The 56,950-nt window shown below is 57.5% G+C and carries 51 protein-coding genes (1 of these 51 cut by a window edge); 23 read left to right on the top strand and 28 right to left on the bottom strand.

The window, feature by feature from the left end:
- The 11 genes from EST62_RS06915 to EST62_RS06865 all read right to left on the bottom strand — a co-directional run.
- On the bottom strand, positions 1–184 hold the start of the coding sequence (locus EST62_RS06915) for a lysylphosphatidylglycerol synthase transmembrane domain-containing protein (RefSeq protein ID WP_167599226.1). It extends 710 nt beyond the left edge of the window; 184 of the gene's 894 nt are visible here — the first part of the coding sequence; it begins with the start codon at positions 182–184; its stop codon lies beyond the left edge, outside the window.
- Positions 168–1,103, bottom strand: coding sequence for a glycosyltransferase family 2 protein (locus tag EST62_RS06910; RefSeq protein WP_129051373.1), 936 nt, complete (start codon positions 1,101–1,103; stop codon positions 168–170). Before EST62_RS06910 ends, EST62_RS06915 begins: the two co-directional genes overlap by 17 nt.
- A complete protein-coding gene (locus tag EST62_RS06905; protein ID WP_129051372.1) occupies positions 1,100–2,665 on the bottom strand; it encodes a glycosyltransferase family 39 protein in 1,566 nt (521 codons plus the stop codon). The genes EST62_RS06910 and EST62_RS06905 overlap by 4 nt, the downstream gene beginning before the upstream one ends.
- Positions 2,662–3,315, bottom strand: a complete 654-nt coding sequence (locus EST62_RS06900; protein WP_167599225.1) for a phosphatase PAP2 family protein — start codon at positions 3,313–3,315, stop codon at positions 2,662–2,664. Before EST62_RS06900 ends, EST62_RS06905 begins: the two co-directional genes overlap by 4 nt.
- A gap of 236 nt (positions 3,316–3,551) precedes the next feature.
- The gene (locus EST62_RS06895) at positions 3,552–4,274 is read right to left on the bottom strand and encodes an energy-coupling factor ABC transporter ATP-binding protein (RefSeq protein ID WP_129051371.1); all 723 of its coding nucleotides are present in this window, start codon (positions 4,272–4,274) and stop codon (positions 3,552–3,554) included.
- A gap of 27 nt (positions 4,275–4,301) precedes the next feature.
- Positions 4,302–5,054 carry an energy-coupling factor transporter transmembrane component T gene (locus EST62_RS06890; RefSeq protein WP_129051370.1) on the bottom strand — a complete coding sequence of 251 codons (753 nt, stop codon included), beginning with the start codon at positions 5,052–5,054 and terminating at the stop codon, positions 4,302–4,304.
- Complete coding sequence (locus tag EST62_RS06885; protein WP_129051369.1) at positions 5,051–6,079, bottom strand: energy-coupling factor ABC transporter permease; 1,029 nt, start codon at positions 6,077–6,079, stop codon at positions 5,051–5,053. The genes EST62_RS06890 and EST62_RS06885 overlap by 4 nt, the downstream gene beginning before the upstream one ends.
- Positions 6,080–6,102: 23 nt before the next feature.
- The gene (locus EST62_RS06880; RefSeq protein WP_167599224.1) at positions 6,103–6,897 is read right to left on the bottom strand and encodes a transporter; all 795 of its coding nucleotides are present in this window, start codon (positions 6,895–6,897) and stop codon (positions 6,103–6,105) included.
- A 102-nt stretch (positions 6,898–6,999) separates the two neighbouring features.
- Complete coding sequence (gene nikR, locus EST62_RS06875) at positions 7,000–7,404, bottom strand: nickel-responsive transcriptional regulator NikR (RefSeq protein WP_129051368.1); 405 nt, start codon at positions 7,402–7,404, stop codon at positions 7,000–7,002.
- A gap of 4 nt (positions 7,405–7,408) precedes the next feature.
- On the bottom strand, positions 7,409–8,860 hold the full coding sequence (gltA, locus tag EST62_RS06870) for an NADPH-dependent glutamate synthase (RefSeq protein WP_167599223.1): 1,452 nt from the start codon (positions 8,858–8,860) through the stop codon (positions 7,409–7,411).
- A gap of 118 nt (positions 8,861–8,978) precedes the next feature.
- Positions 8,979–9,824, bottom strand: coding sequence for a sulfide/dihydroorotate dehydrogenase-like FAD/NAD-binding protein (locus EST62_RS06865; protein WP_129051367.1), 846 nt, complete (start codon positions 9,822–9,824; stop codon positions 8,979–8,981).
- Between the two features lie 194 nt (positions 9,825–10,018).
- Between EST62_RS06865 and hisH the strand changes: the two genes are divergently transcribed.
- The 8 genes from hisH (at position 10,019) to EST62_RS06820 (ending at position 18,426) form a co-directional block, all read left to right on the top strand.
- A complete protein-coding gene (gene hisH / locus EST62_RS06855; protein ID WP_129051366.1) occupies positions 10,019–10,624 on the top strand; it encodes an imidazole glycerol phosphate synthase subunit HisH in 606 nt (201 codons plus the stop codon).
- A gap of 21 nt (positions 10,625–10,645) precedes the next feature.
- Positions 10,646–11,428 (top strand): 1-(5-phosphoribosyl)-5-[(5-phosphoribosylamino)methylideneamino]imidazole-4-carboxamide isomerase, encoded by a 783-nt coding sequence (gene hisA / locus EST62_RS06850; protein WP_129051365.1) that lies wholly within the window; start codon positions 10,646–10,648, stop codon positions 11,426–11,428.
- A gap of 38 nt (positions 11,429–11,466) precedes the next feature.
- A complete protein-coding gene (gene scpB, locus EST62_RS06845) occupies positions 11,467–12,093 on the top strand; it encodes an SMC-Scp complex subunit ScpB (protein WP_129051388.1) in 627 nt (208 codons plus the stop codon).
- Positions 12,090–12,833 (top strand): pseudouridine synthase, encoded by a 744-nt coding sequence (locus EST62_RS06840; RefSeq protein ID WP_129051364.1) that lies wholly within the window; start codon positions 12,090–12,092, stop codon positions 12,831–12,833. Before scpB ends, EST62_RS06840 begins: the two co-directional genes overlap by 4 nt.
- A gap of 74 nt (positions 12,834–12,907) precedes the next feature.
- Positions 12,908–14,908, top strand: a complete 2,001-nt coding sequence (locus EST62_RS06835) for a helix-hairpin-helix domain-containing protein (RefSeq protein ID WP_129051363.1) — start codon at positions 12,908–12,910, stop codon at positions 14,906–14,908.
- A 196-nt stretch (positions 14,909–15,104) separates the two neighbouring features.
- On the top strand, positions 15,105–15,746 hold the full coding sequence (locus EST62_RS06830) for a MarC family protein (RefSeq protein ID WP_129051362.1): 642 nt from the start codon (positions 15,105–15,107) through the stop codon (positions 15,744–15,746).
- 66 nt (positions 15,747–15,812) lie between these two features.
- Positions 15,813–16,880, top strand: coding sequence for an AccI family restriction endonuclease (locus tag EST62_RS06825; RefSeq protein WP_209019413.1), 1,068 nt, complete (start codon positions 15,813–15,815; stop codon positions 16,878–16,880).
- Positions 16,870–18,426 carry a class I SAM-dependent DNA methyltransferase gene (locus EST62_RS06820; RefSeq protein WP_129051361.1) on the top strand — a complete coding sequence of 519 codons (1,557 nt, stop codon included), beginning with the start codon at positions 16,870–16,872 and terminating at the stop codon, positions 18,424–18,426. The genes EST62_RS06825 and EST62_RS06820 overlap by 11 nt, the downstream gene beginning before the upstream one ends.
- A 54-nt stretch (positions 18,427–18,480) precedes the next feature.
- On the opposite strand, the gene EST62_RS06815 is transcribed toward EST62_RS06820, so the two are convergent.
- Positions 18,481–19,431 (bottom strand): L-threonylcarbamoyladenylate synthase, encoded by a 951-nt coding sequence (locus EST62_RS06815; protein ID WP_129051360.1) that lies wholly within the window; start codon positions 19,429–19,431, stop codon positions 18,481–18,483.
- 16 nt (positions 19,432–19,447) lie between these two features.
- Positions 19,448–20,128, bottom strand: coding sequence for a diacylglycerol/polyprenol kinase family protein (locus tag EST62_RS06810; protein ID WP_129051359.1), 681 nt, complete (start codon positions 20,126–20,128; stop codon positions 19,448–19,450).
- A gap of 208 nt (positions 20,129–20,336) precedes the next feature.
- Between EST62_RS06810 and EST62_RS06805 the strand changes: the two genes are divergently transcribed.
- The 3 genes from EST62_RS06805 to EST62_RS06795 all read left to right on the top strand — a co-directional run bounded on the left by EST62_RS06805 (position 20,337) and on the right by EST62_RS06795 (position 24,372).
- A complete protein-coding gene (locus EST62_RS06805) occupies positions 20,337–21,893 on the top strand; it encodes a Ppx/GppA phosphatase family protein (protein WP_129051358.1) in 1,557 nt (518 codons plus the stop codon).
- The gene (gene pabB / locus EST62_RS06800) at positions 21,893–23,728 is read left to right on the top strand and encodes an aminodeoxychorismate synthase component I (protein WP_167599222.1); all 1,836 of its coding nucleotides are present in this window, start codon (positions 21,893–21,895) and stop codon (positions 23,726–23,728) included. The genes EST62_RS06805 and pabB overlap by 1 nt, the downstream gene beginning before the upstream one ends.
- A 185-nt stretch (positions 23,729–23,913) precedes the next feature.
- Positions 23,914–24,372 carry a hypothetical protein gene (locus EST62_RS06795; RefSeq protein WP_129051356.1) on the top strand — a complete coding sequence of 153 codons (459 nt, stop codon included), beginning with the start codon at positions 23,914–23,916 and terminating at the stop codon, positions 24,370–24,372.
- Positions 24,373–24,484: 112 nt separating this feature from the next.
- Here the strand turns inward: EST62_RS06795 and nth are convergent, their stop codons facing one another.
- From nth to EST62_RS06755, 8 genes are all read right to left on the bottom strand, one after another.
- Complete coding sequence (nth, locus tag EST62_RS06790) at positions 24,485–25,129, bottom strand: endonuclease III (RefSeq protein ID WP_129051355.1); 645 nt, start codon at positions 25,127–25,129, stop codon at positions 24,485–24,487.
- 19 nt (positions 25,130–25,148) lie between these two features.
- Complete coding sequence (nusB, locus tag EST62_RS06785) at positions 25,149–25,643, bottom strand: transcription antitermination factor NusB (RefSeq protein ID WP_129051354.1); 495 nt, start codon at positions 25,641–25,643, stop codon at positions 25,149–25,151.
- A gap of 9 nt (positions 25,644–25,652) precedes the next feature.
- Positions 25,653–26,354: an HAD family hydrolase gene (locus tag EST62_RS06780; protein WP_129051353.1), complete on the bottom strand. Its 702-nt coding sequence runs from the start codon at positions 26,352–26,354 to the stop codon at positions 25,653–25,655.
- A gap of 6 nt (positions 26,355–26,360) precedes the next feature.
- The gene (gene smc, locus EST62_RS06775; protein WP_129051352.1) at positions 26,361–29,912 is read right to left on the bottom strand and encodes a chromosome segregation protein SMC; all 3,552 of its coding nucleotides are present in this window, start codon (positions 29,910–29,912) and stop codon (positions 26,361–26,363) included.
- 240 nt (positions 29,913–30,152) lie between these two features.
- Positions 30,153–31,064: a dihydropteroate synthase gene (gene folP / locus EST62_RS06770; protein ID WP_129051351.1), complete on the bottom strand. Its 912-nt coding sequence runs from the start codon at positions 31,062–31,064 to the stop codon at positions 30,153–30,155.
- A 9-nt stretch (positions 31,065–31,073) separates the two neighbouring features.
- Positions 31,074–32,099 carry a site-2 protease family protein gene (locus EST62_RS06765; RefSeq protein WP_129051350.1) on the bottom strand — a complete coding sequence of 342 codons (1,026 nt, stop codon included), beginning with the start codon at positions 32,097–32,099 and terminating at the stop codon, positions 31,074–31,076.
- A gap of 168 nt (positions 32,100–32,267) precedes the next feature.
- Entirely contained in the window at positions 32,268–32,723 is a 456-nt protein-coding gene (locus EST62_RS06760) for a heme-binding domain-containing protein (protein WP_167599221.1), read from the bottom strand.
- A gap of 88 nt (positions 32,724–32,811) precedes the next feature.
- Entirely contained in the window at positions 32,812–33,726 is a 915-nt protein-coding gene (locus EST62_RS06755; protein WP_129051348.1) for a class I SAM-dependent methyltransferase, read from the bottom strand.
- Positions 33,727–34,013: 287 nt separating this feature from the next.
- Between EST62_RS06755 and EST62_RS06750 the strand changes: the two genes are divergently transcribed.
- From EST62_RS06750 to hcp, 4 genes are all read left to right on the top strand, one after another.
- Complete coding sequence (locus tag EST62_RS06750) at positions 34,014–34,442, top strand: Rrf2 family transcriptional regulator (protein WP_129051347.1); 429 nt, start codon at positions 34,014–34,016, stop codon at positions 34,440–34,442.
- Between the two features lie 127 nt (positions 34,443–34,569).
- The gene (locus tag EST62_RS06745) at positions 34,570–35,430 is read left to right on the top strand and encodes an ATP-binding protein (protein WP_129051346.1); all 861 of its coding nucleotides are present in this window, start codon (positions 34,570–34,572) and stop codon (positions 35,428–35,430) included.
- Entirely contained in the window at positions 35,424–35,849 is a 426-nt protein-coding gene (locus EST62_RS06740) for a tetratricopeptide repeat protein (RefSeq protein ID WP_129051345.1), read from the top strand. The genes EST62_RS06745 and EST62_RS06740 overlap by 7 nt, the downstream gene beginning before the upstream one ends.
- 12 nt (positions 35,850–35,861) lie before the next feature.
- On the top strand, positions 35,862–37,490 hold the full coding sequence (hcp, locus tag EST62_RS06735) for a hydroxylamine reductase (RefSeq protein WP_167599220.1): 1,629 nt from the start codon (positions 35,862–35,864) through the stop codon (positions 37,488–37,490).
- Between the two features lie 71 nt (positions 37,491–37,561).
- On the opposite strand, the gene EST62_RS06730 is transcribed toward hcp, so the two are convergent.
- From EST62_RS06730 to EST62_RS06720, 3 genes are all read right to left on the bottom strand, one after another.
- A complete protein-coding gene (locus EST62_RS06730) occupies positions 37,562–37,888 on the bottom strand; it encodes a hypothetical protein (protein ID WP_129051344.1) in 327 nt (108 codons plus the stop codon).
- Positions 37,889–38,013: 125 nt separating this feature from the next.
- Positions 38,014–38,550, bottom strand: a complete 537-nt coding sequence (locus EST62_RS06725; RefSeq protein ID WP_129051343.1) for a hypothetical protein — start codon at positions 38,548–38,550, stop codon at positions 38,014–38,016.
- A gap of 93 nt (positions 38,551–38,643) precedes the next feature.
- Complete coding sequence (locus EST62_RS06720; protein WP_129051342.1) at positions 38,644–39,027, bottom strand: hypothetical protein; 384 nt, start codon at positions 39,025–39,027, stop codon at positions 38,644–38,646.
- Between the two features lie 469 nt (positions 39,028–39,496).
- Between EST62_RS06720 and EST62_RS13975 the strand changes: the two genes are divergently transcribed.
- The gene (locus EST62_RS13975) at positions 39,497–40,099 is read left to right on the top strand and encodes a hypothetical protein (RefSeq protein ID WP_371414683.1); all 603 of its coding nucleotides are present in this window, start codon (positions 39,497–39,499) and stop codon (positions 40,097–40,099) included.
- Positions 40,065–40,211 (top strand): hypothetical protein, encoded by a 147-nt coding sequence (locus EST62_RS13460; RefSeq protein ID WP_167599219.1) that lies wholly within the window; start codon positions 40,065–40,067, stop codon positions 40,209–40,211. The genes EST62_RS13975 and EST62_RS13460 overlap by 35 nt, the downstream gene beginning before the upstream one ends.
- Positions 40,212–40,335: 124 nt before the next feature.
- Here EST62_RS13460 and EST62_RS06710 read toward each other — a convergent pair whose 3' ends face one another.
- Positions 40,336–40,566, bottom strand: a complete 231-nt coding sequence (locus EST62_RS06710; protein ID WP_129051341.1) for a hypothetical protein — start codon at positions 40,564–40,566, stop codon at positions 40,336–40,338.
- Between the two features lie 770 nt (positions 40,567–41,336).
- On the opposite strand from EST62_RS06710, the gene EST62_RS06705 reads away from it, so the two are divergent.
- Complete coding sequence (locus EST62_RS06705; protein WP_129051340.1) at positions 41,337–43,145, top strand: B12-binding domain-containing radical SAM protein; 1,809 nt, start codon at positions 41,337–41,339, stop codon at positions 43,143–43,145.
- A gap of 304 nt (positions 43,146–43,449) precedes the next feature.
- Complete coding sequence (locus tag EST62_RS06700; RefSeq protein ID WP_129051339.1) at positions 43,450–44,106, top strand: HAD family phosphatase; 657 nt, start codon at positions 43,450–43,452, stop codon at positions 44,104–44,106.
- A gap of 132 nt (positions 44,107–44,238) precedes the next feature.
- Here the strand turns inward: EST62_RS06700 and EST62_RS06695 are convergent, their stop codons facing one another.
- Positions 44,239–45,861 (bottom strand): PAS domain-containing sensor histidine kinase, encoded by a 1,623-nt coding sequence (locus EST62_RS06695; RefSeq protein WP_129051338.1) that lies wholly within the window; start codon positions 45,859–45,861, stop codon positions 44,239–44,241.
- Positions 45,862–46,170: 309 nt separating this feature from the next.
- On the opposite strand from EST62_RS06695, the gene EST62_RS06690 reads away from it, so the two are divergent.
- The 3 genes from EST62_RS06690 (at position 46,171) to EST62_RS06680 (ending at position 51,312) form a co-directional block, all read left to right on the top strand.
- Positions 46,171–47,412, top strand: coding sequence for an MFS transporter (locus tag EST62_RS06690; RefSeq protein ID WP_129051337.1), 1,242 nt, complete (start codon positions 46,171–46,173; stop codon positions 47,410–47,412).
- Positions 47,413–47,665: 253 nt separating this feature from the next.
- Positions 47,666–48,667 carry an AAA family ATPase gene (locus tag EST62_RS06685; protein ID WP_129051336.1) on the top strand — a complete coding sequence of 334 codons (1,002 nt, stop codon included), beginning with the start codon at positions 47,666–47,668 and terminating at the stop codon, positions 48,665–48,667.
- Positions 48,667–51,312: a S8 family peptidase gene (locus EST62_RS06680; RefSeq protein WP_129051335.1), complete on the top strand. Its 2,646-nt coding sequence runs from the start codon at positions 48,667–48,669 to the stop codon at positions 51,310–51,312. The genes EST62_RS06685 and EST62_RS06680 overlap by 1 nt, the downstream gene beginning before the upstream one ends.
- A gap of 58 nt (positions 51,313–51,370) precedes the next feature.
- On the opposite strand, the gene EST62_RS06675 is transcribed toward EST62_RS06680, so the two are convergent.
- Positions 51,371–52,072 carry a DUF1003 domain-containing protein gene (locus EST62_RS06675; RefSeq protein WP_129051334.1) on the bottom strand — a complete coding sequence of 234 codons (702 nt, stop codon included), beginning with the start codon at positions 52,070–52,072 and terminating at the stop codon, positions 51,371–51,373.
- Between the two features lie 29 nt (positions 52,073–52,101).
- Positions 52,102–54,957: an excinuclease ABC subunit UvrA gene (gene uvrA / locus EST62_RS06670; protein ID WP_129051333.1), complete on the bottom strand. Its 2,856-nt coding sequence runs from the start codon at positions 54,955–54,957 to the stop codon at positions 52,102–52,104.
- 220 nt (positions 54,958–55,177) lie between these two features.
- Here uvrA and EST62_RS06665 point away from each other — a divergent pair, with 220 nt between their 5' ends.
- Positions 55,178–55,429 carry a hypothetical protein gene (locus EST62_RS06665; RefSeq protein ID WP_129051332.1) on the top strand — a complete coding sequence of 84 codons (252 nt, stop codon included), beginning with the start codon at positions 55,178–55,180 and terminating at the stop codon, positions 55,427–55,429.
- Positions 55,430–56,950: the final 1,521 nt, after the last annotated feature.

Here is a 56,950-nt window from a genome sequence, read left to right as displayed (position 1 = left end):
TCTTCGAGATATTGAAAAAGAGGATCGCGCCGAGAAGGTGCCACGGGTTGGCATGGCCGATGAGCGAGGCGAGCCGGTTTGTATCGGTTTTGCTGAGCACGATGGCGAGCGCCGCTACGGTGAGCAGAAGCTGGATTGCCGTTTTGAACACCTTGCTTTTGATGGAGCTACTTGCTTTTGTCAACGATCTCTCTGATGATATAGGGTTTCTTGTTCTGCGACTCGTAGTAGGTGCGCATGATGAATTCGGCGATGAAGCCGGTGGTGATGAGCTGGATGCCGATGAAGGTCAGAATGACGCCGAGGCTGAGAAGCGGGCGTCCGCCGATGTCGTGACCGAGCACTTTGAGCGCGAGCAGGTAGAAATCGATGCCGAGGCCGACGAACAGCGTGATGAAGCCAAGCGAGCCGAACAGGTGCATTGGCCGGTGGGCGTACTTCTGGTAAAAAACCATGAACAGGAGGTCACTCAACACCTTCAACGTTCTGCCGATGCCGTACTTCGACTTGCCGTATTTCCTCGCGTGGTGCCTTACGTCAACCTCCTCCATCCTCGCGCCGTAGAGCTGCACGAGCACCGGAATGAAGCGGTGCAGTTCGCCGTACAGACCGAGATTTTTCGCCACGTCGTGCTTGAATACTTTCAGCGTGCAGCCGTAATCGCGGATGTGGACGTTGGTCAGGTTCCGGATCAGCGCGTTGGCGATCCTGCTCGGAATCTTGCGCAGCATCATGCCATCTTTCCGGCCCGCCCGCCTGCCTGCGACCACGTCGAGCTTTTTTGATTCGAGGTGGGCGATCATCATCGGAATGTCGGCGGGGTCGTTCTGCAAATCGCCATCCATCGTGGCGATCAGCTCGCCCTGGGCCTCGTCGATGCCTGCCGACATGGCCGCCGTCTGGCCGTAATTCTTGTTGAGCACCACCAGCCTCGCGTTCGCCGGAGCGAGCCGTTCGATTTCGGCAACGGTCGAATCGGTCGAGCCGTCATCGACCAGAACGATTTCGTGCTCGATGCCCCGGAGCGCCGAGGCGAGCGCCAGGAAGAGCGGGCCGATGCTTTCGGCCTCGTTCATGAGGGGTATGACGACAGAGAGTTTCATCGGGAAGTCGGTTGAGTCGGCATTCTGACGAGCATGATTCCATGCTTGCCGTACAGCCGCTCGACCGGGCCGAGCTTTTCGAGACGGTCGATGCTGGTGAGCACCACGTCACCCGGTTCGGGGAAGCGCCGTTCGGCAAAAGAGCCTGAATATACGAAAAAAGAGGGGTAATAGACCTCCCACATCACGATTTTCAGACCCTCCTTCCGGGCCAAGAGCGCCGCCTCTTTGACCGGTGCCTGCATCACTCTGGCGGCCATCGGCATCGCCACGAAGTTGAATGAGAAGGTCAGCAAAGCTCCGCCGATGATGAAGCGCAACGGAGGCGCGATCACCGGCAGGAATTGCAGCAGCACACAGAGCGCCGCCGCCGCGAGCATGAGCAGCGAAAAGTGGATGGCCGCCATCTCCGCGAGAAATCCCTGAAGCTGGGCCTGGATGAAGAGATTGTCCATCGACGGCATCAACTGCGCCAGCACGAGCGGCAGGGCGGCGAGGAGCAGCAACAAACCGGCGGGCCAGAGCGCGAGCAGCCAGGAGCGCTCGATTTTCGACAGCTCCGCGCCAAAGAGGATGAAGAGCGGCGTGTAGCCGTAGATCATGTAGTGCGGCAGCTTGGTGCCCGAAAGTGAAAAGAAGACGAAGACGAAGGCGAACCAGATCAGGCAGAACTGCCAGAGCGGGTCGGCAAGGCGTGAGCGGAGCCTGGTGAAGAGTCCGAAAAACAGCCCGGTCGAGGGCATCAGGCCGATGAGCACCACCGGAATGTAGTACAGCAGCGAGCCGGAATGTCCCTCCATCGAGCCTTTGAAGCGGCTGACGTTGTGCTTCAGGAAAAAGCCGTCGATGAAGGCCTGTCCCTGCTCGCGGTATTCGAGTATGTACCACGGCAGCGCGATCACCAGAAAGAGCGCGATGGCCGTCGGATTGAGCATGGCGCGGAACCACGCCTTTAACTCCTTCTGCGCAAGGAAGAAGAGAAATGAGACCACCACCGGAATGAGAATCGCCACCGGCCCCTTGTCGAGCATTCCGAACCCCATTGCCGCGAACGCGACGTAAATCCACGATCGTCGCTTCGTGCGCCAGTGGGTGAAGAGCGCCGCGAGCGCAACGGCCAGGCAGAGGTTGAGCACGGCGTCGGCGATGGCCGCCTTGGCGATGATGCTCACCTGCAACGAAAGCGCCATCAGCGCCGTGGCGAACATCGCCTCGGTTTCGTTGCGCTCGCGGCGCACGAAGAGATAAATCGCGCCCGCCCAGAACGCCGCTGCGATGGCCGATGGTAGCCGGAAGGCCAGCTCGTTGATGCCGAAGGTTTTGATCGAGAGCAGTTGCAGCCAGTAGATCAGGATTGGTTTGTCGAAGCGGAGCGCGCCGTTCAGGTAGGTGGTGAGGTAGTTTTTCGACACCAGCATTTCGCGCGTCGCCTCGCTGAACGCGCCTTCGTCCACGTCGAAGAGCGGGCCGGAACCGATTCCGGCGAAAAAGCACAGGAAGACGAGGAGGGCCAGACCGGCGAGGAGCGTGTTTCTGTTTGGCGTCTGTGATTCTGGTTTCATGGCGAATGGTCGAAAGAGAGCATTGGTAATCTGGGCTTGTCACCCGCAACGGGCGGGAAAAAGCGACGGTAGAGCAGCGCGACCGTCGCGACGCCGAGCGCTGAACCGGCCACGATGTCGCTCAGGTAGTGCTGGCAGAGCACGACGCGGCTCGCGGCGATCACGACTCCGGCGATGATGAACGCGGGCCTGAAGCGCGGAAAGAGCAGCGACAGACTCAGCGCCGCGCTCAGGGCTGTCGTTGAATGGCCGGAGGGAAACGACTGCCAGGTGTGATCGAAATGCCATCCGAACAGGTCGAATCCATAGATACCCTGTTGCAGGAAAAGCGTTGGTCTCGCCCGGCAGAGGATGATTTTGAAGAGATCGGACGTCAGTCCCGACGCGGCCACCGTGCTGAACAGGAACAACCCTTTCACGGAGATTTGACGATTCCGCTTCCGGAATCCGGCGTACAAAAGGAGACCGCCCGCGAGATACCATTCGGATTGCCCCGCTCTGGTGATTGCCTCCCAGACGCGATGCCAGAGTCCGGTGTCGAGCTGGTGGAAAAACAGCGTCAGCGGTTGGTCGAAGAACAGAAAAGAGACAAGGCAGAACAGCGCGATTGCCGCAGGCAGCAGTTGGTTCCGACCTCGTTTATCCATCATGTTGCGTTTCGATTTTGTACTGACTTGATGCCTGGCCCTGCCCGGAATTTTCGGGACGACCGCGGTGATTCACACTCGCCGCTTTTGATTGCACTGCTTACTCGCGCTTGCCAGCGCGTTGGCGGTGGATGAAAATAACCATTTTTCCATGAGACTTCACGCCGCGCCGTCGAAGCGCCGCTTCAGCCGGCATTGACAGGGCTTTTGAGACAGCCTCATGGGAAGGAAGAATGTTTTTATTCGCCCTGCAACCTGAGCGGAAGCTCCAGGCCGTTCGCTTCGAGCAGCTCGCGATTCGCGAGAATCTCTTTTGTTGGGCCATCGGCGATGATCTTTCCTTTGTTCATGATGCAGACGCGGGTGCAGGTTTCCCAGATGAAGTCAAGGTCGTGGGAGACGGTGAGTTTTGTGGTCGGCAAACCGTTGACCAGTCGGATGAGCATCCGGCGGTTGCGGGGGTCGAGGTCGGAGGTGGGTTCGTCCATGACGAGAAGCTCCGGCTTCATGACGAGCACCGCCGCCAGCGCGGCGAAGCGCTTCTGGCCTTGCGAGAGGTGGGCGGGCGGTTTGTCGCGCACCTCCCAAAGCCCGAACAGCCGCAGCAGACGTTCGGCTTCGGCGCGGCTCTCCGCTTCGCCCATGCCGAGATTCGAGGGGCCGAACATCACGTCGTCGTAAACCCTCGCCATGAAGAGTTGATCGTCCGGTTTCTGGAAAACCAGCCCCACCATCTGCCGAATCTGCTCGACCGTTTTCCTTTCCACCGCGATGCCGCCGATTCGCGCCGATCCCGCCTGCGGCAGATGCCAGGCGTTCAGGTGGCTGACGAGGGTCGATTTGCCCGCGCCATTCGATCCGGCGATGCCGAGCGATTCGCCTTTTGCCACGCAGAGGCTGAGACCGTCGAGCGCTTTGGTGCCGTCGGGGTAGGCGAAGGCGAGCTGTTCGATCTCGATCAAATCGGAATCTCCTGCGGAAAAAGGTGTTCAGAAAAGGTGGCGAACAAGGGCGAAGAGCGCCGCCGCGCCAGCGATTGCGGCGACGTCGCCGGGCTTCAGCGGCATGGCTGGGCGTGAATCCAGCGCCGCGATGAAGCCGCGTGCGCTCATTGCCATGTAGATTCGCTCGGCCCGCGCGGTCGTGCCGATGAAGAGCGAGCCGATGAGCCGCGCCGTCACGAGCACCCCCTTGCCGCGCCCCCCGAAGCTGCGCAGGTCACGCGCTTTCTGCATCATTTCGGCCTCCTCGGCGAGCAGAAAGCTGTAGCGCCAGACCAGCAGCAGTTGCGTGACGAACGGCTCCGGCACGCGGAGGCTCCGGAGCGCCATGCCGAAGCGGTGGAAGGGCATGATGGCCATGAGCGAGAGCAGCGCGACGAGCGTCACCACCGTTTTCAGCACGATCACCGAGGCCGAAACCGCGCCGCCGGTGATGGCCAGTCCGGCTATCGTCACGGCGGCGGAGCGGTCGAGCGCGAGGTTGCCCGCCGCCATGAAGAGGATAAAGGGCGAAACGACGACGAGGCGCTTGAGGAGCGGCAGCAGCGGGATTCCGGCGGCGGTCGCGAAGAGCAGAGGAAAGGCCGCGAAAGCGATCACTCCGGCGAGGTCGAACTTCGGCACGGAGATCACAAAGAGGATGAAGAGCGCGAGCATGACGATGGCCGCGCCGTCTCCAACCGGCAGCGGGCGCGATGGATTGTCGTTGCGCAGGTTGCCGATGTCGAAGCGGTTCGTCACGGTTTTCCGGACATTGGCGAGCGTTTGCGCAAAAAGAGGCCCGCCGCTCCGGCAAGCACGAGCACCATCAGGCTTCCGGCGATGCCGGAGAGCGAGGTTCCGGCGTTGACGGGCGAGGCCGTCGGGGCTGTCGTCGTCGCCTCGTCGCCGGTTTTCCTGAAATCGTAGTCCGGCAGGATCGCCAGCTTTTTCTGCAATCCTTCGAGGAACTCGTGAGCCGTTTCGGCGGGCGAGTCCAGCTCCTCCTTGCCGACCACTTTGGCGACCGACCACTCCAGGCCGTCCGGATTCGATGAGGCGAACCACGAAAGCGCCCCGCCGATGGCGAGCGCTGCGACGAACAGGCTCGCCGTCACGATGCCGGTTTTCGGGGCGCGAGTTTCGGAGGTCGGGCGCAGAAGCCCCGGTTCGGTGGAGGTGATGAACGAGAGCACACCCCAGGTCAGCACCCCTTCGACGATGCCGATGGCCACGTGGATCGGCAGCATGAAGAAGACGAAGAGGTTGAACGGCAGGTCAGAGATGCCGGACAGCGTGGTCTGCGTCACCACCGAAAAGGCTCCGGCCAGCAGACCGAACGTGGCGGCGGCGATGCTCGCCGTGGCGAGGCGCACGGGTGAGCTGCCGTCGCCCGCGATGGGGCGGAAGAGGAGCGGCCAGGCGACGAAGGCCGGGATGAAGGCGATGTTGAAGATGTTGCAGCCGAGGGCGAGCAGGCCGCCGTCGGCGAAGAAGAGCGCCTGGATGACGAGCACCGAGGCGAGCGCGATGAAGGCCCGCCACGGGCCGAGCAGCACCGAGAGCAAGAGGCCGCCGCCGATGTGCCCGCTCGATCCGGTGCCGGGAATGGTGAAGTTTATCATCTGCGCCGCGAAGACGAACGCGCCCATCACCCCCATCAGCACGGTCTTCGAGCCGTCTGGTTCCGCCGGGATTTTCCTCGACGACAGGCCGATCATCCCGGCGCTGATTGCCCAGAACGCGCCGCCGACAACCGGCGAAAGCAAGGCGTCCGACATGTGCATGGTTCGCTCTCCCGTGGTTTGGTTCAGAAGCGCATCGTCACGCCGGCGAGCAGCGTGGTGTCGGTTTCGGCGTCATTCAGGCCGCCACGAATGCCGAGGTCGAGGTCGGCGTTGTCGGCGACCTCGTAGATCAGACCGCCGAGAATGTAGGCCGGATGGGTATCCGAATCTTTCTCTGAATTTGTCTCGATGCCGATGTCGCCCACGGCCCTGAGCTTGTCGGTCACGTTCAGCTCGGCGGCCATCGACGCGCGCCAGATGTTCGTTCTCGACGATTCGCTGAGTTCGTCGAGCTTGTACTCATTGTGGCTGTAGCCGAGGTTGAAGTGGAAGGTGGCCAGCTTGGCCTCGCGCGTGGCGATGAGCGTCACATTGCCGGAAACCTTGCCGGAGCCGAGGCCTTTGCGCTCGTCGCCGGTCGGCAGGGTAAGGCCGGGTTTGAGCGCGAGGCTGAAGCCGGTGTCGGGCAGTTCGTAAAAGCGCCATTTGATTTGCAGGGCGACGTCGCCGAGGCCGTGCTCATCAGCCATCTTCACGCCATTCTCTTTTTCCGTTCGCCACTCCCACGGCATACCGGCGATCAGGTCGATCTTGTCCGTCAAACCGTAGGTGAGGGTGGCCGAAACCGCGCCGCCGGTCTCCTTGCATGACACTCCGGCTTTGCTCTCCTTGTTTGTCGCGGACTCCACGCCAATTTCGATCTGGCTGTGAGTCGCGCCCTGGGTGCCGGTGTCGTCGGTCTGGAGCGGCATGGCGGCAAAAAGCGGCGTCGAGCAAAGCATGAGCGCCGAGGCGAGCAGCGTGGTTTTTTTCTGCATGGCGAAGCGTTGTTGTGGTTGTCGATAGCATGAAAATAAGATTTGTGCTATCGATGAGCAACAGGTAACGGGGTTGAATCGGTTTCCTGCCGATAATGTCAGTCAGTCGGCGGAGGAGAGAGAGAGGTCGAGATGCTTCACGCCAACCAGCACCTTGAGGGCGCTGGAGAGCTTTTCGATCTCCGGGGCGTTGCCCTTGACGGCGACGACTTCGAGGCAGTTCTCGTGGTCGAGGTGCACATGCTGGGTCGAGATGATGAGGTCGTGAAAGTCGTGCTGGATGTCGATGAGCCGGTTGACCAGCTCGCGCTTGTGGTGGTCGTAGGTCATGACGATGGCCCCGGCGACAAGGCCGCCCTCCATCCGCGTTTTGCGAAGCAGCTCCTCGCGGATGAGGTCGCGGAGGGCCTCCGACCGGCTCTGGTAGCCCTGGGCCTTGATGTGCCGGTCGAAAGCCTCGATCAGTTCCCTGTCGAGCGAAATGCCGAAGCGGTACAGGTCGCTCACCGGCTTACCACTCGTCGAAGTTCTTGGCCTTGCCGACGAGCTTTTCGTTGATGGCCGCCGCCGCCGTGCGTCCTGCGCCCATCGCCAGAATCACCGTCGCGCCGCCGGTGACGATGTCGCCGCCAGCATAGACGTTCTCCTTGGAGGTCTGCATGGTGTTGATGTCCACGACGATGGTCTCGCGCTTGCTGACCTCGATGTCGGGCGTGGTCTGATGGATGAGCGGGTTAGAGCCGTTGCCGATGGAGATGATCGCCATGTCGATGGGCAGGATGTACTCCGAGCCTTCGACCGGCACCGGGCGGCGGCGTCCCGAATCGTCGGGCGCGCCAAGCTCCATCTTCTGGCACTTCGCGCCGGTGAGCCAGGCCTGGTCGTTGCCGACGAATTCGAGCGGGGTGGTGAGCAGCAGGAACTCGATGCCCTCCTCTTTGGCGTTGTGGATCTCCTCCTCGCGGGCGGGCATCTCCTTTTCGGAGCGGCGATAGACAATGTAGGCGTGCTCCGCGCCGAGCCGCTTGGCCGTGCGGACGGCGTCCATGGCGGTGTTGCCGCCGCCGAAGACCGCCACGTTCTTGCCCTTGCAGTCGAACACCGGCGTGTCGCTGCTCTTCGGGAAGTCGTAGGCTTTCATGAGGTTGACCCTGGTGAGGAACTCGTTGGCCGCGAGCACGCCCACGAGGTTCTCGCCGGGGATGCCCATGAACCACGGCAGGCCAGCGCCGACGCCGATGAAGACCGCGTCGAACTCCTCCTCCTCCATCAGCTCGTCGATGGTGATGGTGCGTCCAACCACCACGTCGGTGCGGAACTCGATGCCCATGCGGCGCAGGCCGTCGAGCTCTTCGTGCACGATCTCCTTCGGCAGGCGGAACTCCGGAATGCCGTACATCAGCACACCGCCAAGCTCGTGCAGTGCTTCGAACACCACCACCTTGTGGCCATACTGCGCGAGATCGTTGGCGCAGCTCAGGCTGGCCGGGCCGCTGCCGACGACGGCGACACTCTTGCCGGTCGGAGGCGCGATTTTCGGATCGATCTTCTGACCGCTCGTGCGCTCGTAGTCGCCGACGAAGCGTTCGAGGTTGCCGATGGCCACCGGCTCGTGCTTCTTGCCGATCACGCACACCTTCTCGCACTGGTCCTCCTGCGGGCAGACTCGACCGCAGATCGAGGGCAGCACGTTGTCCTCCTTGATCTTCCTGACCGCGCCCATGAAGTCGCCCTCGGCGATGAGCTTGATGAACTGGTCGATCTTGATATTGACCGGGCATCCCGCGATGCAGACCGGGTCCTTGCACTGAATGCAGCGCAGGGCTTCCTGCTGCGCCTGTTCCGGCGTCAGGCCGAGATTGACCTCGTTGAAGTTGCCGGCGCGCTCCACTGGATCCTGAGCGGGCATCTTCTGGCGGGGGATGGCCATGCGTTCCTTGGCCGTGATAGTACGAGCGTCCATGATTACGATTGCTGTGTTTAGCGGTGAAACGTTTTTCCGTAACAATCCGACCCGCCGGAGGCCGTTCTCACGACTCCGGAAGGGTGGCGATATTTATGAAAATCCGGTTACGCAGGGCTTATGCCTGCCCGGTCAGATTGCACTTGTGGCCTGCGGCCTGGTCCGCCTCATGCTCTTCGTGCTGGTAAATCCTGTTCCTGTCGGCCAGATTTTTGAAATCGACCTGGTGGGCGTCGAACTCCGGCCCGTCGATGCAGCCGAACTTCACCTCGCCGCCGACCGTGACGCGGCAGCCGCCGCACATGCCGGTGCCGTCGATCATGATGGGGTTGAGGCTCACCACGGTTTTGATGCCGTAGGGGCGAGTGACCTCAGCCACGGCCTTCATCATCGGAATCGGGCCGATGGCGAGCACGAAGTCGATCTTTTTGCCGGAGTCGATCAGCTCCTGAAGCTTCTGCGTCACGAAGCCGTGGAAGCCGTACGAGCCGTCATCGGTGGTGATGTAGGCTTCGTCGCTGACCGCCTTCATCTCGTCTTCGAGGATCACCAGCTCTTTCGAGCGAGCGCCGTTGATGGTGATGACGTAGTTGCCCGCCTCCTTGAGCGCTGCCGCCGTCGGGAAGGCGATAGCCGTTCCGACGCCGCCGCCGATGCTGACCGCCGTGCCGAAATTTTCGATGTGCGAGGGGTTGCCGAGCGGGCCGACCACATCGGCGATCGAGTCGCCAGCCTCTTTGCGGTTCAGCTCATGGGTCGATTTTCCCGCGCCCTGGGCGATGATGGTGATGGTGCCCTTTTCGGGATCGGAATCGGCGATAGTCAGAGGAATGCGTTCGCCGTTCGGGTTGATCCTGACGATAACGAACTGGCCGGCTTTTCGCTTTTTGGCGATCCTCGGAGCCTCGATTTCGAATTTTTTAATATTTTCAGCTAAAAAAATAGCGGAAACAATCCTGTACATTGTTCTTTCGATTTCTCGTGGTATGTGGATTGGAATGGCTTTCCGGGAAGTTTGGAACAAAATGAAAGCCAACGGAAGCTTGTATAATACGGTTTGAACGTCTTAATTAAAAGCCGCGTTGAAGCTTTTTCGACGCGCAGGAACTTTTTTTCTCCATTCGGAGCTTATCAGTCACGTTTTTAATCTTTGTATTCATGGTATTTATTGCCGACTACGGCGCCGGAAATCTCAGGTCGGTGCACAAGGCTTTCGAGTATCTCGGCATCGGGGCGGTCGTCAGCGACAAGGCTTCGGAGATGAGCCGTTACGACAAGGTGCTCATTCCCGGCGTCGGCGCGTTCGGCCCGGCGATGGAGGCGCTGAACCGCCAAGGGTTTGGCGAGGCGCTCAAGGAGCATATCGACAAGGGGCGCAGCGTACTCGGCATCTGCCTGGGGATGCAGCTCTTTTTGTCGGAAAGCGAGGAGATGGGAGCGCATGAGGGCCTCGACATCTTGCCCGGCAAGGTGCTCCGTTTCACGAGCAGCACCGACAAGATTCCGCAGATCGGCTGGAACTCCGTCGATTACAGCAAGGACTCAGTCCTTTTCCGCAACATTCCCGACCGGTCGTATTTCTACTTTGTTCACACCTACTATTGCGTTCCCGACGAGCCGGAAAGCGTGGCCGCGACCACCTTTTTCGCCGGGAAAAATTTTTGTTCGGCCATTGAGAAAAATGGTATTTTCGCGGTACAGTTTCACCCTGAAAAAAGCTCCGAAGCGGGCTTGCAGGTGCTGAAAAATTTTGCAGAATTTTAAGCTATTAAGGTTTTATACGTTATGCTCATCATACCCGCTATAGATATAAAGGAAGGAAAGTGCGTCCGCTTGACCAGGGGTGACTTCGCCCAGAAGAAAATCTATCTCGACAATCCGTGCGACATGGCGGTCATCTGGCGCAAGCAGAACGCCAAGATGATCCATGTGGTCGATCTCGACGCCGCCCTGACCGGCGAGACGGTCAACTTCGAGAGGATTCGCGAGATCGTTAACGTGCTCGACATTCCGGTCCAGGTCGGCGGCGGCATCCGCTCCGTCGAGGCGGTCGAGAAGTATCTCGAAATCGGCGTCAGCCGCGTGGTCATTGGCTCGGCGGCGGTCACCAACCCCGGCCTCATCGCCGAGCTGCTGAAAAAGTATCGCCCCTCGCAGATCGTCGTCGGCATTGACGCCGAGCACGGCATACCCAAAATCAAGGGGTGGACCGAGAGCAGCAACATGCAGGATTACGAACTTGCCGCCGAAATGAAGAAGCTCGGCGTCGAGCGCATCATCTACACCGATATCACCCGCGACGGTACGTTGCAGGGGGTCGGCTACGAGAGCACCAAACGTTTTGCCGAGAAGGCGGGCATGAAGGTGACCGCGTCGGGCGGCGTGTGCAGCTCCGACGACCTGCACAAGCTTCGCTCGCTCGAAAAGTACGGCGTGGATTCGGTCATCATCGGCAAGGCGCTCTACGAATGCAACTTTCCGTGCCAGGAGATGTGGTACGCCTACGAGGGCGGACTCGGCATTGACGGCGAATTCTCCACGGCCCGCAAAAAGGAGTGTTGCTCCTGACCTCGTCGGCCTCGCGTTCGCAACCATCGACAACCACCGTGCAGGAGCCGCGCCAACAACAACTCCGGTCGCTCGAAGCGCTGATCTTCTCCTCGGAAGAGCCGGTGAACCTTCAGACGCTCTGCCAGATCACCGGCCAGAAGCTCACGCCCGGCGAACTTCAGGAGGCGGTCGATGAACTCAACCGGAGCTACGAAGCGACCGGCAGAACCTTCCGCATTCACGCCATCGCCGGAGGCTACCGCTTCCTCACCGAGCCGGAGTTCGCCGATCTCGTTCGCCGGTTGCTCGCGCCGGTGATTCAGCGGCGACTCTCTCGCTCCATGATCGAAGTACTCGCCGTGGTGGCTTGGCATCAGCCCGTCACGAAGGGCGAAATCCAGCAGATCAGGGGCGCGAGTCCCGACTACCCGATCGACCGCTTGCTCGCGCGCGGCCTCGTCGAGGTGCGCGGCAGGGCCGATTCGCCCGGACGCCCGTTGCAGTACGGCACGACCGCCGCATTTCTCGACCTGTTCCATTTGCCGAGCCTGAAGGATTTGCCCAGATTGCGTGAAATCAAGGAGATACTTCGGGAGCACGAGGAGCAGCAATATCTGGCCGAAGGCGGTTCGCCGGAGGCTACGGATGACAATGATAACGGCCAAATTGAAGTAAACGAATGAAAAAGCAGGTACAGGAAGAGAAGGTCAGGATCAACAAATATCTCGCCATGTGCGGGGTCGCATCGCGCCGGGCCGCCGACCAGCTCGTGCTCGAAGGCAAGGTGAGCGTGAACGGCAGCATTGCCGACGAGCCGGGCTTCAGGGTCGATCCGCGTAACGACGAGGTGATCGTCGATGGGCGGATCATGGCAAAGCCTGAAGCAAAAAAGGTTTACATCCTTTTCAACAAGCCTCGGAATGTCATTACCACCAGCCACGACGAGCGCGACCGCCAGCAGATTCTCGACTTTATCGATGTCCGCGAGCGGGTCTTCCCGGTGGGGCGGCTCGACCGGAAGAGCACCGGCTTGTTGCTGCTGACCAACGACGGTACGCTGGCTCACCGGCTGATGCACCCGTCGTCGCAGGTGCAGAAGGAGTACCTCGCCGCGCTCGACACGAAGTTCCCGCCCGCGATGCTCCAGAAGCTGACCAGCGGCATGAGGCTCAAGGACACCGGCGAAAAGGTGAGTCCCTGCCGGGCCAAAATTCTCGACGACGGCATGAGCGTGCTCGTCGGCATCCACGAGGGCAAGAACCATCAGGTGCGGCGCATGTTCAGCACCCTCGGCTTCGAGGTCAAGCGCCTCGACCGCGTGGCCTACGCCGGGCTGACCCCCGGAGAACTCCGGCGCGGCGAGTGGCGTTTCCTCAGTCGCAATGAGGTCGAAAAACTCTATCGCTTGTGTGGCGGGCACTGAGTATATTTGACAATTCCCGTTCAGCGTAACGGGCATTTCGCCTTTCTCTCTCCAACCTTCATCGACCCCTTGCGATGAAACCGACATACACCACCAGGCTGCGCCGCATGACGGCGTCGGCTTTGCTGTTAGCGTCCGTGGCTTCGCCAGCTCCGGCGCTCGCTTTTGACTCATTTGAGGAGCTTCTTGATCGCTCCGGACCGGAAGGCACTGCCGAGGAGTTGTTCAGTGATCTCGAAGAGTTGCGCCGGAACAAAATCCCGCTCAATCTCGCCACCGGAGAGCAACTGCTTCAATTGCCGCTGCTCACGGCTGTCGATGCGGCAAAGATCATCGAGTGGCGGCGAAAGCGCGGGCCAATCGGCTCCGTCGCGGAACTCGAATCGGTCATCGGCCAGGACGCCGCCCGCCGCCTCGCGCCGTATCTTTCGTTCGAGCTGCCGCCCGAGGCAAAGAAAAAAGAGCCGCCCGGAAAACTCCGGGGGAGCGTGATCGGGCGCGTTTATTGGGAGGACCCGCCACGCGCGGGAGTCAAAAGCGGCAAGTATGCCGGAGGCAACCGGCACGTTTACAGCCGCTTCCAGGCGGCCACGCCGCACTTTGGTGCGCATCTCCTGTTGGACAGCGATGTCGGCGAGCCGGAGATCGACGACTTCCTCTCGTTCAACGTTTATGCCGAGCAGATCGGCATTCTGACGCAGGCGGTGGTCGGAAATTACAAGCTCAGTTTCGGGCAGGGTTTGCTTTTTGGCCAGGGGCGCTACTTTTTCAAAGGCTCGGACGCCATCGACGGCGTGCTGCTTTTCGCCCCGTCGCTTCGGCCCTACAACTCGGCGGGCGAGGACAACTTCCTGCAAGGCGCGGCGGCGACGCTCTCGCCGGGGCCATTCGAGGTGACGGCCTTCACTTCGACGAACAAGGTCGATGCGAGCATCAAGAATGAGGTGGTCACGAGCATTGCCACCGGCGGCTATCATCGCACGGAGAACGAACTCAAAAAAAAGGACAACCTCACTCAGGAGGTCAAGGGCGTCAATCTCCGTTACCGCTATCGCACGGGAGCGCTGAGCACCGCCATCGGTGCGACCTGGGCAAGCTACCGGTATGGTCTGCCGCTCGAACTGCTTGACGGCGAGCGCGGCGGCCAGCTCGCATCGGTCGAAGCGAGCGCCGTGTATCGGGACGTTCAGGTTTTCGGCGAAGCCGCATACGCCGATGCCTCCGACGCCACGTCATGGATCTGCGGCGTTCAGGCCGATCTGGCCGAGGGGATTACCGGCGTCGTCTCCATGCGTGACTACGCCTTCGAGTACTACTCCCCGTTCGCCGGGGCATTCGCCGAGCGGGGCGACAACGCGGCGAACGAGTCGGGCCTCTATCTTGGACTCAAGGCAAAGGTGCTCGACAACCTGACCCTTGCCGGTTTGTACGATAAATTCAGATTTCCGGTGCTCGACAAGCGGTATTACGCCTTCCCGTCATCGGGCTACGAAGCGCGATTTTACGTCACCTGGAAGCAGAACCGCCGGATGACCTGGGATGTTATGTATCAGCACAAGGAGAAGGAGGAGGCTAAAAAGCAGTTCGATAGCGCTACCGGCCTACGGGCTTACATGCCGGTACCCAAAATCACCAACCGGGCGCAGCTCAGTCTCGTGGCCCGATGTTCTCCAGGCATCACGCTGAAATCGCGAGCCGCATTCAAGAGCCTCCGGAGCCACTATGTTGGCGGAGTCGAGAGCGAAGAGGGGTGGCTCCTCTACCAGCAGCTCAACTGGAAAAGCGGCCCCGTCACCCTCAAAACCCGCCTGGCCCGCTTCGAAACCGACAGCTACGCCGCCGCGCTTTACGCCTACGAAGACGACCTGCCGCTGGTTTACACAATCAACGCCTACTATGGCCGCGGCAAAGCGTGGTTCATCCTGCTCGACCTTGAGCCGGTCAAAAACTTCAAGCTGACCGCCAAATACGAAACCACCTGGTACGACGACCGCGACGTTTACAGCAGTGGCAACGACCTGCGCAACACCTCGTCACCGGGGTCGTTTCACGTAGGGTGTATGCTGAAGTTCTGAGGCGGAAAAACAGGATGGATGGGCCGAACAAAACAGACAGGAGTGAATTGAAAATGGCTTGGGGCGCGTTCTTGTGGTTGCTGAATGGTTACATTATCTGAAAGGCGCGGGTTGCATTGTCATGGGCAAGCTTGTTGCTTTTGTTGAAGAGCGTTTCTGCATTTTTCCCGTTAACCCGGCAAGAACTGGATAGAGAATGGAAAATTTGTGGGTTCACGCACTGACGGTGTTCATGGGGCTTTTCGCGATTATGAACCCTATCGCCAATGTGCCGATTTTTCTGAGCCTTACGGAGGGCGACGATGAAAAGACGACGGCGATGGTGGCGTCGCGAGCGCTGCTCCTGGCATTTCTGATCGTATCGGTTTTTTCGGTGGCGGGGAAGCTCATCTTCGATCTTTTCGGCATCACCCTGCCCGCGTTTCAGATCACCGGCGGGTTGCTGGTTTTTCTGATCGGCTTTCACATGCTGCAAGGCGATCAATCGAGCGTACAGCATCCGAGCGAAAAGGACAAGAAAAAGTCGCTCGAAGCGGCGCTCAGCGTGACGATTTCGCCGCTGGCGATGCCGATCCTCGCCGGGCCGGGCACGATCGCCACGGCGATGAACTTCTCGACGGGCGAGAATTTTATGGATATGGCCGTAACAATCGCGATGTTCGGCGTACTCTGCATCATCACCTACGTGCTGTTTGTGTCCGGAGGAAAGTTTGTCACCTACATCGGCCCCAGCGCCCTGGGCGTCATCACGCGAATGATGGGTTTGATCCTCGCCGTCATCGGCACGCAGATGGTCATCACCGGAATGCACGGAGCATTCGGGCTGAAAGCGGGGTGAATGTGGGGGAGGGGATATGTTCGCTAATGCTGTTGTATTAGTTTTTTTCAGATTGGAAGTTGACTTATGAAAACCATTTACAAGAAAAAAATCCTCGAATTGATTCAAACTTTGGATTTTGGGATTGATCCAGATATAAAGATTGGCGGGCGACCGCCGACTATGGCCAGTTCGGAGTTTTTAACGAACAAAGAACAGGGCGATTGGGCCGAGAATATTGTTCAAAGCGCGATTAACGAGAATGATCTCGGTTTACTTGCGGTTCAGTATGGGCGTTCGGAGTCTTTGGCTGCCGGGGATGAGGGGTTTGAGGCGTTTTACGCATCTTATCAAGATGAGCTTAATGAAATCGGGAAGCGGCCAGATATCCTGGTTTTTGAACGGTCAAAATTTCCGACTGGTGTTCCAGATACTTTGAGTGATGAAATCGTAAGTAGTGCAATTGCTGCGATAGAGGTTCGTTCGAGTTCTTTTCTTGCGGATCGATATGCTGAGTATATGGAGCAGAGAGCAAACAATGCCCTTGCTGCTTGTAGTCGTATCAAGGAGGATATTTTAGAGGGTGATCTTGCCGATCTCCTTTTTGCTAAGAATGAGGAGTTGCATCGTTTTTTAATGTCAGCGAATAATGAATCATTCAAACAGCTTGATTTCCGAAGGCCTTCATGGTCATCTTCAGCACAACTACGACAACTAAGTGATTTTCTCAGGGAACTCAAGAATAATATTGAGATTCTTCATAAGCGTGACCATCTCAGTATCACTCCAAAAGTTGAAGACATTGCTCTCGTTAATCGCTGGATTCAGCGATTTGGAGTGACACATTATTATTTACAAGTTTTTTTCGATAAGGCATATTTGATTCCATTTGAACAAATTCTCGAAATAGCAGCAGATTCAGAGAAGGAAGGTGAACTGTTTTCGGTCGAACGTGATGTGAAAAACCAGGGGAAGACGACAATCAAGATTAATGTACAGGTTGGCCGCGAAGTTATTGGTAAAATAGATATGCCAGACCACCAGTCGCAAATGAAGGAGTTAGGGCGGGGGCGTTTGCTTTTTTATGTAACGTTTAGCGGCGGTCGCGGTTACCTTGACGGAGAATTGTTGAAGGAGGTACTCAATGTCGATTGAAACGGTAGCACGTTATCATCGTGTGGTTGAGTTAAGCCACAGGCAAAAGCATGGGCAATTCTTTACACCACCGTTAGTTGCTCGTTTTATGTGTCGTTGGCTTCTGGAAAATGGAGCAAAGGTGTTGTTTGACCCGGCTTTTGGTTTGGGTGCCTTTTATTTTTCGGTAAAAGGTCTGGAGGCAGAAATCAGATTTTCCGGGGTCGAAAAGGATCCAACAGTGCTTGCTCATTTTATTGAAGAGTCTCCGAACCTTGACGATACCTTTTCGGTAAGAAATGTTGATTATTTCTCGATATGGGGGGAACAATACCCTGCTATTGTGTGCAATCCACCATACATGCGGTTTCAGAATTTTTCTGAACGTCAATATGTTTTTCCTGAAATCGAAAAACGTCTGGGTCAAAAGTTGTCTGGATATACCAATATTGCATCTGCATTTCTTTTGAAATCTTTACATGAACTCGCCCCAAAAGGGCGTTTGGCTTATCTCATGCCGTTAGAGTTTTTGAATACAGGTTATGGGGAGGTAGTGAAGCGACAGCTTCTGGAGAAAGGGCTTCTCAAAGCTTTGCTGCGACTTGAGCCGGAGGGTGAAATATTTCCAGATGCCATAACTTCGGTCGGTATTATTCTTGTTTCGGACGATGGGAAACATGATCCGGTGAAATTTTGCACGGTACAAACACTTGAGCAATTGGCAGGGGGTGTGAATGAATTGCCGTGTAGAGATGTGCCAACTGAGGTGCTGAACCCATCGGACAAGTGGTTACGCTTCTTCGATGAGCCATGTGATATCGATTACAACGCCCTTCAGCCTTTATCCATGTATGGATCGTTTTCCAGAGGAATAGCAACTGGCGCAAACGAGTATTTTCTGCTATCCAGGTCTGAAGCGCTTGATTGGGATTTGCCCGAAGCGGCTCTCTATCCCTGTATTTCTCGAAGCTCACAAATCAAGCAATCATTTATAGATGACGGCGATATAGAGCGTCTTATTGATAACGATGAGCGTATTCTGTTAGTCGATCTTTCATTGATACAAACCGAAGCCGTAAGCGAATACGTTGACTTTGGCGAAAGCGCAGGTTTTGATAAAAGGTACTTGACTCGAATGCGAAAACCATGGTTCAAACTGGAGAGCCGACAACCATCTCCGATTCTTTTCGGTGTTTTTTCGAGAAATGGTTTCAAGGTGATTCGTAACAAAAGTCAGGCTGTATCATTAACTTGTTTTCACTGTTTTTATCCAAATCTGTTTGGTTCAAAATTTATTGATCATCTTTTCCTGTATTTTGTTTCCCCTGTTGGGCAGAAAATTATGTCACGGGAAGTGCGAAAATATGGAGGTAAACTGGATAAGTTTGAGCCACGTGATCTTAATAATTCATTGGTTCCTACCCCTGAATGGTTTGGTAAGCTATCCGAAGATATGGTTAGTAAAAACGTTGAAATGGTTGCCCATTCGGGTAAGCTCTCGCAGATAAGGTTATTTGACGACTTGATAACTAACCGTAAAACTCTTGACGCTTCATTTTGTGGTTGATAGTTGGGGAGATAAGAAGTGGATGAGTTGTTTTTGCTCAAAGTGATTTTCCCCTCACCGCCGCCCCGCCGCCTTCACCAGCCTGTCCCGTATCGCCCGTCCGATCCCCTCGTCCGGCGGCAGTTCGCAATAAATCGTTCGGATTCCCTCGGCGTCGCATGTCCGAAAAAATCCGAACAACACGCGGGCGTATTCGTCCATATCGTGGCATCGGAGTGATTTCGTGGCTCCGGCTGGCGGGGCGGCGAGGCCGATCCAGGCGGCTCGCGGGTCAAGCGGCAGGCTTTCTTGCGGCGCTTCGACGAGCACGATTTCGGCTTCGGGGCTGTAGTGGCGGTATTTCTGGCCGGGGCTTTTCGGCGCTTCGCCCGGCTTGCAGGAGGTCGCTATCTCGATGTCGGGAACCAGCTCGCGGAGACTTTCGATGCTCACGGCGCCGCTGCGCAACAGGCGCGGCGGGTTGACCGAGCAGTCAACGATGGTCGATTCGAGGCCGATGGCGCTTGGCTCGCCGCGCAACAGGCAGGCGATTCTGCCGCCGAGGTCGTGGTACACGGTTTTCCAGTCGGTCGGGCTTGGGCGGCCCGAAACGTTTGCCGAGGGCGCGGCGACCGGGTGACGGCAGCGGCGCAAAAACTCCGAGGCGACCGGGTGCGACGGGCAGCGTACGCCAATCGTCGGCAGTCCGGCGGAGACGATCTCCGGCACGGAGTCGCGCTTTTTCAGGACGAGCGTCAGCGGGCCGGGGAAAAAACGCTCGACGAGCAGCCTCGCCGTCTCGCCAATCTCCGCCGCCACCTCGCCGATGCGCTCCGGCGTCGCCACGTGCACGATCAAGGGGTTGTCCGACGGGCGTCCTTTCGCTCTGAAAATCTTCGCCACCGCCTCCGCATCGAAAGCGTCGGCTCCGAGGCCATAGACAGTTTCGGTCGGAAAGGCGACCGTTTCGCCACGGTCGAGCCAGCTTGCGGCCTCTTCGGGCCGGTCGGTCACAAGGGTTTGCATCGGCGGCGAGTTGCGGTCAGCGGGCGAGCGCCTGCAGCGCTTCGGGGAAAAACCAGGTGTAGCAAAGCAAGCCCGCGATGGCTCCGGCGAGCGGTACGCTGAAATTGTCATCAATCCGGAAATTGCCGATCTTCAGCACCAGCGCCTCAACAACGGTTCCGACTACTGCCATGACGATGCCCACCGGGAGCAAGAGGCCGGGGATGAGCGCGACGACGGCGATGGCGCTCACGAAAAACGCCAGACTTCCCTCGAAGCTTTTCTGGCCAAAGCGGTGCCGCCCGAACCGCTTGCCCACCAGCGCGGCTACCGTGTCCGAAATCGAGACCATCGCGAAGGCCCCGACGGCGATGGTTTTCGGGAAAAAGGCGATCAAAGCGAACGCCGCCAGGGTGATCCAGCTCGCGCCGTTCAGATGCAGGCGCTCCCGGCTCAGCTCGTGGTGTCGCAGCATGGTGCCAAAGGTAGCATGGTACCAGGTCGAAAGAAAGGGCACAAAGTGCTTGAACACATCGACCAGCAGAAATCCCGCCGTTACCGGGGCGAGGATCAAGAGCGCCTGTTTTCTGCCGATCTGCCAGTAGATCAGCGGAATCAAGAGGGAGGAGAGGTGGATCGCCTTGCGCGCGAACTCGTACCGGAAGTCGAGATGGTCGGAATCCGGTTCGCCCTTTGCGGTTTTAAGCATTCGATCCATTACGTCAAGTGTCCTGAAGTGTTATTCATCATGCCGTCAGTACGAAAATCCATGCTGAATATACATTGAAAAAGCCGCCCGATGAAAAGAGAGCAGGCAAAGAGGAGACGCCCGAAAATCATCCCCGAACATTGGCTCGCGCCGGGTTCGTTTTATTGTGAAATCGGTTATTTTGTTTCCGGCAGTTTTCGTTATCAGTCTCAATCGCATGTCAACAGAAAAGCTCAGGCTGGCCGCCATCGATCTTGGCACAAACTCCTTTCACATGGTCATCGTCGAGGAGTGCGAAGAAAAAGGCATTGTCGAGATCGACCGTGTCAAGGACATGATCTGCATCGGGCGGGGCAGCATCTCCACCAAGCGACTCGATCCGGCGGCGATGGAGGCGGGCGTGGCCACGCTGCGGAACTTCATCGTGCTGGCCACCCAGCGTGGCGTCGCGCCGCACAACATTCTCGCCTTCGCCACCAGCGCCATCCGCGAGGCCGACAATCGCGACGAGTTCATCGACATGGTGCGGCGCGAAACCGGCCTGAAGGTCAAGGTGATCTCCGGCAGGGAGGAGGCGCAGTTCATCTACTACGGCGTACGCAACGCCGTTACGCTGCGCGACCGGCCCGATCTCTTGTTCGACATCGGCGGCGGCTCGGTGGAGTTCATCATCGCCGACAAGTCGAAGGTGCATCTGCTCGAAAGCCGCAAGATCGGCGTGGCCAGAATGCTTGAGCGCTTTGTGACCTCCGATCCGATTTCGGCGGACGAGCTGAAGCTGTTGCAGCAGTTCTTCGCTGCCGAAATGTATGGCGGCGCGGCGGAGATGGCGCGCGAGCTTGGCGTGAACCGGGCCATTGCCTCGTCGGGCACGGCGCAGAACATCGCCCGCATGATCCGCTCCGGCAAGGATGCCGACGCAACGGACGTGCTGAACCAGAGCGGATTCAGCCGCCAGGAGTTCGAGAGCTTCTACCGGCAGGTGGTCGCGATGGATAATCCGGCGCGGCGCAAACTGACCGGCCTCGACGAGAAGCGCGTCGATCTGATCGTGCCGGGTTTGATTCTCTTCGACACCATCTTCCGGGTGTTCGGCATCAAGGAGGTGGTGATCTCCGATTCGGCGCTGCGCGAGGGGATGGTGCTGCACCAGATCGCCTCCATCCGGGGCCGCGACGGCGCCAGCCAGCACGACATCCGCCGCCAGAGCGTGATGGAACTCGGCTATCGTTGCAACTGGCACAAGCCGCACTCGGAGCAGGTCGCCCGCCTGTCGCTGATGCTTTTCGACGAGCTGCTGCCGCTGCACGGGCTGAAGGAGCGCTACCGCGAGCTGCTCGAATACGCGGCGATGCTGCACAACATTGGCGAGTTCATCTCGATTTCGGCGCACCACAAGCACAGCCAGTACATCATCATGAACGCCGATCTGCGCGGCTTTTCGCCGACCGAAATCGACATCATCGGCAACGTCGCCCGCTACCACCGCAAGCAGCCGCCCACCGAGAAGCATCCGCTCTACAGCCAGCTCAAGCCCTCGCACCGCCGCGCCGTCGATGTGCTTTCCGGCATTCTGCGCATCTCGAACGGCCTCGAACGGGGCCATCGCCAGAACGTCCAATCGATCACGGCCCGCCTCGAACCGGAGCGCATCGTGCTGGAAGCGCTCACGCAGTTCGAGCCGGACATCGAACTCTGGGCGGCTTGCGGGCTGAAGGAGTGGCTCGAAGAGGTGCTTGGCAAACCCGTCGTGATCGAAGCCAGGTTCCGGTAATGGCGCTGTACGACCAGCTCTCGAAATCGGGGTCGCTCTGGTTTGAGTCAACCGCGCCGGACGCCCGCTATGGCGACTCTCTCTTCTTTTCCGACCCGCTCGAAACGCTGACGCTGCACGCGGGCGACAGCGTCGCGGTGTGGTTCGACCGGCTGGAGTCGCGGCTCGACGCGGGCTTCTGCCTCGCCGGATGGCTCGGCTACGAGGCGGGCTGCCTCTTTGATCCGGCGCTCGCCGGGTGCGCATGGCCCGCCGGCGTCGGCGACGTGCTTGGCTGGTTCGGCGTCTATCGCCGCCCGGAGCGCTTCAGCCGCGAGGCCGTCGAGGCCGGGGATGCCGCCGCCGCGAGGCGAAGCTGCGAGGTTTCCGCTCTCGACTTCGAGTTCAGCGAGGCGGAGTATTGCCGGAAAATCGACCGGCTGCGCTCGGAGATCGCGGCGGGCAACGTCTATCAGACCAACTTTACCGGGCGCTGCCGCTTCAGCTTCGACGGCGCTGTCGAAGCGCTCTACGTCAAGATGAAGCGCCGCCAGCCCTCGCCGTGGGCGGCCTTTCTCAACACCGGCGAGCGCGTGGTGCTCTCCTTTTCGCCGGAGCTGTTTTTCGTCCGCGACGGTCGCCTGATCGAAACCATGCCAATGAAGGGCACCGCGCCGCGTCGCGAGCGGCCCGAAGAAGACCTTGCCGAAAAGGCGGGGCTGGCCAGGTGCGAGAAGAACCGCGCCGAGAATCTGATGATCGTCGATCTCTTGCGCAACGACCTGGGGCGCATCTGCGCGACCGGCTCGGTGCGGGCTTCGGAGCTTTTCGAGACGCAGAGCTACCCGACGCTGCACCAGATGGTCTCGACCGTGCGCGGCGAGCTGCGGGAAAAGACGCGGCTGCGCGATCTTTTCCGGGCGCTCTTTCCCTCCGGCTCCGTGACCGGCGCGCCGAAAGTGCGGGCGATGCAGCTCATCCGCGAGCTGGAGAAAAGCCCGCGCGGCGTCTATACCGGCGCGGTCGGCTTTATGCTGCCGGAGGGGCGGATGGCCTTCAACGTGGCGATCCGCACCATCGAACTGCAAGGGCGCAGCGGCCTGTACGGCACCGGCAGCGGCATCGTCTGGGACTCCGACCCGCGCAACGAGTATCGCGAATGTATGCTCAAGACGCGGATTCTCGCCGACCTCGTTCCTCCCGCCGCATCGTCAGTGCCCGGAATTTTCGAGACCTTGCAGTGGAACGGCTGGGAGTTTCTCTTGGCGGGCGACCATCTCGACCGGCTCGCTTCGTCGGCCTCGGCGCTCGGGTTGGCGTTCGACCGCCGCGCCATCGTCGCCGCCTTGTCACGCAAAGCTGAAGCGTTGCGCACGGCGGGCGGCAGGCATCGTTTGCGGCTGACGCTCGCTCGCGACGGGCGGGTATCGCTGGTGTCGGAGCCGTTCAGCCTCGACCCGTCCGGCAAGCCCGTGCGCGTCTGCATCGCCGCCGAACTGGTCGATTCCGGCGACCCGCTGCTCCGGCACAAAAGCGTCGCCCGCGAGCGCTGTGACCGCGCTTTTCGCGAGGCGCAAGAAAAAGGATTCGGCGAGGCGCTCTTTCTGAACGAGCGGGGCGAGGTGACTGAAGGGGCGATCAGCAACATCCTCGCGCGTATCGACGGGCGCTGGCTGACGCCGCCTGAGTCGTCGGGGCTGCTCAACGGCGTCTTCCGGCGCTACCTCTTGCGCACGCGCCCGTGGATCATCGAAAAAGCGTTCACCCTCGACGAGCTGCGCCGGGCCGACATGGTGCTCGTCTGCAACTCACTGCGCGGCTCGCGGCGGGCGGCAGTCGTCATTCCGGAATATTAATCCGGCAACAATAAATCGTAATCATTCCTGAAAAAAGAAATTGGGCTAAACCCCGGGCTGAAGTCCGGGGCAATTGTTTGACAACGGTCATGGCCGGATGAATAAGCGCCCCGGAGGTTGAAGCGCAACGGCTCGTGCTGTATATTGATGCTGCAAATCATCTTAACCGCCAACCGCCTCCAACCATGAGAGACCACACGCCGAACTTCAAACTGCTCGAACTTTCCGATGCGAGCAAGGCACTTGTCAGAGAGACCGTCACCCAACTGCTTGAAAAGCTTGCCGGAGACGGCCAGCTCACGCCGGAGGCCCGGCTTGAATTCTGGGTGGAGATTCCCGGCGTGAAGCATCCGCGCGGCACCTTCCGGGGCGGCTGCCTCATGCCGGACAGCTATCTCTGTCTGTCGGACTGGTTCAAAGCCGGAACTCCTGCTATCGAGCCGTCTGACGAATACGCCGAATCGGAAAATCCGCTTGACGCCGCCTGGGCCGATCTGCTCGACGAATTGTACTACCAGATTGAAATCTTCACCTCCATAGCGACCGCAAACCAGGGCATCACGGTAGAACTCTGGGCCGGAACAAGAGGCAGGCCTGAGTGTGAGTGGATTTATGCCGTGGACAAAAAGATAGAGTTGCCGTAAAAGGGGGCGTGGACTTTGTGGACGAATTGAAGAACGATTCTCCGCAGAATTTTCTTTCTCTTTGTCCACCAAGTCCACGGCATTACCACCAGGGCGGGCACAAAACCCGCCCCTACAGGAGCGTTTTCTCTTCCCACTCGCAAACCTCCCGCACCGTGCATTTCCCGCATTCGGGCTTTTTGGCTTTGCAGGTGTAGCGGCCGTGCAGCAGCAGGTAGTGGTGGAAGTCGATCAGTTTTTCTTCGTCAATGATTTTGAGCAGCGCCTCTTCGGTCTGTTCCGGCTTCGAGGTTTTGCAGAGGCCGATGCGGTTCGAGACGCGGTGGACGTGGGTGTCCACCGGCATGGCGGGAATGCCGAAGGCGTTGCCGAGCACCACGTTCGCGGTTTTGCGGCCTACGCCCGGCAGGCTCTCCAGCGCTTCGCGTGACGCGGGAACCTCGCCGCCGAACTCATCGACCAGGCGCTGGCTCATGGCGAGAATATTTTTCGCCTTGTTATTGTAGTAGTTGATCGGGCGGATGATCGTTTTAATGTCCTCCACATCCATGCGGCTCATGCTCGCGGCGTCGGGCGCGGCTTTGAACAGCTCGACGGTGAGCTGGTTGACCTTCTTGTCGGTGGCCTGGGCGGCCATGATGGTGGCGACGAGAAGCTGAAAAGGGCTTTCAAAGTTCAGCTCGCTTTTCGGGTTCGGCCAAGAGGCCGACAGCGCCTGTTCGATGAAAGCGATCTTTTCACTTACGGAAGTGGTCATCCTCTTTGAAATAAGCTGGTTAGCGGTTTGGTTCCGTCTTTTGCATCTTTGATTCAGTGTGGTCGATCAGGCCACGGCCGCACTTCTTGATGCGCCCTTCGGCCTTCATGTCGTTGAAGATCGCGTCGAGGATGCCGTTGACGAACTTGCTGCTCTTGTCGGTGCTGCTGAACTTTTTGGCGATCTCGATGGCCTCGTTGATCGACACTTTCGGCGGAATGTCCTCGCAGTAGAGAATTTCGGCCAGAGCCATCCGCAGGATGTTCTTGTCGATGACCGCGATGCGGCTCATGTCCCAGTTGAAGGTGTGTTTGGCGATAGAGCGGTCGATCTCTTCGCGGTTTTTGACGATGCTCTGCATCAGGTGATTGAAGAACTTCATCGCGTTCGGGTCGTCGGCGATCTCTTTGGTGAGAAGCCAGTTGGTCGCCGATTCAGTATCGACATCCCGGAGTTCAAGCGTGTAGAGCGCCTGAAGGATTTTTTCCCGGATTTGACGTCGGTAGGTTTTCATGATGCGGTATTAAGAGAGTTGTGGTGTAAGGATCTCGGCGAGGACTTCGCCGGTCTCCGCAAAATTCCGGAACAGCGCTCCGGGCTGGTGCCGGGAGAGTTCCTGCATGGAGAAATTGCCCGTCGCCACGGCGATGGAGCGGGCGTCGAGCTCGCGGGCGCACCGGATGTCGTGCTCGGTGTCGCCGATGATAACGATTTCCGAAGGTGAAAAGTTTTTTTCGGCGATGCGCCGGGCGCGTTCGTGGGCGATACGGGGAAGTTCGTTGCGGTCGTGAGCGTCGTCGGCGAACGCGCCGAAGGGGAAGTAGTGGTCGATACCGGGAAGCTTCAGCTTGTGGCGTCCCGAAGCCTCGAAGTTGCCGGTGAGCAGGCCGAGCAGGATGTCGGAGCGGGAGGCAAGCGCGTCGAGCAGCTCGCGAACCCCTTCGAAGAGCGTGATGTCCTCGCGCCGGGCGCGCTCGCGGAAGAGATCGATGTAGGCCGCCTTGGCCCGGTCGAACTTTCCGGCGATTTCATCCCTCGTGAGGCCGCCGTTCGAGAGCACATCGTAGATGATGGCGCTGTCCATCTTGCCCGAAAAGTCGTGCGTGCCGGTGCTCCCCTCGGTGCCATAGACCTCCAAGAGGGCGTCCGCCAGCACACGGCGGTTCATAGCGCTGACCCTGAGCAGGGTTCCATCGATGTCAAACAGAACAAGTTTGCGATACATTAGTCTTCAGGCTGACGCCTCTTCTTCAGAACGTGCTTTTTCAATCTTCACCGGAATGAGTTTCGACACCCCCTCCTCCTCCATCGTGACGCCGTAGAGCGCCTGGCATGAGGCCATGCTCTTTTTGTTGTGCGTAACGATAATAAATTGAGTGTTATTCTCAAATTTTTTCAGGAGTTTCACGAATCTTCCCACGTTGGCGTCGTCGAGCGGCGCATCGACCTCGTCGAGAATGCAGAAGGGACTCGGCTTGACCAGGTAGATCGCGAAGAGCAGCGAGAGCGCCGTCAGCGCCTTTTCGCCTCCGCTCAACTGCTCGATGGCGAGCGGCTTTTTACCGCGCGGCTTGGCGACGATCTGGATGCGCGCGTCGAGCGGATCTTCGTCCGAGTGAATCAACAGATCGACCTCGTCTTCGGGGTCAAACAGGTCGTGAAAGATGCGGATGAAATTTTTGCGAACCTCGACGAAGGTCTCCTGGAATTTTTCGAGCGCCGTGCGGTTGATCTGTTCGATGGTCTCCCGGAGCTGCGCCTCGGCGCTGACCAGATCCTCTTTCTGCGCGGAGAGGAAGTCGAACCGCTCCTTTTCGGCGTCGTACTCCTCCAGCGCCAGCTCGTTGACGCCGCCGAACTGCTCGCGTTGCTTTTGCAGGTAGGCGAGCCGCTCGCGGGAGGCGACGAGGTCGAACCCCTCCGGCGCGTGGGCGGGCATCATCTCGAGTTCGACGCCGTAGCGCTCCATCACCGTGGCTTGCAAGTGGGCGATCTCCTGTTCGAGCCGCGCCTTCCGGTTGCCGAACTCGGCGAGCATTTGCAGCGAAATTTCGTACTTGCGGCGCAGGTCGCGCAGGTTCGAGAGCGCGTCGTGGTTCTGCGCCTGAAGGTCGCGGCAGGTGGTTTCAAGTTCGTTGAGCGCCTGCTGCTGCCGTGCCGAAACGATGAGAGATTGTTCGTGCTCAGCCTTCGCCTGGGCGATTGACTCGCCGAGTTCGGTCACCTCTTTTTCCGCCCGCGCGATCTGGCGCTGCATTCCCTCGATTTCGTCGCTGAGCGTGACCATCGTCTGCCGACAGGCGTTTGCGCGGAAGCTGTGCTTTTCGAGGTCGAGTTGCGCGTCGCGGTAACGCCCCTGCTGCGCCTGAAGCTCCGTGTGCAGCTTGCGGCTGCGCTCCTCCCCGGCGGACAGCTCCTCCTGCATGGCGTTCAACTTTTCTTGGCCCGACTCGATTTCCGCTTCGAGGCGAAGCGTCTCCGGCTGCAATCGCTCCAGCTCCTCCGCCACGCTCTCGACGGAGGCGAAGAGCGTGGCCCGCTCGCGGTCGGCGTTGGCGATCTGCTCCGCGCCGGAGCGCTCCTCGGCTTCGAGCCGCGCAAGGCGCTTTTCGAGCGCCGAAATCTCTTGTCCGATTGTCGCAGCGCCGCGGCGCGTCCGCTCGGTGTCGATGGCGCTGAACTCTTTGCGGAGCGCCGCGAGCGCGGTTTCCGCCCCGGCGATGGAGGCCGCGATTCCCGTCATCTGCTCCTGCAAGCGGTCGCGCTCGGCCTTTTTGCCGAGTCGGACGCTCTCGCCGCCCTTTGCGCTGCCGCCGTAGAGCACGCCACGGCGGGTGAACTTTTCGCCCTTCCCGGTGATGAAGAGCGCTTCGGGATGCCGCTCGGCCAGCCGTTCGGCGTCGTCGAGAGCGGCCACGACGTGGCAGTGCTGCAACAAAAGCAGCAGCGCTTTCGACAGCTCCGCCGGGGCCTCCACCAGGTCGATGGCCCGCCGCGCCCCGTCGATTTCGTTGTATTCGACTTCGCCGCCGCCCTCGATGAGGTCGAGAATCAAAAAGTGCACCTTGCCCTTGTCGGCTTTGGCGAGGCTCGACACGGCGAGCCGGGCTTCGCTGAGGTTGCCGCAGAGGTAGTAGCCGAGGCTCTCGCCGAGGGCCGCGTTGAGCGCTTTGCGGTCGCCCTCCCGGACGGAGATGAGGTCGGAGAGGCAGCCGAGTCCCGGCTTGCCGTCGCGCTGCTTTTCGAGGTAAGCCACGCCCTCCGGCAGCCCTTCGAACTTTTCGAGAATCGAGTTGCAGAGGAGTATCTGGTTGTGCAGATGGTTGTGCTCGCCCTTGAGCGAAAGCAGCTCCTCCTTCTTTTTTTCGCCCTGTTCGGTGATGCTCGCCTTCTCTGCGACGAGGCGCTCCTCCTCCTTTTTCAGTTCGTCGAGGGCGATTTTTTTCTCTTCGATCGCTTCCGACGCGAGGCGGCGCTCCGGCTCCGACTGCTCCATCGAGCGTTCGAGGTCGCGCTTGCGCTGGTCGAGGCGGCTCGCTGACCCTTCGAGATGCTCCTTGCGGGTGCGGAGCGACTGGCGCGTCAGGTTCAGCGCGTTGAGCGATTTCTGGAGTTCGGCCACCGTGCGACGCTCCTGTTGCAGCGCCTGACGGCTGGCGTCGAGCGCCGGGTTCAGCTCCGCCTGCTGCTCCTTGAGCCGCTCGAAACCGGCGAGCTCTGCGGCGCAAGCCTCCTGTAGCGGCGTCTGCTTCTCCGATAACTCCTTCGAGAGCGACTCCTGTTCGAGCCGTTTTCGACCCTTGTCAGCTATCGAGTGGTTCAGGCGGTCGATGGTTTGGAGCAGGTTTTTCTGTTTCTCCTCGTGCTGCAAGAGCTGCTTTTCAAGCTCGTGCGCCTGCTGGTTCGCGGCGTTCAGCTCCTTCTGGTCGTCGGCGAGTTTGCGTTCGAGTTCGAGCTGTCGCAGTTCCGACTCCTGATGCGCGCCGTCGAGCCTAGCGATGGTGGCCGACAGCTCGTGGCTCTGGCGTTCTTCGGCGGCGATGGAGTCGCAGAGCGGCGTGAGCTTTTGCAAATGCTCGTCCATCGAGATAGCCGACAGGGTGAGGTCGAGCGAGCGCAGCTCCTCCCTGATCTCCTTGAGCCGCTCGGCTTTGCGCACCTGCGTGCGGAGGTTGCGAACCTTCTTTTCCACCTCGGCGAGCACGTCGTCCACGCGGGCGAGGTCCCGGCTCGCGCTTTCGAGCTGGCGGAAGGTCTGCTTGCGCCGCTGCTTGTAGCGCGTGATGCCGGCGGCCTCCTCGAAGAGTTTCAGCCGCTCGTCGCTGCGGTTGCTGATGATCTCCTCGATCATCTTCAGCTCGATCACCGAGTAGGCGTCGCTGCCCATGCCGGTGTCGGCGAAGAGGTCGAGGATGTCCTTGAGGCGGCAGGGTACCAGGTTGAGCAGGTAGTCGCTGTCGCCGTTGCGGTAGAGGCGGCGCGTCACCGTCACCTCGGTATATTCGGTCGGCAGGACGTTGCGGGTGTTTTCGATAGTGAGCGAGACCTCGGTGAAGCTGTGGGGCTTGAGCTTTTTGGTGCCGTTGAAGATGATGCTCTCCATCTTGGGCGAGCGCAACAGCATCGATTTCTGCTCGCCGAGCACCCAGCGGATGGCGTCAACGACGTTCGTTTTGCCGCAACCGTTTGGCCCGACAATGGCCGTCAGTCCTTTGTCGAAGTGAATCCTGACCCTGTGGGCGAAGCTTTTGAAGCCGAAAAGTTCGATTTTCGACAGGTACATGGAGTGGCTGTTAACGGTCTCCGAAAGAGCGACGGTGCGCTGCGGGAAGAAAGTTAAGAAAAAAAGAAGAATGGTTGACAGGGAGGGCGCGGTGGATTGTGTGGACGCGATGGGCGGATTGTAGGGGCGTTGTGGTGGTTTTTATGCCCCGGTAATCAGGGCAACCGCAAGGGTTGCCCCTACAGGGTTTTCAGGTGTTTTCGTAGGGGCAGCCCTTGCGGCTGCCCAACAACCGGGGCCTCAACAGCTTGCTCCGCGCGTGGCCAACACCACCGCGCGGGCTTCGGCGGCGGCCTGGACGTCGTGCACGCGCAGGATGTCCGCGCCGTTCAACAGCGCGATGGTGTTGGCGCTGATGGTGGCGTACAGGCGCTCCGAGGGGGGCGGCGCATCTTCGCCGGGCTTCCGGATCGCCTGGCCGAGGAACGACTTTCGCGACACTCCGGCGAGCACCGGGCAGCCGAGCTCGTGCAGCTCGTCGAGCCGGGCCAGCAGGCGGTAGTTCTCCTCGACGGTTTTGCCGAAGCCGAGGCCGGGATCGACGATGATCGCTTCGATACCGTGCTTCTTCGCTATCCCGACCGAGCGGCGCAGGAAGCCGGTCACGCGGGCCGTCACCTCTTCGGCGTCCGCGCCGGTCTGTTGGCTCCAGCGAAGCTTGTCGGGCTTGGCGGGTGTGTGCATCAGCACCACGCCAGAGCGATGACGGGCGCACACCTCCGGCATCGCGGAATCGAAGCTGAAGCCGGAGATGTCGTTGACGATGTTCGCTCCGGCGCGGAGCGCCGCTTCGGCCACCCCGGACTTCCAGGTGTCGATGGAGATCAGCGCGTCGCTGTGCCGTCGCAACAGCTCGATAAAGGGGATCGTTCGCGCGATCTCCTCCTCCGCGCCGACCGGTTCAGCGCCGGGGCGGGTCGATTCGCCACCCACGTCGATGATCTCCGCTCCGGCGCGAACCATCGCCAGCGCCGATTCGAGGGCGCGTTCGAGCTGCGCCGTCTCTCCGTCTGTACCGTAGCTGCCGCCATCGAAGAACGAATCGGGCGTCAGGTTGACGATACCCATGATGGCCGGACGCTCCGAGAGGTCGAGCGTCGCTCCCGCGCACTTGAGCCGGAAAGGGCTTCTGTCTGTTCGATTCTGGTTCATCGCAAACGCTCAATTGATGGTAAACGGCACCGGGGTGAAGGTCAAAATAAAAATGGCGATGCAGGCCCAGCCGACCGCCATGCGCCGCTTCGAAAGCGGACGGCCGCTTCCGGCGTGGGGATGCTTCGTGCCGAGGAAGCGGCGCAAAATGAAGGCCCAGATGATCCAGCCCGGCCACGACCACCGAAGCAGCAGTTCCGGCGCGGGAATGACGATTGCCGGATTGATCAGTTGGAGTATGGCGGCAATGAACGCCGGCGCGCCGAGTATGGTGATGAAGGCGAGGAAAAATTTCGAGATTTTCCGGTGCCCCTCGCCGCCGAACATGGCGTAAATGACGTGCCCGCCGTCGAGCTGGCCGACCGGCAGAAGGTTCAGCGCGGTCACGAAACAGCCGAGCCATCCGGCGAAGAGGAACGGATAGTGGTACAGCTCGTACATCGGCGGCAACCCCTTCGGCGCGATGATTTTTTCAAGCAGGATGAAGAGTAGATTTTTGCCGAGAAACAGCGTGTCCGGCGGGGCAGGAGGAATGCCGCCCGTTGCCCGGTACTCCGGGTGAATCGCGTAGATGGAGTCGGCGGGCGGCAGGTGCAGGAAGCCGTAAACGAGCAGGCCGAGCGCCACCGCGAATCCGGCGAGCGGCCCCGCCACGCCAATGTCGAAGAGCGCCCGGCGGCTCCGGATCGGCTCCTGGATGCGGATCACCGCGCCGAAGGTGCCGATGCTCATGAGGAACGGCAGCGGCGGCAGCGGAATGTAGTAGGGCAGCGTGGCCTGGATGCGATGTTTCACGGTGGCCAAAAAGTGGCCGAACTCGTGCACGGTCAGGAACGCCAGCAGCGAAAGCGAAAACGGCAAGCCGGTGCGGAACGAGGCGGCAAACCCGTCGAAGCTCCGCGTCGCGGGAGGAACGCCGGTCCAGATCGCACCCGCCCAGGTGGTGGTGAACAGCGTCGCGACAAAAAGAAGGAGGTGGAGCGGATAGTTTCTGCCGGTCGGGAGCTTCGGTTCTTCGTATGAAAAATCAGGCATTGGTCATGGTCGTCGTTGTCTATCGTCATCATTTGTCCCGAACCTTCATAGGCGTACTGTGTTCCGTCAAGTTGAAATCGAAAAGGAAATCCAAATCGTATCGCGAAATCGTCAGCAAAACCCCCTGCCGCACTCGGGTAGCGCGGCAGGGGGCGGAATGGATGTCGATCAGCGTATCTCTTTCTTCTCTTTTTCCGCCTCTTCGTCGCCGAAGGTCGCTACAAGGCCGTTGACCAGCTCATCCTTCTCGGCGGCGGTCAGCTTCGCTTCGGGATGCGCGGGCATGTAGAACCACGGCGGCATCTTGCCTTTCCTGAGCGCGCCGGCGGCCTCGTCGCCATCGTTCTTGCCGGTGCGTCCCCACTCGGAGACGTTGAGTTTCGAGCGGCCTACGCTGACGTCGAGGTTGATGATCCAGGAGAGCGGAGCGACGGTGCTGTACCACGGCCAGACGGTTTCGTTGGAGTGGCAGTTCGCGCAGGCTCTCTTGAACAGCTCTGCCGTCCGGGGGCTGTCCCACTGGGGCGTGCCGGTAACCGGCGGGTTCTCGTGGCTTGGGCCGGGGATGAGCTGAATGAGGATCAGCACGACCAGAATCACAGTCAATGCTTTGCCGATTTTCATGGGCATGTCTCCATTTGGTGAGTTGCGACCGGGAAAAAGTCAGGCGTCGAATAGCATTGAAAATAAAATCTTTACAGCGCATTCCCAATCACGGCCCGGCAGGCGGCGTCAGTGGCGCGCGCAGCACGGTCAGCGGCCACGAGCACTCCACGCGATGCCCCTGCCTGCCGGTGGCGATGGCGGCGATGATGTCGAGTTCGATGGCGGAATAAAACTTTCGCGCCGAGGTCAGGCCGTCGAGCGTGAAGGGCAGGATGCCCTGAAGACTTGCCACGAGCGGTACGCCGCCGGTGAGTAACAGGCTGCGGAATCCGTCGATGCCAACAAAGACGGACGCGCCGTGGCGCTCCGCCTGCGCGATCATGAGCGCGAGCTGGCCGGGAGTGAAGTGGTGCAGGCTCTGCGAGATAATAACCAGATCGGCCGATCCGGGTTCGAGGCCGTCGAGGCTGAAAGCGTTCAGCAGCCGGAAGCTCACCGGAGCGCTCCTTTCGGCGGCGATTCGGTTGCCTTCGCTGACCATCTCCGGCACGATGTCTGACGCCGTGATCTTCACCTCGATGCCCGCCCGCTGCGCCCGCTCGGCGAGCGCGAAGCCGAGGCCGCCCGATCCGGCCGCCAGTTCGAGAATGCCGACCGGCTTTCCCGTGCCGCCAGGATTTTCGATGAGCGGCATGAGCAGGTCGCACTGATGCTCGTAGGCGAGCGTCATCCGGTTCATCCGGTCGAGCGCCCGCACCCATTCGAGCCGGTCGTCGCCGGGCTGCGACGGGTCATCCATGTGCTCCACGTCGCCGGTTCTGACCGCCCGGTCGATCAGCTCAGGGATGAAAAATCCCGGACCAAGCTCCTTCGACACCTCGAATCGTTCGGCAGCGAACCGCTCCATGAAGCGGTCGGTCACGCCTTCGAGTTCATCGATTTTTGTCCACTCCGGCGGAAATTCGCCTTGCGAGCGAAGCTTGTCGAGTGCCTGGTATCCGGCGGTTTCCAGTTGAAGCATGGCGGTCAGCGTGTTCGTCTGATGAAAAAAATGTCATCCTGTCCGGGCACTCCTCCGTTGGCGGATCGAGGCCTTATAGTTTATACCGTAATGCGTTGGCGGTGGTTTCCGCTAATCTGAGTTTTTTTCTGAAACGGGGAATTTTCCCTGATGATTTTGGATTTTGATTAACTGATACTAAATTAGTATCAGAAATTCGATTCCGATTTTGGCCGGTGGTAGGGAAGCAAAGCCGCAATCGGGTCGCGCAACAAGTTTTTCGATCTGTTCTGAAAGGGGATGACTGAATGAAAGTACTCAACAAGGAAACCGACTACGCCGTCCGGGCGCTGATCTCCCTCGGCATGAAGTCTGATGGCTGGGTTTCGGCCAAGGCGCTCTCCGACGAGCAGACGATTCCCTACCAGTTCCTGCGGCGCATTTTGCAGGAGCTGATTCGCAACGGGCTGGTGGAGTCCAAAGAGGGCGCGGGCGGCGGCGTCCGGCTGGCAAAGGAGCCGGGCCTGATTGCCGTGGCCGAGGTGATCGAAATTTTTCAGGGCAAGGTGCAGCTCTCGGAGTGCATGTTTCGCAAGCAGCTCTGCTCGAATCGCGCCAACTGCGTGCTGCGCCACGAAATCATGCGCATCGAAAAAATGGTGAACCAGGAGTTTTCACAAATCACCATCGGCAAGCTGATCGACGATCTGAAGGCGGTGGAGGCGATGAAGGGGTGAGATCGTTATCTGATCCATCGGTATTCGAGGGCAGCCGCGAGGGCTGCCCCTGCAAGATGTTCAGAATGAGAGGAATAGAGGAAATCGAAATTGGATTCGGAGTCTGGCAAAAAAAACAGGAAACACGATGAAACGACAGATCATAACCATAGATGAAAGCAAGTGCACCGGGTGCGCCGAGTGCATTCCGGCGTGCCCGGAGGGGGCGCTGCAGGTGATCGACGGCAAGGCGCGGCTGGTGAGCGACCTGTTCTGCGACGGTCTCGGCGCTTGCATCGGCCACTGCCCGACCGGCGCGATGCGGGTCGAGAGCCGCGAGGCCGCGCCCTACGATGAGCGGCGCGTGATGGCCGAGAGCATCGTCAAAGCCGGGCCGAACGTGATCGCGGCGCACCTGCGCCATTTGCAGGAGCACGGCGAAACCGGCTATCTGCGCGAAGCGTTCGACTACCTCCGTGAAGAGGGCATCGCCAATCCGCTCGAAGCCGAGGCCGCCAACGGTCACGCCCGTCACGGTGGTGGTTGCCCCGGCAGCCGAACGATCGATTTCCGGAGCAACGCTCAAGCCGCGCCAGTCGCATCGACGTCGCCCAGCCCCCCCAGCGCGTTGCGGCAGTGGCCGGTGCAGTTGCACCTGGTCAGCCCGACCGCCTCGTACTTCCGCGACGCTGATGTGCTGCTCGCCGCCGACTGCGTGGCCTTCGCGATGGGCGACTTCCACAGCCGCCTGCTCGACGGCAGCGCGCTCGCTATCGCCTGCCCGAAGCTCGATACCGGCATGGAGCGCTATGTCGAAAAGCTTGCCGCCATGATCGACATGGCCGGAGTCCGGAGCATCACCGTGGCGATCATGGAGGTTCCGTGCTGCGGCGGGTTGACCTCGCTGGCGTTGCAGGCGCTTGCAAAGGCCAGGCGCACGGTTCCGGTCAAGCGGATCGTCGTCAGCGTGAACGGCGAGGTGCTGGCCGAAGAGGAGGTCTCATGCTGAAAGATGCGCTCGGCGCGTGGCGCGGCTCGGAGGAGGAGATCACTCGCTTGATCGAGGCCGATCCGGTCAATCCCGATGCCTGGCACAGCCGGGCGGGGATCAGGAGTGCGTCGGGTGATCTGGCGGGTGCGCTGGAGGATTTGACGATGGCCATCAAGCTCGGCCTGCGATTCCGCGAGCGGATCACCGCATGGGGTAACCGGGGGCTGATCCGCTGCCAAACCGGGGACTACGAAGGGGCTATCGAAGACTTCAGCGCCGTGATCGAGGCGCGTCCCCGGAAATCGATCATGAAAGCGGCTCTCGTGCAGCGGGCGCTCGCGAAAGAGAAATTTGGTGACAGGGAGGGCAGCGCAGCCGACAGGCGGCTGGCCAGAATCTTGTCGCCGGAGATGAACAAACAAACAACAAAAAAGTAAGGAGAGACCGTTATGTCTATGCATTGCGACCAATGCCAGGAGAGCATCAAGGGAACGGGCTGCAACGTCCGTGGCGTGTGCGGCAAGGATGAATTGACCGCCAAACTTCAGGATACGCTGATCTACGCCACCGAAGGGATCGCCCTCTGCGCCGAGGCGCTCGAAGGGGCGCTCGACCGCAAATACGGCCAGTTCATCAGCGAGTGCCTGTTCGTGACCGTCACCAACACCAACTTCGACGACGTGGCCATCGTCGGGCAGATCCAGAGGGCGCTCGCCATGCGCGACGAAGTCAGGGCGCTCGCCGGAACGACTCCGGCGCACGACGCCGCGACCTGGAGCGGCAGCACGCGCGAGGAGTTTCTCGGCAAGGCGATGGCGTGCAGCATCGACAACCTCAGCGAGGACGCCGATCTGCGCTCGCTCAAGAGCCTCATTCTGTACGGCATCAAGGGGCTGGCCGCCTACACCGACCACGCCGCCGTGCTCGGCTACCACGACGACGAGATTTACACCTTTTACGTCAAGGGCCTCGCCGCGCTGACCAAAGATTTGCCAGCCGACGAGCTGCTCGGCCTGGTGATGGAGACCGGCGCGGTGGCCGTCAAGGCGATGGCGCTGCTCGACAAGGCCAACACCGAAACTTACGGCAACCCGGAGATCACCACGGTCAAAACCGGCGTCGGCAGCCGTCCCGGCATCCTCATCTCCGGCCACGACCTGCGCGACATGGAGGAGTTGCTCCAGCAGACCGAAGGCGTCGGCGTGGATGTCTATACCCACTGCGAAATGCTGCCCGCGCACTACTACCCGGCCTTCAAGAAGTACAGCCACTTCGTCGGCAACTACGGCAACTCGTGGTGGTCGCAGGATCGCGAATTCGAGAGCTTCAACGGCCCGATTCTCATGACCACCAACTGCATCGTGCCGGTGCGCGAGTCCTATCGCAACCGCATGTTCACCACCGGCATGGCGGGCTGGCCGGGCTTGAAGCACATTCCGGCGCGCGCTGAAGGCGGTCAGAAGGACTTTTCGGAGATCATCGAGCTGGCCAAAACCTGCCAGGCTCCGACGGAGATCGAAAACGGCGAGATCGTCGGCGGTTTCGCCCACACCCAGGTGCTGGCGCTGGCGGGCAAAGTGGTCGATGCGGTCAAGTCGGGCGCGATCAAGCGCTTCGTGGTGATGGCCGGATGCGACGGACGTCACAGCTCACGTCAGTACTACACCGACGTGGCCGAAGCGCTGCCGAAGGATACGGTGATCCTCACCGCCGGATGCGCCAAGTACCGCTACAACAAGCTCGCGCTTGGCGACATCGGCGGCATCCCGCGTGTGCTCGACGCCGGCCAGTGCAACGACAGCTACTCGCTGGCCGTGATCGCCATGAAGCTCAAGGAGGTGTTCGAGCTGGAGGACATCAACGACCTGCCAATCTCCTACGACATCGCCTGGTACGAGCAGAAAGCCGTCACGGTGCTGCTGGCGCTGCTCTACCTCGGAGTCAAAGGCATCAGGCTCGGCCCAACACTCCCGGAGTTCCTGACGCCGAACATCGCAGCAGCGATCATCGAAAAGTTCGACTTGAAAGGCATCGGCACGGTTGCCGCCGACGTTGAAGCGATGATGCTGGGGAACTGATGGGGGATTTGTTTGGATAGTCAATTTATCGTAGCTGCCCCGGTGTTGTTTGCCGGGGCAGCGTTTAAAAGTCAATTATTACCTCTAAGTTCAATATCATCAGGATTCAGGTTTTCTCCTAAATAATTACGTACTGCCTCAATAATGTTTGTTTTAAGTAAATAATTATCACCAGCAACAGAAGAAATTTTAGGTGCATCAGGAATGTTATTTACTTTAATGGTTAAGAGCTTAATATTCTCATCTTCTGTTAAGGGTTCTATTAATAGCTCTGTTGTAGGTGCTGTTTGTTCCTTGTTTTTGAGGATATAAATTTTGAGTTCATTATCAAATGCAAGGCAGGTTCCTATGTGGACTGGAAGGAACGGATCTCTTTTTTTGAGAATTCTGAAAATCATTTTTTTAAATTTTAAGGTTATGATAGGATGAAATATGTTTCTCGTATATATTTATAATTATTCTGTTTTCTGGCGGCTCATTTTTCGTGAAAAATTAAGGCATAGATAAGCTACTTGCAAGGCAATTAGTCTGGAAGATCGCGGCCTTCAGTTGCCATTAATGCGGGCATGCAGTCCATCAAAAATACTTTGGTTATATGCACGTCATTTTTTTTGTCTCGGTGTTTTTCCAAATAAACGATGAGCACAAGTAGTGCGCTCATCGCGTTCAATATGTTTTTTAGATTGGCTTTATCATAGTGCATGATTCGATTATGTTTTAAATCAGTGTATTCATCCCACCAATCAAGTTTGCTTGTAGACCAGTCTTTGAAAGGAAAAATATCTTTGTTGATTCGTAAAACTTTAACCTCATTGCTCTCGATATTTGGAAAGAGCTTTAGGAGTTGTCCTTTTATCTCACCGATATTCCCTGTACTTGTTCCAGGAGCTACAGAATTGATTAACGCTTTTGCTGTGGCTTCGAATTCAATACATACAGTATTTAACAATGAAGCGTATTTCGCTCCATAGCAACAGAAATTGTTAGTGTCTGGTTCGATATAGTTAAAAGAATCTTCAAGTTCTGCTTCGAGAGCTATAAAATAGTTAAACTCTTTCATTTCACTTTTCTTTATGCATTATTTATTTTGTCTTTTTTCCGGGTATAGATAATCGGCTTTTTTTGTCTGAATAAATCCTTTGTACTCAAATGCTCAAACATGTTTATACGAATTAGGAACATAGCAAACTGCAACGATTACTGGTTGTATGTTGTGGTCATCTAGATATACAAATTTTCCTTCATTACGAATGCCTATAGTATCAAGCGTTTTGAAAGAAACGGCTAACACCGCACCGCAGAAACCATTTTGGCGCTTGTCACAGGCATAACCAAGTGCAAGTCCTTTGTGGGTAGTGAATGATGAAGATTTGAGTTGCTCCGTTGGATTGAAGCCATTATTGATTATTGATTGTGCTCGTTCTTCAGAAGTCCCATGAAAGAGCAATTGTTGATTCAGCCCGAAATCATCTGGAAATGGGCTATAACCATTGTGCGCAGAAGGGTGAGCGAAAGGGATCTCGGTGATGGTCATCATGGATTCTATCGTTGATTATATGATTTCTTTGTACAGAAAACAGCTTTATGATATTTGCCCGTATAAATTTTTTGTATTCAGAGCCAATCACAGCATTTATAAAAGCTAATCTACCAAAATCCAGAGATTTTCACTCGGTCTTCAACCCATAAATCCAGAGGCCAACCGCCACCCCGCCGCCACATCGCGCATCTCGTCCGCAGGCCTATCGCCCGCTCGCTGCTGACATCGTGGCCTCGTTTGTCATATAAATCGTATATTTCATCCTCTTACCGTGTTTCTGCCAGTTTGGGGAACCTTGCATTTCCATCAGCATCTTTCTGATCTGAATCCAAACCGGATATGGCGTACTACAAGAACATCTGTTTTGTCGAGGTGCCGCAGGCGATTGTGACGCCGTTTCCGCGGTTTATCAGCGACTGTATCGGCGTCTGCTATCTGGCTGGCGCGGATCGCCAGAAAGCACGGCGTGACGGTGGTGATGGGCGGCTTCCATCCGACGGCGATGCCCGAAGAGGCGCTCGATTACGGATGCGCCGATCTGGTGGTGATCGGCGCAGGGGAGGCGACCTTCCGCGAGCTGGTCGAGCACGGCCCGTCGCGCGGCGTGAAGGGGCTGGTCTGGAAGGAGAATAGCGATTTTGTCTATACCGGAATGCGCGAGCTGATCATGGATGTCGATTCGACCCGCCCTCCGCGCTTCGGCGAGGAGATCGCCCTGATTCACGATCCAAGAAAGAAAAAGCTGCTCAAAATCCGGGACGCCAACTTCCTGACCAACATCAAACGAGCGCGGCGCTTTGCGGATTTTTCTGCGGGATCTCGGTCAGTTTGTTTTTCTGGTGCTGGTGAACCGGAACATGGAAAAGGAGGAGATCGAATCGGCGATCTATGGGGCGTTCGAGTGCTTTGCGAACACGGAGCCGCGTATCGAGTATCCAGCCAGAGCGCCGCTGAAGAGGCCGGTGTCGTTGTTCCTCGAAGAGAGCGGCGGGCGGCGGATCGAGTTCCGCATAACCGGGGAGAGCGACAAGCGAATGCTCGTCATCTGGCGGCTTTCCGGAGCGGCTGAGGGGCGCGGGCCGGTGGTGAGCGTCAGGGAGGCGGTCGAAGCGACGGCATCGGTTTCAGGGGAGGTGCTCTTGGGTGCGGTTCTCACGCTGCTTGTTCGCATTTGTTGGTGAGGCCGATGTTGCAATACGTGTCGCCGGGAAGCTTGAGGGTGGTATGTTCAAAAAAAAATACCGGCAAGTCAGAACCGGATTGTGCTGTAATCCTTTCTGATTTGCCGGGATAAGCGCGGTTATTTTACGCTCTTTGCGTTTTGTGCTCAAACCCTGCATTGCGCTTGACTGAGGCGCCCTTTATTGCAGGTTTTTCTTGTTTTTTACCTGGCATCCTTTTTCTTTTTGCCAGAATCGCCGCTTGACGTTCGCTCTGTTCAGCCTCATTACTCAGCGATGCGAGCACCATCCCCTGTAACATTAGCAGCAGAACAACTCCGATGACGATCAGTATTCCTATGATGATCTCTTGCATGGTACTCCTTTTTTATCGGTATTGACCACTTGATGAGCATTGACGAAACCGTTGCCGGAATGCAGATATCTGACGGAAGACTCTCGATCAGCGTTACAAGCGCTCTCTGCAAATCTCCTGCCTGGTTATTCATGAGGTTCATTTCGTTCATCGCTATCCTTTTTTCCGCATTGCCCAGTTCATCAGCGGTCGGTTATGCCTTGCAATCCAGATGGCGAGATGCTCGCCTGAAACATTCGCTCCCCGGTGCTTGTCAAGTTGTTCGTGAGTGGTGAGCGCTTGCCTGCTTTTCTATCTAAAGTATATGCAATTACTTTATAATGAGCCAGATTATAATAGTGCGCATGTATGTATTTGTGGCTCTCTGAGTGTTATGTTTTATAGGCTTCTTCAAAAAAAGATTTTTTTTCTATGAGATCAGCCTGAACGGTGATAACTGAAACGGCATTCCGAGGCCGCCGCGTTCTGGCCGAGCCGGGCGAACTCAACTGGAGCTGCCAGTGATTTACCGCCCCAATCCGCCGCTTCCCGATTTTTTTATCGCCGATAATCGTCCATGCGCTTTGTTGGGAGCGTTCCCCTTACGTTTGTCGGCGCAGTCGAAGCCGACTTGCTGTTTTGCAACGGAGCGCTTCGTTCCGACAAATTGGGTCGGCCATACAGAATCTGTATATTCACGCTATACGCGCCGTGCCCGCCGGTCGGAGGAACTTCGCGTTTCCATCCATCGTTCTCCTTGATCTGAACCCAATCCGGAGCTCTGCCACCTTATGGCGTATTACAAGAATATCTGCTTTGTTGAGGCTCCGCAGGCCATCGTTACGCCGTTTCCGAGGTTTATCAGCGACTGTATCGGCGTTTGCTATCTGGCTGCCGCCGTGGAGGATATCGTCGAGAGCATGGCGATGCCGGAGAACTATTACAATGACGGGATTTTCGAGAGCTTCGAGAAGTTGCTGAAAGAGCGTTCGTTCGATCTCGTCGCTCTCTCCTCGATGACCGGCTGCTTTAACAATGCGGAGCGGCTGGCGCGAATCGCCGGGAAGCACGGCGTGACGGTGGTGATGGGCGGGTTCCACCCGACCGCGCTGCCCGAAGAGGTGCTCGATCTCGGTTGCGTCGATCTGGTGGTCGTCGGCGAGGGGGAGGCGACCTTCCGGGAGCTGGTCGAAAAGGGGCCGTCGCGCGAGGTCAAAGGGCTCTGTTGGAAGGAGAATGGCGAGTTCGTTTATACCGGAATGCGGGAGCTGATTCAGGATGTCGATTCGATCCGGTTTCCACTCCGTTCGCTTCGCCCGAAGCGATTTGGCGAAAAAAGTGACGACTACACCATCGACACGATCTACACCTCGCGCGGCTGCCCGTGGGTTTGCTCGTTCTGCGCGAACGACAAGATGCACAAGCATTGGCGTGGTCGGACGGCCGAGAACGTCGTCGAGGAGATCGCCCAACTGCACGACCCAAAAAAGAAGAAGCTGCTCAAAATCTGGGACGCCAACTTCCTGACCAACATCAAGCGCGTCGAGAAAATCTGCGATCTCATGATCGAGCGCGGGCTGACCAACTTCAGGATCGTCACCGAGACGCGGGCCAAGGATGTGATTCGGGCCGAGCGGATTCTGCCGAAGCTTCGCAAGATCGGGCTGAACAAGGTGGGCCTCGGCATCGAGAGCCCGAACCCGAAGACGCTCGCCTTGATGAACAAGCAGAACTCGCTCGACGAGGTGAGTACGGCGATCAATCTGCTCAACCAGTTCGGCGTTGGCTCCGAGGGGTACTTCATCGTCGGCCACTACTCGGAGAGCGTCGAGGATACAATGGCCTATCCGAAATTCGCCCGTACGCTCGGCCTGCGCCAGACCCTTTTTATGGCGATGACCCCCTATCCCGGTACGCGGATTTTCGAGGAGTACGCACGCGACGACAACATCACCTCGCGCGACTGGGATATGTACAACAACTTCGTGCCGGTGATCCGCACGGCGCACATGGAGAACCGCGACATCATGCGCATGATGGTCTATTGCAACGTGGCCTTCTGCGACTACCGCTCCGTGCTCAAGCGCGACGACAATCGCGGCGTACTGCTCACGTTCCTGAAGGACTTGTTTCAGCTCGTGTTCCTCCTGAAGGTCAACAAAACGCTCGACTGCAAGGAGGCTTCGCAGATTGTGTTCGAGGCGTTCGAGCTGTGGCTCGGTACCTCGCCGACGCTCGACTACGCCAGAACGCCGCCCCCGCCGCCGCTCAAACAGCCGACCGGCGTGTGCCTCTTGCACGCGGCATCGGAAGAGCGGATTGACTTCGTCGTCGAGCAGGCGGGCGGCAGGCGGGTGCTGAAGCTGCGCAAGGTTGCGTCGAGCGAGCCGACGGAGTTTCCGGTCGTAAGCCTCGACAAGGTGGTCGATGCCGCCTTTTCGCTTTCGATGGACGCGCTCATGCGGCTGCTCTACCGCAACGAACTGATGCGCAACAACCCGCGCCTCACCACCCGCCAGGTGCTCGCGCTCCTGGCCGACCGCGACATCCGCCAGGTCGCGCTGCGCTTCTGGCGGCTCTATCGCGGGTGTTTGCGGTGAAGGGATGGGGGGCGATGGCGAGAGTAGCATCCACCGATGGCAATTGTTTTCACAGAAAGCAATTGGGCTGAAGCCCATGATAGAATATGTGCTCTTAAACCCCGGCTTGAAAGCCGGGGCAATTATGAAATTCTCCGGCGATTAAAATTCTTAAACACTTGCCCCGGACTTTAGTCCGGGGTTTGTGGATAACACAAAATAATCAGGGTTTTAGCCCAATTTTTGATTGTTGCCGCGATCGAACAGATGATAATTGGATTCCGATGACGGGAAAAACCTTAATCAACGACAATAACGGACTTTCATGATCGAAGCGATTCTCTGGGATAATGACGGGCTTCTGGTGGATAGCGAGGCGGTTTTTTTCGAGATGACGCGGCGCTTTTTTGCCGATGCCGGTTTGCAGATCGATGAGGAGTTCTGGGGTATCGAGTACCTCGGCAACGCGCGGCACAGCGGCGAGCTGGCCCGCGAGCTTGGGCTTGAGCCGGAGCTGGTTCGTCCGCTGCTTGACCGGCGCAACGCAGCGTTTGTCGAGCGTCTGCAACGCCCTGTGCCGCTCATGCCGAAGGTTCGCGAAACCATCCAGGCGCTCTCTGGCGAGGTTCGGCTGGCGGTGGTGACGGGCAGCGACCGCGACAAGGTGCTGCTGATGCACGCCTCGCACGGGCTGCTCGACCGCTTCGAGGTGATCGTCACCGGTGACGAGGTCGAGCAGCCGAAGCCCCATCCGGAGCCGTACCTGAAAGCGATGGAGCTGCTCGGCGTCGAGCCGGAGCAGTGCCTGGCGGTGGAAGATTCGCGGCGCGGCCTCGACTCGGCGGTGGCCGCCGGGCTGCGGTGCATCGCCGTACCCAACGCGCTGACCCGCGTGCAGCGCTTTGAGGGCGCCCATGCGGTGGAGGCCGACGTGTCGGGCGTTCTGAAGCACGTCAGCGCGACGCGCCTTTTCGGTCGATGAAGCGCGGGCGAAAAGGCGAGAGTTCTCTTTTCATCCAAATCCAAATCCAAATCCAAATCCAAATCGATTCCGATCCCGATGCCAATATGCTTCCGGGTCAGGAATCATCCTTTCCTGAGCGATACATCGCCCTCAGATATTTTCAATTTTGCTGTTCAGCACCCGGTCGATGGTTTTCATGAAGTCGTCGATGCCGAAGGGTTTCTGGATGAAGTTCGTTTCATTTCCGTGCGTCCAGCTCCGGACTATATTTTCCGGCGCGTGGGCCGACATAAGCAGGAGCTTCATCGAGGGGTTTCGCTGCATGAGCAGGCGGCTCATCTCCATGCAGTCCATGTCTGGCAGCATCATGTCAGACACCACCAGGTCGAGAGGCCGGGTGCAGCAACCGGCGATGCGCAGGCACTCGTCGGCATCTTTGGCAGTGAGCACGGTGAACTCTCGGATTTCGAGAATGTCCTGGATCAGCTTGAGGATGAATGGTTCATCGTCAACGACCAGAATCGTCTCCTTCGCGTTCGGAGCGGCGTTCTCTTTTCCGGTGTTCGCCGCTTGCCCGTCGCCCTCGTTAAGGTATATCGGCAGATAGATATGGAAGGCCGTTCCCCTGCCCGTTTCCGACCGGCATTCGATGCGCCCCTTGTTCTGCATCACGATGCCGTAAACCGTTGAGAGGCCGAGGCCGGTGCCTTTGCCAAACTCTTTGGTGGTGAAGAACGGCTCGTAAATATGGGGCAGTGCGCTCGGCTCGATGCCGCTTCCGGTATCGCTGACCGTGATTTTCGCATACGCTCCCGGAGCGAACGCTGCATGGCTGCTCGCACAATCGCCGGGGTCGAGCTTGGTGGTTTGGCACCCGATCCGGATACAGCCGTTGCCGGTGATGGCGTCACGCGCGTTGACGAGCAGGTTCGAGAGAATCTGGTCGAGCTGCACGGGATCGAGCTTTACCTGAACCGGTTCGTTGCATGGCGTCCATTCGAGCCGGATGCCTTCGCCGATGAGGCTCCGGTGCAGGCGCAGGCACTCTGGCACCGCGCCGTTCAGCTCGAACACCTGCGGTTCGGCTACCTGCTTGCGCGCAAAGGCGAGCAACTGGCGGGTCAATTCCACCGACCGGGTTGCGAGCTTGTGGATGTCCGAAATGTTCGAGGCGGCGGGACTGGCGGGATCGAGCTTTTTGAGCGCCAGCTCCGTGTTGCCGATGATTGCCGAGAGGGCGTTGTTGAAGTCGTGGGCGATGCCTCCGGCAAGCTGGCCGACCAGCTCCATTTTCTGGAACTGCAAGAGCTGCTCCTGAAGCTTTTTCTGCCGACTTTCAATCTCTTTGATTTCGGTGATTTCGGTCACGACCGCCACCACGCAGGGCCGACCCTCGATGATGGCCCGTTTGCCGCGGACCATCGCCCATTTATAGGGCGGCCCGCTTTTGTGGTACATTCTGAACTCGGCGCTCTGTTCGGTATCGAGATCGATGATGTCGCGCATTTTCCGACTGATTTCGGGGAGGTCATCGGGGTGCACCCGCTTCAGCGGATTGATGCCTGGCATTTCATTGTCGGCCAGGCCATTGATGGTGTCGCGCGAAAAGCGGTTCCAGCCGACCAGGCGCATCCGCGCATCGACGATGATGACCGAGGCCGGAATGGCGTCGTACAGTTCGCTGACCCCGGCCAGGGTGTTGCGGGTGCCCGATGGGTGGGCGTTATCGGAAAAAGCGGGGGCCGGAATCGGTGTGTGCAGATTTTCAGGCATGGAGATGGATTGACGCTGCGGCTTGATAAACGGTTATCATCGATCCTCGACCACCGAGGGTGATCGTTTCTCGATATGGTTCAGAACGCATTGACTACGACAGACAAAAGGAATCTATACTTTTTTATAAAAATGATGCAGAGTGTTTACAACACGAAGTTAAATCCGGTTGGCTGAAGCCGTCACCGCAGTCAGAATATGAAACGGTATCGCACACTCGATTACCGGAATTTCTGACTACGGGTTATATCCCGGAAAAGGTTTTATTTTGCGTTCTTCTATCATCAACCCTTTATCCGTTCTCCCCTTATGCAGGACTCATCCCGCGCGAGCATTCGCGACGTTTTCTCTCTTCCGGTCATCGTGGCCGCCCTCGGTTATTTCGTCGATATTTACGACCTCGTGCTCTTCAGCATCGTGCGCGTGCCGAGCCTCAAGGCGTTTGGCCTGCAGGGCCAGGAGCTGATCGATTACGGCGTCTTTCTGCTCAACATGCAGATGATCGGCATGCTGCTCGGCGGCATTTTGTGGGGCTGGCTGGGCGACGTGAAGGGGCGGCTGAAGATCATGTTCGGCTCGATCCTGATCTACTCGCTGGCCAACATCGCCAACGGTTTCGCCACCTCGCTGGAGGCCTACGCCGTGCTGCGTTTCATTGCGGGCGTCGGGCTGGCCGGGGAGCTGGGGGCGGGCATCACGCTGGTTTCGGAGATTCTGCACACCAAGGTTCGCGGCTACGGCACGATGCTGGTCGCCTCGATTGGCGTCACCGGCGCGATTCTGGCCAACGCGGTGGCGACGCACTACGATTGGCGCACGGCCTTTTTCATCGGCGGGGCGCTGGGTCTGGTGCTGCTGGTGGCGCGGTTCAAGGTCTCCGAATCGGGCATGTTCCAGACGATGGAGAACAAGGCGGCGGTCAGCAAGGGCAACCTCCTGGCGCTCTTCACCAGCCGCGACCGCTTTTTCCGCTATCTCAATTCGATTCTCATCGGCGTGCCGATCTGGTTCGTCGTGGGCGTACTCATCACCTTCTCGCCGGAGTTCGCCACGGCGCTCGGCATCAAGGGGGCGGTGTCGGCGGGCAACGCCGTGATGTTCTGCTACCTCGGCCTGGTCTTCGGCGACCTGAGTAGCGGCTTGCTCAGCCAGGTGCTGCAAAGCCGCAAAAAGGCGGTGCTGGTGTTTCTCGTGCTGAACATCGTCTCCATCGCGCTCTACTTCATGCAGCGCGGCGCGACGCCGACGTTCTTCTACTGGGTCTCGTTCGCCCTCGGTTTTTCCGGCGGCTACTGGGCGATTTTCGTGACCGTCGCCGCCGAACAGTTCGGCACCAACCTCCGCGCGACGGTAGCCACGACCGTGCCGAACCTCGTGCGCGGCATGGTGGTGCCGATCACGATGCTCTTCCAGTTCACGCGCGGCCAGTTCGGCCTCGAAGGCGGCGCGATTATCGTCGGCGCGATCTGCATGGTCGCAGCGTTTGTTTCGCTCGCCGCGCTGGAGGAGACGTTTCACAAAGACCTCGATTACTTCGAGGAGTTTTTGTGAGTTGGGTTGGATTGGGGCGGATGGGACGATGTGCCAGTGGAAGATGTAGGATACGGAGAATCTTTCTTACAGTTCCAATGTTGGGCAAGTTATCCAGAGATTTTTATTTATCATGATTAAGTTGATTAAAGATGAAAATACGGTTGTTTTTGCTCATGATGATAGAATTTTTTGAATATTCATGATCCTGTCTTAAACAGTGCTTTAAGCGTATATTGTGAGGTGTGGCAGTAACAAGACGAGGAGATAAGAGATGGCAAGAGCAGATTTGTTAATACGGTTAGTTCAATTCGGGATGCGAGGTGATAAAGTCTCTTTTAGAAAGGTTGTTGAGGCGATCATTGCTGAAGAGCGAACCAAACAGCATACAGTTTTGGCTGAGAAGCTTGAAGAGATACTTAATGTATCACCAATTGAACGCACACTTACTAATGGTGCGGGGCCTATGCTAGATCCGCGTATGGGGAACTTGTTTCATGAGGTGATGCCTCAGCGAAAGCTATCGGAGCTTATTCTTCCTCATGAGGTGCAGCAAATTTGTGTAAGCCTGATTCAGGAGCAGTACAGGGCAGATTTGTTAAGGTCATATAATCTGGAACCTCGTAACCGACTGCTTCTCATCGGGCCTCCGGGCAATGGCAAGACATCATTGGCAGAAGCCATTGCCGAAGCTCTTATGGTGCCTCTACTTGTTGTTCGCTATGAGAGTGTTGTGGGTACATACCTTGGGGAGACTGCCGTTCGGCTGAAAAAATTGTTTGAGTATGCCTCTACTCGCAGATGCGTTCTCTTTTTCGATGAGTTTGAGACTCTTGGGAAAGAGCGCGGCGATCTGCACGAGACCGGTGAAATTAAGCGCGTTGTGAGTTCATTGCTCATGCAGATTGATAACCTTCCAAGCCACGTCATGGTCATCGGTGCAACCAATCATGCAGAGCTTTTAGATCGCGCTGTATGGCGACGTTTCCAAGTGCGAATGACGCTACCCGCACCAACTCGGGATCGTCTTACAGAATGGTTTGAAAAGTTTGAGCGTCGAATCAATATTTCACTGGGATACGCACCAGGCACTTTGGCAAAACGTCTCTTGGGGTCGAATTTTGCAGAAGTCGAAGAGTTTGGGATGACTGTATTTCGTCAATATGTGCTTGAGCAGCCGAATGCAAGCATGAAAAATATCGTTACCAATACCCTTCAGAATTGGTCTGCCAGATCTGTGACAGTAACGCAACAAGACGAAATGGAGCTTGTCTGATGCCTGAACGCCCATTACTTCTTTTCCCAACGCCTGAAATCGCTTCTCGTTCAACGCTTGGTGGTGGTGGAGGTCGTGTAAAAAGGCCAACGCCGCAACGGCAATGGGCGCGGCTTTCTCCAGTCTTCAGTCAACTCCAGACCGCATTGGATGCCAGACGAATTGAAATACAACAGAGTGCTGCTGATGTAATTCCAGAACAAGTTCTTGTGATGGAGACCGTCGGAAGTATCGAAAACTTTGCCAATGCGGTTAAGCGCATTGATGGTCTCGAATGGATGGGTGAAATTGAGATTGATGAAATTACCCCGGATGAAGAGTTTTATGATGAAACCAAACCTGACAAAGAGCTAAGTGGGCGTTTATATCTCGTGATGACCAATCAGCGAGCCCTTGATGAGATGCTGTCTCTCTGGCGACGTTACCAAGCCGATCCAAACATGCAGTTTGAGCTTGGTTTTAAGAAGTTCCGCGATGTGTTCCTACACATGAAAAGCATCCGTCGATGGGACGTTCAGGACAGACTTCTTGAAACCGGCTTGATCGATATCTGGCAAGAGAATCTTGAATACGATGGCGAGCGGTTCATTTCATTTGAGGCTGAACTTTGGTTTCGTGGTAGCAACGAACTTCGAGCAGCCAGCACGAGTTACGTCACGAATCTTGTTCAGCAAGCGGGCGGACGAATACTAAACCAGTCCGTGATTGAGGGGATTGCCTACCATGGACTCTTGGCGGAACTCCCTGCTCATGCCATTAGAGCTATCATTGAGAGTCCTGCAACTGAACTGGTTAAATGTGAAAATGTCATGTTCTTTAGGCCTGTTGGTCAAATTACGGCAGGAGACGAATCCCCAGAGGGCGACGTAGAAATTGCCCAGATTGAAGAAATTCCATTGCCTACGGAAGACCCTATCGTGGCTCTTTTTGATGGTCTTCCGTTGGCTAATCACCGGTTGCTAGCAGGTCGTTTGGTTATTGACGATCCAGATAACTGGGCGGCTGAATATTCTGCCTCAGAGCGGATTCATGGAACATCAATGGCGTCATTGATTGCTCATGGCGATCTTAATCAGCCATCGTATCCAATGAGTCGGCGGATCTATGTACGGCCTATTATGAAACCAATGGAATGGCTCAATACGCCACGACCTGAGGGGATTCCGGAAAACTTTTTGGTGGTCGATCTTATCCATAGAGCAGTTAAGAGATTATTCGAGGGTGATCAGGAAGAAGGCGCAGTTGCTCCTCAAATTAAAGCGATCAATTTGTCAATTGGTGATCGATCTCTTCAATTCGCACAGTCCATGAGCCCAATTGCCAGATTGCTGGACTGGTTGAGCGTGAAATATGGTGTGCTTTTTATTGTGAGTGCGGGGAACCATCCAACTGCGATTTCCTTGGGAATATCTCGCGATGAATTCAATTCTCTTGGGGCAGAAGAAATAGAGGTGGCGACTATAAAGGCTCTATATAGAGATGCTCGAAATAGGAAACTGCTTGCACCTGCAGAAACGATTAACGGAATCAGTGTTGGCGCTGTTCATCATGATAATGCGGAAATTTCTTACCAGAGAAGCAGGATTAACCCATTTGAAAATCTTCTACCGAGTCCTGTATCAGCATTTGGTAGCGGATACAGACGTGCAATTAAGCCAGATGTTGTTTACTACGGAGGGCGTCAGTTGTATCGGTTACCTTTTCAACAGACTAATTCTGCCATCATTGAACCGGCGATTTTTCGAGTCTCACCCGGAAACAAAACAGCATCTCCGGGAAGTCTTCCGGGTGAATTAGATGCCACTTCATATAGTTGTGGAACGAGCAACGCAACAGCATTGCTCAGTAGGGCCGCGTGTATTTGTTACGACTCTCTGCAGGAAATCTTTAGTGAACAATCGGGCGAAGTCGATCTGAGAGGTTATGAAGTACCACTAATGAAAGCAATGCTGGTGCATGGCTGTTCGTGGGGTGATATTGGCGACCACCTAAAGTCCCGAATTGAAAACTCTGATCTTGGAATGGAAATTAGAGCGCGAGCTGAATTACTGTATACCAGGCCAGCTGATATTTCCAACGAAATTGGCAGACAATATAAATCTCTTATAGCTCGATGGATTGGCTATGGGCTTCCAGATGTTGACCGTGTTTTAGACTGTACAGATCAGAGAGCTACTTTACTTGGTTTTGGTGAGCTTTCCGATGGTAACGCTCACGTTTTTCGACTGCCGTTACCGCCATCTCTCAGTGCCCGTCCAGAACGAAGACGCTTAACCGTGACTCTTGCTTGGTTTTCGCCAATTTCACCAACTACTCAGAAGTACCGCATAGCAAGCTTGTGGTTTGAGGTTAACAATAAAGGTTTGGCTCCATTGCGTCAAAATGCAGATTGGCAGGCTGTGAAGCGAGGAACGGTCCAGCATGAAGTATTTGAAGGTCAGAGTGCAGAGCCAATTAACGAAGGGGATGTCATCGAAATTAAAGTGAACTGCCGTGAGGATGCTGGGAAAATTCATCGTCCTGTCACGTATGGGTTAGTCGTATCACTTGAAGTGGCGGAGGGTGTAGATATTGCTGTTTACAACGAAATCAGAACCCGCATTGCACCTGCGATTCAGATTCAGCAGGCCACAGATCATGATTAAAGAAAAGCCACGTAAATACCTGTGCATTCTCGTGCATGAATCTCTCCTTCCCCCTCCCTTACTTCTTCTCCCTCAGCTCATTGATCAGCTCCATCTGAATCTCCTGAATTTCGACCAGCCGTTCCCATTGTTTTGAGAGCAGGTGGTCAACCTTTTGGTGGAGCTGGCGGATTTCGAGTTCGGCTTTGAGGTTGACTTTGTAGTCGTAGATCGCTCGCTGGCGGTCGCGCTCTTCCTGGCGGTTTTGGCTCATCATGATCACCGGGGCCTGGAGGGCGGCGAGCGTCGAGAGTACGAGGTTGAGCAGGATAAACGGGTAGGGGTCGAACGGTTTGGTGAAGAGCGCCAGCAGGTTCACGCCGATCCAAATGGCGATGAATACGCCGAAGATGATGATGAACTTCCAGCTTCCGCCGAAACTGGCGATGATATCGGCCATGCGTTGGCCAAGCGTCAGTTTTTTTTCGAAATCTATTTCCGGGTTTGCAGCCAGAAGCTCATGTTTCCTGAGTCCCTCGATCACCTCCTTGTCCAGCTCGGTCAGCTCGCCCTTCTCCTCTTCGAGCAGCGATTCGACATAGCGGTGCTGGAAGAGCTGCAAGTCGTCCATGCAGATCCAGCCCTCCTCGTTCCAGCTTCCGGTTTTCTTCTGGATGATCTTCGAGACGGCGGGCCGCACGATCATCGCCCGGCGCAGCTCCGAGCGCTGTTTCGTTCCGCAAATCTGGCACTCGGGCGTCTGCGTTTCGGTCGCGGTCATGATGATCGGGCGTTGATGGTTTTCGGCGCTCAGGCGGTTCCCGTCAAAATATCGCCGGAGTCGAGCTTGAGGTAGTGGCCCGTGTGCGTGTCGGCCCGGCGGGCGATCTCTTCCGGCGTGCCCGTGGCGACGACTTCGCCGCCGCCGTTGCCGCCTTCGGGGCCGAGGTCGATGACCCAGTCGCTGTTGCGCACGATGTCGAGGTTGTGCTCAATGACGATGACCGTGTTGCCCTTTTCGACCAGCTTGCGCAGCACGGCCAAGAGGTGCTGGATGTCCTGGAAGTGCAGGCCGGTGGTCGGCTCGTCGAGGATGTAGAGCGTTTTGCCGGTCTGGATTTTGGCCAGCTCCGCCGAGAGCTTGATGCGCTGCGCTTCGCCGCCGGAGAGCAGCGGGGAGGGCTGGCCGAGCTTGAGGTAGCCGAGCCCGACGCTCTGCATCGTATCCAGAATCCGGCGGATGCGCGGGAAATCCTCGAAGAACAGGGCGGCCTCTTCGATGGGCATTTCAAGTACGTCGGCGATGGACTTGCCTTTGTACTTGACCTGCAAGGTTTCGCGGTTGTAGCGCTCGCCCTTGCAGTGTTCGCACTGCACATAGACGTCCGGCAGGAAGTTCATCTCGATCTTGCGGGTGCCCGCGCCCTGGCACACCTCGCAGCGCCCGCCCTTGACGTTGAAGCTGAAGCGGCCCGCCTTGTAGCCGCGAATCTGCGCTTCGGGCAGGCGGGTGAAGAAGTCGCGGATGAAGGTGAACGCGCCGGTGTAGGTGGCCGGGTTGGAGCGCGGCGTGCGGCCAATCGGCGACTGATCGACGTTGACCACCTTGTCGATCAGCTCGATGCCGGTGACGGCGTCGCAGGGCAGGGCGAGCAGCTTGGAGCGGTAGAAGTGACGCGCCAGGAGCGGGTAGAGCGTTTCGTTGACGAGGGTCGATTTGCCGGAGCCGCTCACGCCGGTGACGCTGATGAGCGAGCCGAGCGGGAATTCGGCATCGACGTTTTTCAGATTATTGCCCCGGCACCCTTTCAGTTTCAGAGAGCGCTGTTCTCTCTCCTTGCCGTTCTCCGAATATGGAACCGAGACCGAGAGCGTGCCGTTCAGGTAGCCCGCCGTCACCGAGTCGGGGCCGAGCGTCGAGGCCGTGCCTTGCGCCACGACGAGGCCGCCGTGCTCGCCCGCGCCGGGGCCGAGGTCGATGATCTGGTCGGCCTGAAGCATCGTGTCCTTGTCGTGCTCGACCACCAGCACCGTGTTGCCGAGATCGCGCAGGCGGTGCAGCGAGTCGATGAGCTTGTGGTTGTCGCGCTGGTGCAGGCCGATGCTCGGTTCGTCGAGCACGTAGAGCACGCCCGAAAGCTGCGAGCCGAGCTGCGAGGCGAGCCGGATGCGCTGCGCTTCGCCGCCGGAGAGGGTCTGCGAGTTGCGGTCGAGCGCCAGATAGCCGAGGCCGACGTTGAGCAAAAAGTCGATGCGCTTGGTGATTTCGTGCAGCACCGGCGCGGCGACGAGCTTCTCCTTTGCGGTGAGCTTCGGCGGCAGAAGCCGGAAGAACTCCAGCGCGTCGGGCAGCGGCAGCGCCTCGACCTCGGCGATGTTCAGGCCATCGACCTTGACGTGCAGGCTCTCCTGCTTCAGCCGCGCCCCGCCGCACACCGGGCAGCTCTGGCGGATCATGAAGCTCTCGGCCCACTCCCGCAGCTTCGGCGTGCTGGCGTTCAGCCGCACCTCCTCGACGTAGGGCACCGCGCCCTGGAAGGTTTGCGGATAGAGATGCTCCTTGCCCGCGTAGCTGTAGCCGACGTCAAAGGTTTTGCTGCCGGAGCCGTAGAGCAGGATGTCGAACGCCTCGGCGGGAATTTTCGCCAGCGGCGTGGAGAGTGAAAAGTCGTACTGTTTGGCGATGGCGCGGATCACCTGCCAGAGGTTGCGCTTGCCAGGCTTGCCGAACGGCTCGATCGCGCCGTCATCGAGCGAGCGCGTCATGTCGGGCGCCATCAGCTCCGCCGAGAGCTGCATGACTTCGCCGAGGCCGTTGCACTCCGGGCAGGCTCCATAGGGCGAGTTGAAGCTGAACTGGTTCGGCGCGAGCACATCGACCGGCACGGTACCGTCCGCGTAGGCGTACTGCGTACTGAAGTACAGTTCGCCGCGTTCCGGATCATCCGTATCGCAGATCACCGACGATTTGTGCTCCGACATCGAAATGGCGAGATTGACCGACTTCGTGAGCCGCTCGCCGATGCCCGGCCCCGCCACCAGCCGGTCAACCACCAGCTCGATGTTGTGGCTCTTGTAGCGTTCGAGCTGCATTCCCGCGACGAGTTCCACGTACTCGCCATCGATGCGCGCCCGCAGAAATCCCTTCTTGACGAGCCGCTCGAACAGCTCGCGGTAGTGGCCCTTTCGGCCTGTCACCAGCGGCGAGAGAATCTGGAGCTTCGCGCCCTCCGGCAGCGCCATGATCGCCTCGCAGATGCTCTGTTCGCTCTGCTTCTGGAGCATCTGGCCCGTCACCGGATCGTAGCGCCGCCCGGCCTTCGCGTAGAGCAGCCGCACGAAATCGTGGATTTCGGTCACGGTGCCCACCGTCGAGCGCGGCGAACGGCTGGTGCTCTTCTGGTCGATCGAGATCACCGGCGACAGCCCTTCGATGAAATCGACATCGGGCCGTTCGATGTTGCCGATGAACTGCCGTGCGTAGGGCGAGAGCGTCTCCATGAAGCGGCGCTGTCCCTCGGCGTAGATCGTATCGAACGCCAGACTCGACTTGCCCGACCCCGAAATGCCGGTAATGACGACCAGCTTGTTGCGGGGAATGTCGAGCGAGATGTTCCTGAGATTGTGAACCCGAGCGCCTCGTATGCTGATGTGGCTGAAATCCATTCGCGGTGTTATGGTGAACCTCTGAAATTCCTGTACCTCAATCTATCAATGTTCCTTGAAACGGCAACGGTCAAGAAGCGGTTCGTCGCTTTCAACCGCCGCGGATTCAATAAGGTTTCGTGACTGCGAAAAAAGTGAGAAAATTACGAGGAGGCAGCATAGGTGCCTGGCGCGGTGGATTAGCCCATGTACCGGCGAGTCTGAGGATCACGGAGATCAGGTGTCATCTGAAGAAGAAGCGCGGCAAGCAGCAACAGAAACTCCAGAGCTGTTCTGTCAATCGATGACGAGCCACCTCCGTCATTTTGCCTCAACAGGCGCGAATCGGTTTGGGGTAAAGCGTGTTCGGCATGAAGCTCCCGCCATGAATGGCCGTGCTTTGGTTGCGCCCCGCATTATTATGGGACAGATATTAACCTGTTTCGCGGGAATACGATTTATTGGTGATGCGAATTATGTAGTGAAATATTGATATTTTTATTGCAACTGTAATCTTTTTGGAAAAATTCAGTGAATTTTTCAATGATCTCATTCTGTTTTTCTTTAAGTTACATATAATTATATGTGCTTAAATATTCCTCTTTTTGAGTGTTTGAAAAGATGGTAAAATCAACAAAAATATTGCAACAAATAATGGATGTGGTTGTCGTTGAAAAGATATGATTGTGGTTATGAAGTATTATTCAGATTGTGTAATTCTTTTCAAGAACGCAATACATCGTTTTTGGCGCAACAATTATGCCGTTGCTTTACAGTTTGGTTAAAAGATATATGGTATGTAAACTTTGAGAAAAAGTACTGAAAATTGAAAATATTATTTGTATATTTTTTACGTCAATTGATAGGTTTCTTGTTTGATGGCCTTTTTCCGATGCTCTTCGATCAGTTTTGAGATGTGTTTGATTCATGTTGAAGGTTGCTGTCAATGATGCGCCGTCTTATGGTTTTTTTGAATAAAAAAGCAGTAATATGATGATACCTTACAAAAATATACACCGTTTATCATCCATTCTCGCATATGAAATTGGTGATGAATCAATCAGGATTGAATTCGTTTCCGGAGCTGTGCGCAACTACACGTACGAGAATGTAGGCCGGGATCATGTCGAGGCTATGAAACGATGCGCAATCAAGGGAAAAGGTCTCGGTTCTTATGTGATGAATAACGAACGTCATTTTGTTGCTTTAAGGGAGCGGCGAGTTGAACGGAACAAAATATAGCAGGCGCGCATCAACTGCTTTGGCATGAGAGTTGTGGCCGCGTTTCTATCAAAATGCGGCGATTGTTCAATGCGAATTCTCAAACCCTGATGAGGGATTTTTACGTTTAAAGTTACTGACGAGTTCAAGCCGCGGCAAAAGACGTCGCAGAGGGGGATTTCTAAAACATAAGCGCCTTTCCGTTGCTGTATTGTTCCGATAGCTATCGGAAAGCGTTTTTTGCGCCTTCCCTCTTTTGTGGCTTTTCAGGACTCTCATCACACTTCCCGGCAGTACCCCGTACTCCAGGACGTAATCAAGGTTCAGCTTGCTGATGGCTCGGTTATTTCTGCGTCCATCTCCCGTTACGCTTTTATTGCTTCATCAACAAGGTATCGCAAGGAAGTTCTGGAGAAAAGTCTGTCATGCCCAGTGCGTTTGTCGTATAAGGATGAGTTTATCTTCTTTTAAAAAATGAACTTATCGCTCCTGCCACAATAAGGCGCAATCGCCGCCGTCGGGAGAGATTGGGTTTGGGCACGGATTTATTCTGTCTTATCCGTAAACCCAGGGCTGAAGTCCGGAGTAACTGTTTAATAGTTGTAATCGCTTTTTTAATAAAGTCTTATAGCTTAACCTTGACAAGCAAAGGGGGGCGCCAAAGGGTGTTGCGAAAAAATTATTGTTCCGACGAGTCGGGATTGGGCGTCGCTCGAAATCTGTTCATCGGCTTGTAAACCGGAGCGACATCGAACGCATGAACCCGGGTGTCTGGAGTATTGGCCCCCCCCGC

It is taken from the genome of Chlorobaculum sp. 24CR, from assembly GCF_004118635.1.
Taxonomy (GTDB): Bacteria; Bacteroidota; Chlorobiia; order Chlorobiales; family Chlorobiaceae; genus Chlorobaculum.
This window is presented reverse-complemented; position numbering and strand designations above follow the sequence as displayed.

What these genes read in the sequence shown, in the direction of transcription:
- EST62_RS06905 (WP_129051372.1), bottom strand. Translation starts at nt 2,665, where the DNA reads ATGAAACCAGAATCACAGACGCCAAACAGAAACACGCTCCTCGCCGGT.
- EST62_RS06765 (WP_129051350.1), bottom strand. Translation starts at nt 32,099, where the DNA reads ATGCCTGATTTTTCATACGAAGAACCGAAGCTCCCGACCGGCAGAAAC.
- hisH (WP_129051366.1), top strand. Translation starts at nt 10,019, where the DNA reads ATGGTATTTATTGCCGACTACGGCGCCGGAAATCTCAGGTCGGTGCAC.
- EST62_RS06710 (WP_129051341.1), bottom strand. Translation starts at nt 40,566, where the DNA reads ATGCAAGAGATCATCATAGGAATACTGATCGTCATCGGAGTTGTTCTG.
- EST62_RS06730 (WP_129051344.1), bottom strand. Translation starts at nt 37,888, where the DNA reads ATGATTTTCAGAATTCTCAAAAAAAGAGATCCGTTCCTTCCAGTCCAC.
- EST62_RS06825 (WP_209019413.1), top strand. Translation starts at nt 15,813, where the DNA reads ATGAAAACCATTTACAAGAAAAAAATCCTCGAATTGATTCAAACTTTG.
- EST62_RS06685 (WP_129051336.1), top strand. Translation starts at nt 47,666, where the DNA reads ATGGCAAGAGCAGATTTGTTAATACGGTTAGTTCAATTCGGGATGCGA.
- EST62_RS06760 (WP_167599221.1), bottom strand. Translation starts at nt 32,723, where the DNA reads ATGAAAATCGGCAAAGCATTGACTGTGATTCTGGTCGTGCTGATCCTC.
- EST62_RS06725 (WP_129051343.1), bottom strand. Translation starts at nt 38,550, where the DNA reads ATGAAAGAGTTTAACTATTTTATAGCTCTCGAAGCAGAACTTGAAGAT.
- EST62_RS06810 (WP_129051359.1), bottom strand. Translation starts at nt 20,128, where the DNA reads ATGGATCGAATGCTTAAAACCGCAAAGGGCGAACCGGATTCCGACCAT.
- EST62_RS06700 (WP_129051339.1), top strand. Translation starts at nt 43,450, where the DNA reads ATGATCGAAGCGATTCTCTGGGATAATGACGGGCTTCTGGTGGATAGC.
- uvrA (WP_129051333.1), bottom strand. Translation starts at nt 54,957, where the DNA reads ATGGATTTCAGCCACATCAGCATACGAGGCGCTCGGGTTCACAATCTC.
- EST62_RS06820 (WP_129051361.1), top strand. Translation starts at nt 16,870, where the DNA reads ATGTCGATTGAAACGGTAGCACGTTATCATCGTGTGGTTGAGTTAAGC.
- EST62_RS06690 (WP_129051337.1), top strand. Translation starts at nt 46,171, where the DNA reads ATGCAGGACTCATCCCGCGCGAGCATTCGCGACGTTTTCTCTCTTCCG.
- nth (WP_129051355.1), bottom strand. Translation starts at nt 25,129, where the DNA reads ATGACCACTTCCGTAAGTGAAAAGATCGCTTTCATCGAACAGGCGCTG.
- EST62_RS06835 (WP_129051363.1), top strand. Translation starts at nt 12,908, where the DNA reads ATGAAACCGACATACACCACCAGGCTGCGCCGCATGACGGCGTCGGCT.
- EST62_RS06830 (WP_129051362.1), top strand. Translation starts at nt 15,105, where the DNA reads ATGGAAAATTTGTGGGTTCACGCACTGACGGTGTTCATGGGGCTTTTC.
- EST62_RS06780 (WP_129051353.1), bottom strand. Translation starts at nt 26,354, where the DNA reads ATGTATCGCAAACTTGTTCTGTTTGACATCGATGGAACCCTGCTCAGG.
- EST62_RS06815 (WP_129051360.1), bottom strand. Translation starts at nt 19,431, where the DNA reads ATGCAAACCCTTGTGACCGACCGGCCCGAAGAGGCCGCAAGCTGGCTC.
- nusB (WP_129051354.1), bottom strand. Translation starts at nt 25,643, where the DNA reads ATGAAAACCTACCGACGTCAAATCCGGGAAAAAATCCTTCAGGCGCTC.
- EST62_RS06705 (WP_129051340.1), top strand. Translation starts at nt 41,337, where the DNA reads ATGGCGTATTACAAGAATATCTGCTTTGTTGAGGCTCCGCAGGCCATC.
- EST62_RS06745 (WP_129051346.1), top strand. Translation starts at nt 34,570, where the DNA reads ATGAAACGACAGATCATAACCATAGATGAAAGCAAGTGCACCGGGTGC.
- EST62_RS06795 (WP_129051356.1), top strand. Translation starts at nt 23,914, where the DNA reads ATGAGAGACCACACGCCGAACTTCAAACTGCTCGAACTTTCCGATGCG.
- EST62_RS06880 (WP_167599224.1), bottom strand. Translation starts at nt 6,897, where the DNA reads ATGCAGAAAAAAACCACGCTGCTCGCCTCGGCGCTCATGCTTTGCTCG.
- EST62_RS06675 (WP_129051334.1), bottom strand. Translation starts at nt 52,072, where the DNA reads ATGACCGCGACCGAAACGCAGACGCCCGAGTGCCAGATTTGCGGAACG.
- EST62_RS06900 (WP_167599225.1), bottom strand. Translation starts at nt 3,315, where the DNA reads ATGATGGATAAACGAGGTCGGAACCAACTGCTGCCTGCGGCAATCGCG.
- hisA (WP_129051365.1), top strand. Translation starts at nt 10,646, where the DNA reads ATGCTCATCATACCCGCTATAGATATAAAGGAAGGAAAGTGCGTCCGC.
- hcp (WP_167599220.1), top strand. Translation starts at nt 35,862, where the DNA reads ATGTCTATGCATTGCGACCAATGCCAGGAGAGCATCAAGGGAACGGGC.
- pabB (WP_167599222.1), top strand. Translation starts at nt 21,893, where the DNA reads ATGGCGCTGTACGACCAGCTCTCGAAATCGGGGTCGCTCTGGTTTGAG.
- EST62_RS06695 (WP_129051338.1), bottom strand. Translation starts at nt 45,861, where the DNA reads ATGCCTGAAAATCTGCACACACCGATTCCGGCCCCCGCTTTTTCCGAT.
- EST62_RS06755 (WP_129051348.1), bottom strand. Translation starts at nt 33,726, where the DNA reads ATGCTTCAACTGGAAACCGCCGGATACCAGGCACTCGACAAGCTTCGC.
- EST62_RS06910 (WP_129051373.1), bottom strand. Translation starts at nt 1,103, where the DNA reads ATGAAACTCTCTGTCGTCATACCCCTCATGAACGAGGCCGAAAGCATC.
- EST62_RS06750 (WP_129051347.1), top strand. Translation starts at nt 34,014, where the DNA reads ATGAAAGTACTCAACAAGGAAACCGACTACGCCGTCCGGGCGCTGATC.
- EST62_RS06740 (WP_129051345.1), top strand. Translation starts at nt 35,424, where the DNA reads ATGCTGAAAGATGCGCTCGGCGCGTGGCGCGGCTCGGAGGAGGAGATC.
- smc (WP_129051352.1), bottom strand. Translation starts at nt 29,912, where the DNA reads ATGTACCTGTCGAAAATCGAACTTTTCGGCTTCAAAAGCTTCGCCCAC.
- EST62_RS06840 (WP_129051364.1), top strand. Translation starts at nt 12,090, where the DNA reads ATGAAAAAGCAGGTACAGGAAGAGAAGGTCAGGATCAACAAATATCTC.
- EST62_RS06885 (WP_129051369.1), bottom strand. Translation starts at nt 6,079, where the DNA reads ATGCACATGTCGGACGCCTTGCTTTCGCCGGTTGTCGGCGGCGCGTTC.
- gltA (WP_167599223.1), bottom strand. Translation starts at nt 8,860, where the DNA reads ATGGACGCTCGTACTATCACGGCCAAGGAACGCATGGCCATCCCCCGC.
- EST62_RS06720 (WP_129051342.1), bottom strand. Translation starts at nt 39,027, where the DNA reads ATGATGACCATCACCGAGATCCCTTTCGCTCACCCTTCTGCGCACAAT.
- EST62_RS13460 (WP_167599219.1), top strand. Translation starts at nt 40,065, where the DNA reads ATGCTCGTCATCTGGCGGCTTTCCGGAGCGGCTGAGGGGCGCGGGCCG.
- EST62_RS06865 (WP_129051367.1), bottom strand. Translation starts at nt 9,824, where the DNA reads ATGTACAGGATTGTTTCCGCTATTTTTTTAGCTGAAAATATTAAAAAA.
- EST62_RS06805 (WP_129051358.1), top strand. Translation starts at nt 20,337, where the DNA reads ATGTCAACAGAAAAGCTCAGGCTGGCCGCCATCGATCTTGGCACAAAC.
- folP (WP_129051351.1), bottom strand. Translation starts at nt 31,064, where the DNA reads ATGAACCAGAATCGAACAGACAGAAGCCCTTTCCGGCTCAAGTGCGCG.
- EST62_RS06680 (WP_129051335.1), top strand. Translation starts at nt 48,667, where the DNA reads ATGCCTGAACGCCCATTACTTCTTTTCCCAACGCCTGAAATCGCTTCT.